Source organism: Pantoea hericii, from assembly GCF_014155795.1.
GTDB lineage: Bacteria > Pseudomonadota > Gammaproteobacteria > Enterobacterales > Enterobacteriaceae > Pantoea > Pantoea eucalypti.
The window spans coordinates 172,516-228,195 of the sequence record NZ_SCKV01000005.1 but is presented as its reverse complement, the minus strand read 5'-3'; the positions used below and the strand labels follow the sequence as shown (position 1 = coordinate 228,195).

Genomic DNA, 55,680 nt, shown 5'->3' with positions numbered 1-55,680 from the left:
GCGATCACCGCCGCCAGCATGGGATGTCCACCAAGACCAAGACGTGGCAGGGTGAAAAAGACCACAAACAGCTGCACGATGGCGGGAGTGCCGCGCATCAGGCTGATATAGAGGCGGCCTGCGCAGCGCCACAACCAGAAGCGGCGCAGCTGAAGAAAACAGCCAAGCTGGCCCATCACAAGGCTAAGCAGCGCCGCCAGCAGCGTGAGTGAGAGCGTCATCAGCAGACCATGTCCCAGTTCGGGCAGAGCGCTGACCACCTGTTCATTAAGCCCCATCACCCACTAATCCTCGTTAAAATCGAAAAGATTTTCCGCAACGGCAAGGCGAAGCGGCGCAGGCTGGTCATTACCCTCAATACCGGTATTGCAGGCAGAAACGACAAACTGCATATCCATGGTGACGCGGCAGGTAATCGCGTCGCCAGCCCGGGTCAGGTTGGGTTCGGGCAGTATCTCTCCCGCCTGCGTTAGTCTGACGTGCATGAAGAGATTGATGGGGTCTGGCAGCTTCGGTGCCCGGATGCCAAGACGCGACAGCTCGCGACTGACTGCCTCCACACACCCCTCATCCTGATACCCCCGCGAGGCCAGGAAGTCGCGCGTTGAGGCGGGCAGCAGCAGGTCATGGCGCTTTACGCTATCTTTGCCCAGCACCATCATCGGGCGGCGGCGATTGTTTACCAGGCGCATGCCGGAGCCGAGCAGATAACTGTTGCTGAATACGCGGGTGTGATGAACAGAGAGCCATACCGCCGGATCCACAAGGCTGAACCCGAACAGCGATGCCACAGCGCCCGGTGCCAGCGCGCTGATGCGCAGCAGCTGGCCCCGCAGAACCTGAATCGAACCCACACTGCCCGCCGCGACGGTGAGCGGGGCGGCAACCGAACGCGGTGCATCTTCTGTAAAACCTTCACGCATAAGCAGCATGGGTGACCTCCGCAGGTTCGCTGTCATGGATCTCAATGGCGATCGGCGTGACCTGCAGGCCATTACCGGGAATGATGTCCTGAGGACAGGATGAGACGGCGCAGATGAGATCGCACAGCGCCTCGAAGACGATCCTGTCACCGGCCTGACTGTGGGGATCGGTAACTTCCATGCGGCCATCGGCCGTCACCGGGCCGTTCTGAAACAGGTTGAAGGGTTCCGGCAATGCGTAATAGGTGATGCCGTGCGCCTTCATCCCTTCCAGCAGGTTATCGACGCAGTTGCGATGGCCTTCCACACCGAAATCGACACTAAAACGGGTGCGATCGCAGGCCGGGACGTTGGCATCGTGAATACCAATGGTGTCGGAGACGATGCGCAGCAGCGGCCGATTTTCGCTGGACCAGAGTGAATCCCCCGGTCTGAAGAAAAGCGAGCGAAGATGCTGGCGGGTATGCACCGGCGAGAGTTTCTCATCATGATTCGCTGCATTCACCGCAACGAAATCGGCAGCCTGCTGGCCCTCGCTGTCGATGATGATAATCAGCTGGCCTTTACGAACCAGAAAAGTGCGGCCGTGCCCGGCGGGTATGGTGAAAGAGAGAGGGCTCATCGCTTACTCCGCGGGAATGAAGTTGGTGGCGGGCACGGTAAAAGTGGTGCCGAGATAGTGCTTCTGCAGTGCAGCAAGTTTACCGCTCTGCTGCATGGCCAGAATATGATCACTGATTGCCTTGTTCAGGCTGAGATCCTCTTTACGCGTGGCCCAGGCCATCCACTGCGAAGGGCCCACTTCTCCGGCCTGTACTAATTTGTCGGGATACTTCTTCACGATCGGTGCCAGCACCGCAATATCATCCAGCACAAAGTCAGCGCGTTTTGTCATCAGCGTACTGACGGTTTGATCCAGGGTATCGACACTGATGATGGTAATGGGCGGTTTACCCGCTTTCTTCAGCGCCTCATTGAAGCTTTTCAGCAACTGCTCCGGCACGCTGGCGCTCTTCACTGCGCCACGCAGTCCTGACAGGCGCTCAGGAGAGAGTCCGGATTTGCTGATCTTTTCGGCGTCGCTTTTACGCATCAGGACACCGTTAACGGTTTTGCTGTAGGGCACGGTAAACAGCACTTTCTTCGCGCGCTCTGCGGTGACGTTGAGTGATGATCCTTCCGCGTTAAAAGATCCTGAGATCAGACCGGGAAGAATGCCGCTGAAGGCGGTTTTCTGAAACACCAGTTTCACGCCGAGATCGTCGGCAAACGATCGCATGATGGCCACGCTGTAACCGGTGACCTCGCCATTATCACTGGTGTATTCATAGGGCGGGAAGGTCGGGTCGATGCCGACCGTGATTTTGCCGGCACTTTTAATGTCCGTTAGCGTATCAGCCTGCGCCGCACTGACGGCAAGCAGTGCGGCGATGAGCAGTGCAATTTTTTTCATTATGGTGGTCCCTGGTATGGGTGAAGGTCACCTGTACCTGAGCAGTTTTTGTGCCACGTTGTGACAGTGATGAAGCAGATGGCTGATGCGCTACCTGCTTTTGTAAACAGAATCAGTGAGAAACATGAGTTTCATATAATGATATTTATTTTTCTTTTGTTTCTGTGAGGAGGTTAAGAGGGCTGGCACGCCGGACAGCGGCGCACCTTTACAGGGCGTCAGATGAACAAAAATGCGTCAGCGTAGCGCACTATTCCAGCTCGTCGAGTTGCTGGTGCAGCACCTCAATTGCGGCAAGGCGTTCGCTACCGGCCTTACCTGAATGGCGTGCTACCAGCGAGCAAAGCAGATTACAGACGCCGGAGAGCGCCACCGTGCTGTCAAAAATCAGAGTGCTATCGGTATGGCAGCGCAGTGTCCAGCAAGCGTGGCGTGCAGGTTTTCCCGCCAGCGCATCGGAGAGATAGAGCATGGGAACCTGCTGCACGCTGAGTGCTGCCATTGCCGTATCCAGCGCGGGCATACGGCGGCGGAGACCGACGCAGATTGCCATATCCTGCGGGCCGAGCGTCGCAAGCTGTTCGGCCAGAGAATCGCCCGCGCGTGGTAGTAGCGTAACGCTGGGATGAACGTGCAGCAGATTGCGATAAATCAGGGCAGCAATAGTCTGACTGTGACGCCAGCCCAGCACCACGACGCGGCGCGCCTGGGCTATCGCCTCAACGCACGCCTGTAGTGTTTCCCCATCCAGCGAGCGGAAGGTATTGACCAGATTGGCAATCTCTTTTTCAAGATGCTGCTGCATCAGGCTGTCGAGTGGGGAAGCGCTGACGCCGGAGTGCAGATAAAGCGGCGATCCGCTGTTCTGCATCTCGCGCGCCTGACGACGCGCCGCCTCGTAGCTTTCATAGCCGAGATGACGAAAAAAACGGGTAGCGGTGGCTTTGGAGACGCCTGCGCTCTGCGCCAGTTCTGTGGCAGTATTCATCGCCAGCTGGCCGGGAGCCGCGAGCAGCACCTCCGCCAGCCGTTGTTCGTGAAGGGAAAGCTCATCCCAGTATTGTCGAATACGGCCCTCGAGGGGGACCGGTTTGGCGCTCATGGGGGATTCCCTGAAAATGAAAAACCTTATCCTGCACAGTGTGTGCCGGGTTGTCATCTGTTTTGACCTTTGCACGCAGGCAGGCAACAATTTCCTCCGCCGCTGTTCGCCGCCGCGCGCAAAATATTGTATGCTATGCCGCCTTAAAGCTGACCAGGTAACCGGACTTCACGCCAATGTAACGTCGCGCTGACCCGCCAACGATAAAAGATCGTTTTTGGCACCGTTTACCCGCCGGTAAGGTTCTGCCGGCCACCGTGATTTATCAGCAGCGCCAGTACGTTGCGCTGCCTATTGAGAAGAATTCCATGTCTAATCCCTTTTTAGAAGAGGTGGCACGCCGCCGCACCTTCGCGATCATTTCGCACCCGGATGCCGGTAAAACCACCATTACCGAAAAAGTGTTGCTGTTCGGACAGGCTATCCAGACCGCCGGTACCGTTAAAGGCCGTGGCTCTAACCAGCACGCCAAGTCGGACTGGATGGAGATGGAGAAACAGCGTGGTATCTCCATTACCACCTCGGTGATGCAGTTCCCTTACCGTGATAGCCTGGTAAACCTGCTGGATACCCCAGGTCACGAAGACTTCTCGGAAGATACCTACCGTACGCTGACCGCCGTTGACTGCTGTCTGATGGTGATTGATGCCGCGAAAGGCGTCGAGGATCGTACCCGTAAGCTGATGGAAGTCACCCGTCTGCGCGATACGCCGATCCTGACCTTTATGAACAAACTTGACCGTGATATCCGCGATCCAATGGAAGTGCTGGATGAGGTGGAAAGCGAGCTGAAAATTGCCTGCGCACCGATCACCTGGCCTATCGGCTGCGGCAAGCTGTTCAAAGGGGTTTATCACCTCTACAAAGATGAGACCTATCTCTACCAGACCGGTAAAGGCCACACCATTCAGGATGTCCGCATCGTGAAGGGGCTGGATAATCCGGATCTCGACACTGCCGTCGGTGAAGAGCTGGCCGCACAGCTGCGTGAAGAGCTGGAGCTGGTGCAGGGCGCCTCGCACGAATTTGAGCAGGAAGCTTTCCTGAGCGGCAAACTCTCACCTGTCTTCTTCGGCACCGCGCTGGGTAACTTTGGCGTTGACCATATGCTGGACGGACTGGTTGAGTGGGCGCCACGTCCTATGCCGCGTGACACCGACACCCGCACGGTAGAAGCGAAAGAAGAGAAGTTCAGCGGCTTCGTGTTTAAGATCCAGGCCAATATGGACCCGAAACACCGCGACCGTGTGGCCTTTATGCGTGTGGTCTCCGGTAAATATGAAAAAGGGATGAAGCTGCGTCAGGTGCGTACCGGCAAAGATGTGGTGATCTCAGACGCCCTGACCTTTATGGCGGGCGACCGTTCACACGTTGAGGAAGCCTATCCCGGCGATATCATTGGTCTGCACAACCACGGCACGATTCAGATTGGCGACACCTTCACGCAGGGTGAGAACATGAAGTTCACCGGTATTCCGAACTTCGCGCCAGAACTGTTCCGTCGTATTCGTCTGCGCGATCCACTGAAGCAGAAACAGCTGCTGAAAGGGCTGGTTCAGCTGTCGGAAGAGGGTGCCGTGCAGGTGTTCCGTCCGGTGCATAACAACGATCTGATTGTTGGCGCGGTCGGGGTACTGCAGTTCGATGTGGTAGTGGCACGTCTGAAAAGCGAATATAACGTTGAAGCCATTTACGAAGCGATTAACGTCTCAACGGCGCGCTGGGTTGAATGCGACGATGCTAAAAAGTTTGATGACTTCCAGCGTAAGAATGAAGTTAACCTGGCGCTTGATGGCGGTGATAATTTGACTTATATCGCACCAACCATGGTTAATCTTAATATTACTCAGGAACGTTATCCTGACGTCCGTTTCCGCAAAACGCGCGAGCACTAATCGCCTGTTTCCGGGCCATTCCAGCTGGGAATGGCCCTGTTTTCCCCCTTCCAGACTCCTCCTAAAAACCCTGTTTTTCTTCTGTTTTGACGTGTGATCAACCAGTTAGCCAGGCAAATTGCAAAATGCCGTCTATGATTACTCTATCGGACGGCGGAAGAGACTTCTCTTGTCCTTACGTCCTGTTACGCAGCGGCCTTTGTTGCCTCTGTTTCGCCCACAGTTTTGGGTGAGTTAACTGATAGAAGGAAGATATCGATGAACAAGACTAAGATTGCTAAAACCCTGATGGCCGCCATGATTGGCTCAGCACTGATCAGCGGCAGCGCACTGGCTGACGAATCAATGTCGCAGAAAGCGTCACAGACAGCCGACAGCGCGGGTTCGAAAATCGATAGTTCTATGAAAAAAGTCGATGGTTATATGGATGACAGCGGCATCACTGCCAAAGCTAAAGCAGCGCTGGTAGATGACGACGCAATTAAAAGCACGGATATCTCGGTAAAAACGCATAGCGGCGTCGTGACCTTAAGCGGTTTCGTCACCTCACAGGACCAGGCTGAAAAAGCGGTCGCTGTGGTGCAGAAAATCGAAGGTGTTAAATCCGTCAGCGACAAACTACACGTCAGAGACAGCAAATCATCTTCAGTGAAAGGTTATGCCGGTGATGCCGCAACGACCAGCGAAATTAAAGCTAAGCTATTAGCAGATGACATTGTTCCGTCGCGCAACGTAAAAGTTGAAACTACCGACGGTGTTGTTCAGCTTTCAGGGCATGTTGCTAATCAGGCACAGTCAGATCGTGCAGAAAGCATCGCTAAAGCCATTGAAGGCGTGAAAAGCGTTAAGAATGACCTGACGGTTAAATCTTAATAGCTAACGTGTGGCCGCTCAGGTGGCCACACGAATAAAAGATACCCATCCGGGGATAAACTAAGCAGTTCGATTTTTAAATAGGGTAAGGAGAGGCTTATGTTTCGTTGGGGCATTATTTTTCTGGTGATCGCACTGATCGCTGCAGCATTAGGTTTTGGCGGTTTAGCGGGCACAGCAGCATGGGCAGCTAAAGTTGTCTTCGTCGTTGGTATTATCCTGTTCCTCATCAGCCTGTTTACCGGCCGTAAAAAGCTTTAGCCGATGAGTTCTGCAGTCTAATGCAACGCAAAGCATAGAGCGGAGACCAGTCATCTGTAGCGACTGACGTGAAGAGAGGGACACTTTCACATCGCTGCAAGGTAAGCCAGCACCGCTGGCCTGCCGGTTAAAGGAATAGTTGACTGGTTCTCCGGCATGCTGCCGTCATAAACGGATCGATCCTCCAGCATACCCGGAACCCTTTTTGAGGTTCGCACAGTGGGTATACGCATTCCTGTTACACTCGGCGCCATTGAACCTCTGGCCCTGACACCCTTTAAATCTCAGAAAATTGCGTTGGTGTGTGAAGGCGGCGGTCAGCGTGGCATTTTCACTGCAGGCGTTTTAGACGAATTCCAGCGCGCCCGATTTAATCCCTTTCATCTGATGCTTGGCACCTCTGCCGGTGCGCAAAATCTCTCAGCGTTTGTCTGTGGCCAGCATGGCTATGCCCGTCGTGTCATTACCCGATACACAACCAGTAAACTCTTTTTTGATCCGCTGCGCTTTGTGCGTGGGGGCAATCTGATCGATCTCGACTGGCTGATCGATATCACCCGCAGTGAATTCCCGCTGGCGATGAGCAGTGCGGAACCGTTGTTCTCCAGCGGCCGTGAGTTCTATATGTGCGCCTGCCGCAGCGATGACTATACGCCCGGTTATTTTAATCCCACGGCGGATAACTGGCTGGATCTGATTAAAGCCTCCAGTGCCATTCCCGGTTTTTACCGGCTGGGCGTCAATCTGGAAGGGATCAGTTATCACGATGGCGGCATCAGCGATGCCATTCCGGTGCGTGAAGCCGCCCGACGCGGGGCCGATACGATTGTGGTGATCCGCACCGTGCCGTCGCAGATGTTCTATACCCCGAAATGGTTTAAGCGCATGGAGCGCTGGCTCAGCACCGGCGCGCTGCAGCCGATGATTAACGTCCTGAATAAGCATGAGCAGAGCTATCGGGAAATTCAGCAGTTTATTGAGAATCCCCCCGATGATTTACGCATCATTGAAATTTTCCCGCCCCACGTACTGGCCAGCAGTGCGCTGGGCAGCAGCATCGCGGCACTGAATCAGGATTACCATCTGGGACGGCGCTGTGGTCGCTATTTCCTCGCTACGCTGGGCCAGTGGCTGAGTGATGCAGAACCGATGGTCTCAGCGCGGGTCGTTACGCCGCCTGCGCCGGTCGCCAATGCGCCCGATACCCGGTTGATCATCACACCTCCGCTGGCGGACAATGATGCGGATTACGACAAAGGATCGCTGGCATGAGGTTTATCGACACGCACTGTCACTTCGACTTTCCACCGTTCGAAGGAGATATCGCCGCCAGTCTGGCGCGCGCCGCTGAGGCGGGCGTGGAGAAGATCATCATCCCGGCGATTGATGCCAGCCGTTTTGAACGGGTCTGTGCGCTGGCCGCAGCACATCCGCCGCTGTACGCGGCGCTGGGCCTGCATCCGATTGTCATCGAACATCATCAGAACGCCCATCTCGAGCAGCTGGAAACCTTACTGCAACAGCGGCCGCGTAAACTGGTGGCGATCGGTGAGATCGGGCTGGATCTCTATCGCGACGATCCGCAGTTTGATAAGCAGCAGCGCTTTCTTGAATCACAGCTTAAGCTGGCAAAGCGTTATGCGTTGCCGGTGATCCTGCATTCGCGCCGGACACATGACAAGCTGGCACAGATTCTGCGTCGTCACGATCTGCCACGCCGTGGCGTGGTGCACGGTTTCGCTGGCAGCCTGCAACAGGCGCAGGCCTTTATTAAGCTGGGTTATGCGATTGGCGTTGGCGGAACCATTACCTATGAACGCGCCAGCAAGACCCGTCAGACCGTGGCGCAACTGCCGCTCTCTTCGCTTTTGCTGGAAACCGATGCACCCGATATGCCGCTGCAGGGTTTCCAGGGCCAGCCAAACCGTCCGGAACGGGCGCGTCAGGTGTGGCAAGTGCTCTGCAGCCTGCGGAATGAGTCACCTGAAGAGATTGCCGATGCGCTGTGGCACAACAGCCAGCAGCTGTTTCAGCTCGATCCCGCTTTCCCGGCGCTGCGTAACTGACTGTCCGCCTTTCGCCTGAACGCGACCCCTTGCGCTAAAATGTGATAATAGTAACATTGCATCGGCTGGCGTATAATCGTCCTCAGGTAGTGTAATTTGCTATTTCAGTCACGTTTCATGTGGCAGGATTGCACTATTTTCTTATTCCAATGTGACTGCTGGCACATATCAGGCCGCTTCAGAGTGTTATTATTATAACATTCCGCCGGCAAGCCGGTGGGTTGCACCCCAATCCTTTGGAGAGCCTCATGACCGATATCAAACACCTTGCCCTGCGCGCCCTGAAACTGATGGATTTGACCACCCTGAATGACGACGACACCGATGCAAAAGTGATCGCCCTGTGTCATCAGGCTAAATCCCCGGCAGGCAACACTGCGGCAATCTGTATCTATCCGCGCTTTATTCCGATCGCGCGTAAAACGCTGCGCGAGCAGGGCACCCCGGAGATCCGCATCGCCACGGTGACCAACTTCCCACACGGCAATGACGACATCGACATTGCACTGGCCGAAACCCGCGCCGCTATCGCTTACGGTGCCGATGAAGTGGACGTGGTGTTCCCGTACCGCGCACTGATCGCCGGTAACAGTCAGGTCGGTTTCGATCTGGTGAAAGCCTGTAAAACCGCTTGTGCTGAAGCGGACGTGCTGCTGAAAGTGATCATCGAAACCGGTGAGCTGAAACAGGAATCGCTGATCCGTCAGGCCTCCGAAATTGCCATTGATGCGGGTGCTGACTTCATCAAAACCTCTACCGGTAAAGTACCGGTTAACGCTACGCCAGAAGTAGCGCAGATCATGATGAATGTGATCCGTGACAAAGGCGTCAGTAAGCAGGTTGGCTTTAAACCTGCGGGCGGCGTACGTACCGCTGAAGATGCCGCGATCTATCTGCAAATGGCAGAAGATACGCTGGGTGCCGACTGGGCCGATGCGCGCCATTTCCGCTTTGGTGCATCAAGCCTGCTGGCGAGCCTGCTTAACACGCTGGGTCACGACAGCGACACCAGCAAAGCGGGTTACTGATCCCTCAGGCGGTCGCTGACCGCCTGTTCCCCATCCTGTTTTCCCTGACCAGGGGGCTACCTTGTTCCTGCCACAAGAAATTATTCGCAAAAAACGTGACGGCCATGCGCTGACTGAAGAGGAGATTCGCTTCTTCATTGATGGCGTGCGTGATAACACCGTCTCGGAAGGTCAGATCGCCGCGCTGGCGATGACCATCTACTTCCACGATATGACGCTGCCAGAACGGGTTGCGCTGACCATGGCAATGCGTGATTCCGGTACGGTGCTTAACTGGAAATCACTCAACCTTAACGGGCCAGTGGTGGATAAGCACTCGACCGGCGGTGTCGGCGATGTAACGTCGCTGATGTTAGGTCCGATGGTTGCCGCCTGCGGCGGATATGTGCCGATGATCTCCGGTCGCGGCCTCGGCCATACCGGCGGCACGCTGGATAAACTGGAAGCGATTCCGGGCTTCGATATCTTCCCCAGCGATGACCGCTTCCGCGAAATTATTAAGCAGGTTGGTGTGGCGATTATCGGCCAGACCAGCTCGCTGGCACCGGCGGATAAGCGCTTCTACGCCACGCGTGACATAACCGCCACCGTTGATTCCATTCCGCTGATCACCGCTTCGATTCTGGCGAAAAAGCTGGCAGAAGGGCTGGATGCGCTGGTGATGGATGTCAAAGTGGGTTCCGGCGCGTTTATGCCCACCTATGAAGCTTCAGAGAGTCTGGCGCAGTCGATTGTGGGCGTCGCCAATGGTGCCGGCTGCCAGACCACCGCGCTGCTGACAGACATGAACCAGGTTCTCGCTTCTTCAGCCGGTAACGCACTTGAAGTGCGTGAAGCGGTTCGCTTCCTCACCGGCGAACAGCGCAATCCGCGCCTGCTGGAAGTGACGCTGGCGCTCTGCAGCGAAATGCTGATCTCCGGCAAACTGGCTGCCAGCGATGCCGAAGCACGTCAGAAGCTGATGACGGTGCTGGATAACGGCAAAGCCGCCGAGGTGTTTGGTCGGATGGTTGCTGCCCAGCAGGGACCGGCTGATTTCATTGAACGCTACGACACCTATCTGCCCCAGGCGATGCTGAGTAAACCGGTCTACGCCGACCAGCCAGGCATCGTCAGCAGCATGGATACCCGTGCGCTTGGCCTTGCGGTTGTGGCGATGGGCGGCGGACGTCAGCGTGCCAGCGACAGTATCGATTACAGCGTTGGCTTCAGTGAGATGATCACCCTGGGCGAGCGTGCCGATGCACAGCGTCCGCTGGCGATGATTCACGCCAGCAGCGAAGACAAATGGCAGCAGGCTGCCGCTGCGGTTAAAGCCGCACTGGTACTCGGGGATTCCGCGCCAGCTGAGACGCCGGTTGTCTATCGCCGTGTGAGCGATATCAGCTAACTGACCAGTAACCGGTGCCAGCCGTGATGCATTCGGGTATACTGATCTGATCGCTTTTTTTTGACTTGTCATGCGCCATAGCGCAGGAGACTTGCATGAAACGTGCTTTTATTATGGTGCTCGATTCCTTTGGAATTGGCTCCAGTAAAGATGCCGATAAATTCGGTGACGTGGGTTCAGATACCTTAGGTCATATCGCCGAAGCCTGTTTTAACGGTGAAGCAGACAAGGGGCGTAAAGGTCCATTGCATCTGCCTAATCTCACCGCGCTGGGTCTGGGCAAAGCCGCAGAGCTCTCTACCGGCCGCTTCCCGCCAGGCCTGGATCCTGAAGCGAAGATCACTGGCGCGTACGCGTACGCCAGCGAGCTTTCGTCAGGTAAAGATACACCGTCAGGCCACTGGGAGATCGCTGGCGTGCCGGTGCTGTTTGACTGGGGCTACTTCAGCGACAAAGAGAACAGCTTCCCGCAGGAACTGCTGGACAAGCTGGTTGAGCGTGCAGACCTGCCGGGCTATCTCGGTAACTGCCACTCTTCCGGTACAGTGATTCTCGACCAGCTGGGCGAAGAGCACATGAAAACCGGCAAGCCGATTTTCTATACTTCTGCCGACTCGGTGTTCCAGATCGCCTGTCACGAAGAGACCTTTGGTCTGGATCGTCTCTATGCGCTGTGCGAAATTGCCCGTGAAGAGCTGACTGAAGGTGGCTACAACATTGGCCGCGTTATCGCCCGTCCGTTTGTGGGTGACAAAGCGGGTCAGTTCGAACGTACCGGCAACCGTCACGACCTGGCCGTTGAGCCGCCATCTGCCACTATGCTGAAAAAGCTGGTGGACGAGAAGGGCGGTCATGTGATCTCCGTGGGTAAAATCGCGGATATCTATGCTGAGCAGGGCATCACCAAAAAGGTCAAAGCGACCGGTCTGGATGCGCTGTTTGATGCGACGATTCAGGAGATGAAAATCGCGCCGGATCAGTCGATAGTCTTCACCAACTTCGTTGATTTCGACTCAACCTGGGGACATCGTCGCGATGTAGCCGGTTATGCAGGTGGTCTGGAGCTGTTTGACCGCCGTCTGCCTGAGCTGATGGCGCTGGTTGGCGAAGATGACATTCTGATCCTGACGGCTGACCATGGCTGTGACCCGACCTGGCACGGCACCGAACACACACGTGAGCACATTCCGATTCTGATCTACGGACCGAAAGTGGAGCCGGGTTCACTGGGATACCGTGAAACCTTCGCCGATATTGGTCAGACAATTGCACACTACTTTGGCCTGTCCGAGATGGACTATGGCAAGAACATGCTGTAAATCAGCACTTTAATAAGGACTAAACAATGGCAACCCCACATATTAATGCTGAAATGGGCGATTTCGCTGACGTCGTACTGATGCCTGGCGATCCGCTGCGTGCAAAACACATCGCAGAGACCTTCCTGGAAAACGCGGTTGAAGTGAACAACGTGCGCGGCATGCTGGGCTACACCGGCACCTACAAAGGCCGCAAAGTCTCTGTAATGGGTCACGGAATGGGTATTCCTTCCTGTTCCATCTACACCAAAGAGCTGATCACGGACTTCGGCGTTAAAAAGATCATCCGTGTGGGCTCCTGTGGTGCCGTACGTGCCGACGTAAAACTGCGTGATATCGTGATTGGTATGGGTGCCTGCACCGATTCCAAAGTAAACCGTATGCGTTTTAAAGATCACGACTTCGCTGCGATTGCTGACTTCGACATGGTGCGTAACGCGGTTGATGCGGCGAAAAACCTGGGCGTTGAAGCGCGCGTGGGTAACATCTTCTCTGCCGATCTCTTCTACACCCCGGATCCGCAGATGTTCGACGTGATGGAAAAATATGGCATCCTCGGCGTAGAGATGGAAGCTGCAGGTATCTATGGTGTGGCCGCTGAGTTCGGTGCAAAAGCGCTGACCATCTGTACTGTATCCGACCACATCCGTTCCGGCGAGCAGACCACTGCTGCTGAGCGTCAGACCACCTTCAACGACATGATTAAGATTGCGCTGGAGTCTGTCCTGCTGGGTGATTAATCCGCGCGGCGGGTAATCGTTCCCGCCCGCTGTCCGATCCCCTGTTCAGATCCTCCTTTGCGGGAGGATCTGATTTTCCCGCCTCGCCGTCCCGGTAACATTCACATCAAATGACACACTTTTGCTGAGGCTTGTGCATCTTCGCGCTGGCACCTCTGCATCCGGGCCTTATCATAGTGCGCAATAACAGATAAAAATTAATCGCCTGATATGCCTCCTGATGAACTTTCGTAACTTTGATGCTGAAGAGAAGCTGTTTGCCCGTCGTGCCGCAATAGCCTTTGCTCTGGTCTGTATCTGTTTCACCATTCTTGGCGTAAACCTTTATCGCCTGCAGGTGCGCGATCATAGCTACTACCAGACGCGATCCAACCAGAACGACATCAAGATGATCCCCATCGCCCCGACACGTGGGCTGATTTATGACCGCAACGGTATTCCGCTGGTGCGCAACGTCAGCTGGTACGCCATTACGCTGACCCCATACAAAATCACCGATATGGACGCCACACTGCGGGCGCTGACACCTTTAATTAATCTGACGCCCGATGAGATTGATACGTTCCGCCACGCCCTGAAACAGACCAGTCGTTATAAGCCGGTGATGCTAAAAGAGGAGCTGACGGAAGAGCAGGTCGCGCGCTTTGCGGTCAATCAGTTTCGCTTTACCGGGGCCAGTCTTGAAACCTATCAGGATCGCCAGTATCCCTATGGCGCGGATCTGGCACATGTGCTCGGTTATGTGTCGAAAATCAACGACAGCGACTACAAACGGCTGAACGCAGAAGGCATCGCCGAAAACTATGCCGCTGACCACAATATTGGTAAGCAGGGGATTGAGGGCTATTACGAATCGCTGCTGCACGGCAAGCCGGGTTATCAGGAAGTGGAGGTGGATAACCACGGCCGCATTGTGCGGGTGCTGAAAGAGGTGCCGCCGGTGGCGGGTAAAAACCTGACGCTGACGCTGGACCTGCATCTGCAACAATATATAGAGAGTCTGCTGGCGGGACAGCGTGCGGCGCTGCTGGTTGAAGATCCGCACGACGGCTCCGTGCTGGCGATGGTTTCCAGCCCCAGTTACGACCCCAACCCCTTTGTAAAAGGCATCAGCTATCAGGCCTACAAAAAGCTGCTGCAGAATAAAGACCTGCCGCTGATTAACCGCGTCACGCAGGGCCTTTATCCGCCTGCCTCCACGGTGAAACCCTATATGGCGATGTCGGCGCTGCTGACGCATGTTATTACGCCACAAACGCAGTTCTTTGGCGCGCCGACCTGGACGCTGCCAGGCACGGACCGGCACTATCGCGACTGGAAAAAGAGCGGGCACGGCATGCTGGATGTCACCCGGGCGATTGAAGAGTCTGCCGACACCTTCTTCTATCAGGTGGCATTCATGATGGGCATCGACCGGATTCACACCATGCTGAGCCAGTTTGGCTATGGCAAGTCGACCGGCATCGACCTCAATGAAGAGTACAGCGGCTTACTGCCGAGCCGTGAATGGAAGCAGAAGGTCCATAAAAAGACCTGGTATCAGGGCGATACGGTGTCTGTGGGTATCGGGCAGGGCTACTGGGTTGCGACGCCGATTCAGATGGTGAAGGCGATGGTGGCGCTGATTAATAATGGTCGGGTCATTGCACCGCATCTGCTGGAAAAAACCCAGCGCGGCACGCTGGTTGAGAACTACCATCCCGCGCAGCGCGAGGCGCAGATTGGCGATCCGCATTCACCCTACTGGTCGCTGGTTCGACACGCGATGTTTGGCATGGCTAACGCGCCAAATGGCACAGGTTATAAATATTTCCACACGGCACCTTATGGCATCGCCGCGAAGAGTGGAACATCGCAGGTGTTCAGCCTGCGCCAGAACCAGACTTATAACGCGAAGATGATCCCGGTGCGGCTGCGTGACCATATCTTCTACACCGCTTTTGCGCCGTTTAATGACCCGAAAGTGGCGGTGGCGTTGATTCTGGAGAATGGCGGTAATGAAGGGATTGTTGCGGCACCCGTAATGCGGGCGATTCTGGATCACATCTTTATTCCTTCAGCACCCGAAGCACCTGCTCAGCCTGCACCGTAAAAAGGGGGCGATTGCCCCCTCAACGTGTCAGGCTTTAAGTGTTTTAGTCACCTGACTGATGGCGCGCACGACGTCGGTTGCGCCTTCACGGATTTCCGCAATCACGCCGCCCGCCTCCTGGGCCAGCTGCACGCCCTGATCGGCGCGTTTCAGGTTCGATTCAATCCCTTTCAGCGCCCGGTTCGCCAGCAGGTGGTTTTGCTGTACCCGATTTTCAATGTCGCTGGTGGCGCGATTGATGTTCGCCGCCAGCGTGCGGACTTCGTTAGCGACCACCGCAAAGCTGCGGCCATGAGCTCCGGCACGCGCGGCTTCGATTGCGGCATTCAGCGCCAGCAGGTTAGTCTGATCGGCTATCCGGCGGATACCTTCCACAATCGCGCCGATACGATCGGAGGATTCACTCAGGCCAGTGATATCACCCGAGATCCCCTGCAGTTCACCGGCCAGGGCGTTCATGGTCTGCACACTGCTGGCGATAACATCCGCCCCCAGCTTTGTGCTGTGATCGGTTTGCAGCGCAGTGTGATAAGCCCGCTGTGCCGCGTCATGCTCCTGCTGGTTTTTTTCCACCTGCGCGGTGACATCGGTGGCGAATTTCACGATCTTGTAGAGCCTGCCCTGTTCGTCAAATACCGGATTGTAGGTGGCACGCAACCAGACCGTTTCACCGCGTTTATTCACGCGGGGAAACTGACCCGAGACAAATTCTCCCCGGTTCAGCTGCTGCCAGAATTCACTGTATTCGCGGCTCTCACGCAGGGCCTGCGAACAGAAGCGACTGTGATGAATGCCTTCCACCTCTTCACGACGGTATCCCATGGTTTTCAGGAAGTTGTCATTGGCTTTCAGCACTTCACCTTTAAGGTTAAAGGCGATGACTGCCATTGACCGTTCAATGGCGGTGGTGATGGCGCGCTGCTCATGCGCATCGTTAATATGACCGGTGATGTCGGTCGCCAGTTTGACGATTTTGATCACCCGGCCATGACGGTTCTGTACCGGCACATAATTGGCTTCCAGCCAGATTGGGCGGCTGTTTTTTGCCATACGCAGAAACTTATTGCTGAAGCTTTCGCCCCGGTTCAGTCGCAGCCAGAAATCCTGATACTCCCGCGACTGCAGCTGTTCCGGAGTGCAAAACAGGCTGTGGTGCTGGCCTTCAATCTCAGCCAGCGTGTAGCCCATGCGCGCCAGAAACAGCGCGTTGGCGCTGAGAATGGTGCCATCGGGAGAGAACTCAATCATGGCGATGGAGCCGTTGAGAGAGCTCAGCGTGGCAACTGAGTGTGAGCGCTTCTGCCAGCTATGGCGCGAAGCGATGCCTGATGTAATGGTGGAAAACATAGCGATCCTTATTATTAGTGTTGGTCTCGCATCCTATATCGGCAAAATCGCGGCACAATGCAGCCTTAACTCGCTCCGCTGAGTGAAATTTATCCGGCTTGCCGTGAGGTTTTTGCGGCGGCTCAAAACCAGTCATTGAGTTGATGGAAAAGCGGTCAATCGAGTGAGTTTCGGCGAAAAGCGTTTGACGCTGCCGGGCCGCTTTGGTTTAATGCGCCCCGTTGCCCGAATAGCTCAGTCGGTAGAGCAGGGGATTGAAAATCCCCGTGTCCCTGGTTCGATTCCGGGTTCGGGCACCATCTTTAAAGAACCCGCCTCTGGCGGGTTTTTGCGTTTATAGAGCGAACCGCGTTATCGAAGGTTCGATTCACTCGCCACGTTCCTGTGGCTCGCCCTCCGGGTCGCGCTGGCACGCGATGCAAAAATGCTCCCGGCATTTTTGTCCGGGTTCGGGCACCAAAATTCAAAGAACCCGCCTCTGGCGGGTTTTTGCGTTTGTAGCGCTAATCCGGTCCACCTGACTCCATACCTTCCCGAACAATCCGAATTTGGTCTCTAACCGCCCATTCCAGTTCTTAATTCAGTAGCAATACAAATAGATTTCACGTCGAAATCACTTTGCTGTCCCGGCTCTGTGCTGCATTGCAAGAGCGTTGCCGCCTGAAATCCTGTCCAGCCTGCAATTGACCGGGGCTAATCGTGTTTTATAAGGCACCCTTTACAGAATCAACCTGACAGGCACAATAGCCCTTTTTCCAGCTCCGTCACGGTCATGTCAGAAGAAGCGCTGCGTCTGCAGATACAGAACCTGAAAAAGCATAATGCGCGTCTGAAGCGTATAGCGCATGACGCCCGTACAAAGCTTAACGCGGCGCTCGATGGTACCGGACTGTTCCTGTGGCAGCTTGATATTCCCAGTGGCAAGCTGGTGATCTTCAACCGGCGCTGGGGAGCGATGCTCGGGTTCCAGCCGAAAGAGACCGACGCCAATTTCGAATCCTGGAAGGAGAGTCTGCATCCCGAGGATGCCGATGAGGTTTTGCAAGCCTTTAACGATCACATCGCCGGGAAAGCGCCTTACTACGAAGCACTTCACCGCATGATTGCCAAAAACGGCAGTATTACGTGGGTGCTGGATCGGGGGCGGGTCAGCGAGTGGAATGCCCATGGCGAGCCTGTCAAAGTCATTGGCACGCATATCGACATGACCAAAGAGAAGCAATATGAAGAGCAGCTTGCCCTGCTGGCGCTTCACGATCCCCTGACGATGCTTAACAATCGCCATGCTTTGCAAAACTATTTCTGTGAGCTGAAAGCGCAGGGCCCACTCTGCGTTGTCTTTATCGATCTGGATAACTTCAAACACGTCAACGATACCCTGGGTCATCGCAGCGGTGATGAAGTGCTGATCCAGCTAAGCCATCGGTTTACCGAACTCGCGCCGACAGAAGTGATGATTGGCCGGCTCGGCGGTGATGAGTTCGTGCTGTTATTGCCGTTTGCGATTGACCATCCGCAGGTCAGACAACTGGCCCATGCCTGCCTGGACGCGGTGCTTGCCCCATTTGATATGGCAAATGGTCACGCCCTGATTGGGGCTTCTGTCGGGGTGTCACAGGTACAGGGAAGAGATGATTTTGATACTGCCCTTGCGCGCGCAGATGAAGCGATGTACCGCATTAAGAAAAACGGCAAGCGCGGCGTGGCGTTTGATCACGCTTTCCCGGATCCACTCTGACTCCGATTAACCCGGCATAGGCTTTGCCAGCTCCTGTTGAAAAACTTTATCTTCAGTTACTGCCTACTCTCACCCACAACATTTTGTACTTTGTTTTGCGCCTGCGTGTGCAATTTCCGCGTATCGCTGCAAAAATCACTTTTAGTACTATTCTGAAAATTCAATTTTCACTGCCAGAATATGTAAGTCTTACCGCTTCGGTTAAAGTGCAATATCCGCCTTAAATCCGAGTCTCTTTCAAATTAAAAAATTTATTCAAATCAGGATAATTGATCATTTAATGATCAATTTCGGCTGTTTTCAGCTATCGTGATCAAGGTTTACGCTTCGCTTATTTCCAACGATAAGAATGGGAAGTTAAAATCCTATTTATCGCTTCGCTTAGTGAAATTGATCGTTTGTTGATCATATTCACTACCTGATATTGATTAAACTATCCACTTACCGCTTCGCTTATATTTTTTTCAATTGGACATTTTTTGAAAATGATCGATTAATAGGGCGCGGCGATTTTAGTTATAAAGCTTTTTCATGCCGCGGCTCTTTTATCAATAGAAAGGAGCATTGGTTGAAATCCGCTATCAATCCGGTTGAGGGTAGTACGAGCAATAAACCAGAACTGTGACGGGTTTTTTATTTATCTCACTTGATTGGTCCGTTTTTCTGACTACATTTATGTTGCTGAATCGGCCTGATGAAGTGTTAACTGTGCAAATTCCAATTTTTAATATTCAAAGAGGACGCATATGACTCAATATCGCGGTGGGGCCGGGAATTTTGCGGCCGACAAAGAGCGTGCTGCTGAAGCAGGACGCAAAGGAGGCCAGAAAAGCGGCGGTAACTTTAAGAACGATCCTGAACGTGCCATTGAAGCGGGGCGCAAAGGAGGTAAGGTTAGCCGCCGGAGCTGAAAGTCTTTAACACTGCTGTGACGGCAGGGTTACTCTGTTAGCCGGGCATTTTGAATCTGTTTAGTTCCTCGCGAAGATAATTACTCCCTGAATTATGTCATTGCTCCATCATTGGCAATAGCGGGAGCTGTTAATTGAACCGGAAGAGTTTACTCTTCCGGTTTTTTATTTCCGATAGGTTAAAGCTATACGATTTAATAAAACCGTGTACAACTAAGTTTTGACTGGTTCTTTTTTTATGCAGTTAATCTGAAAAAATGTATACAGTGTTTTATTACTTTGTACAAATTACGATGCAGCTAGCGAAGCCGCAAACATAAAAACATTCCCCGGCTAAATGTCTGCTGTAAAAAGGAAAATGCATTTTACATGCCACTTTTGTCTTAAATTCATACTGACGCAGCGTGCGATATTAAAAATCTCCACTAGACTTTTCAGGTGTCAACGATATGACTGGCGTTGCGTTATTACCGACGCAGCGTTTTAAACAATGAGGCTATCTTATGACAGTGAAAACGTTAAACGACCTGTTCATCCATGACCTATCCGATGTTTACAGCGCTGAGAAACAGATAACCCGTGCATTACCTAAAATGGCGCGTGCAGCCAGTGACGAAAATCTTATCGCTGCGTTTAATCAGCATCTGGAAGAGACCCGTGCGCAGATTGAACGACTCGACGAGCTGGTGGAAGTGACACCTGAAGTCAAAATTAAAAGAATGAAATGTCATGCGCTTGAAGGTCTGGTTGAAGAAGCACAGGAAATTATCGACTCGGTTGAAAAAGGTGAGGTTCGTGATCAGGGGCTGATTGGTGCTGCACAGAAAGTTGAGCACTATGAGATCGCGACCTACGGCACTCTGCATGCGCTGGCACTGAAGCTGGGTTACACCAAAGCGGCAGAGCTACTGGAAGCTACTCTGAACGAAGAGAAGCAAACGGATGAGAAACTCACCCAGGTAGCCGAGTCTATTACCGTCTCTTAAGGAGTAATACATGACTGCGATAGAACATTATCATGACTGGCTGCGCGATGCGCATGCCATGGAAAAGCAGGCTGAAAGTATGCTGAGCAAGATGGCTGGCCGTCTTGAGCACTATCCGGCGCTGGAACAGCGTCTGGCGCAGCATCTGGAAGAGACTAAACATCAGCTGACACTGCTGGAGCAGCTGCTCGACACTCACGGTATCGATCACTCTGTGATGAAAGATGCGATGGGCAAAATGGCGGCGGCCGGTCAGGCTGTTGGGGGTATGTTCAATTCGGATGAAGTCGTGAAGGGCGCTATCAGTGGTTATGTCTTCGAGAATGCTGAGATCGCCAGCTACACCAGCCTGATTGCCGCGGCAGAGCAGGTAGGTGATACGCAGGGCGTACGCATACTTAACGAGATCCGTGACCAGGAAGTGGCGATGGCTGAGTGGCTGCTGCAGAACCTGCCAGAGATCACTCAGCAGTTTCTGCAGCGTGCGTCCCAGCCGGGCGTGGAAGCGAAGAAGTAGTGCTGAATAGCGCGCATGAAAAAGCCGGGATGACCCGGCTTTTTGCGTTAATGCTTTTCAGGCTGGTGATATTCAGTCAGCCATTAAATGTCCATACATCGTCATCAGCTTACGCGTCACGCCGTTAGTCCAGCCAAAGCCATCCTGTAACGGATATTCACCGCCGCCGCCAGGACGCGCACGCTCACCACTGATGTCATATTTCTCTACCAGCTTGTGATGCAACTGATAGAAGTTATTGACCGTATTCAGCCAGTTCACAGCCACTTCTGTTGCCAGCGTCTCTTCGCCATAGTTATTCAGGCCGACAATTGCCATCCACTGCATGGGTGCCCAGCCGTTAGGCCGATCCCACTGCTCCCCGCTTTCGACCATTGAGGTCAGGAGACCGCCGTTGCTCAGCAGCAGATGACGCAACGAGATCGCCTGCAGATGCGCCTGATGCGGCGTCGCCAGGCCCACAAACAGCGGAACCACTGAAGCTACGGTAAAGGCACCGAAACGCTCACGACGCCAGTCATAGTCGCGGAACACACCGGCGGTGCTGTCCCACAGATAACGGGTAATCGCACGTTTACGCGCTTCCGCCTTTTTCTGCCACGCCAGCGCCGTCAGCTCTTCACCTTTGGCGTGCGACAGGGTCGCGATCATCAGCTCCAGCTTGTACAGGAATGCGTTCAGATCGATGGGGATAAACTGAGTCGTTCGGATGCTCGACAGGCGTTTCGGATTTCGCAGCCAGCGAGATGAGTAATCCCAGCCAGACTCCGCGCCAGCACGCAGATCACGATAGACTTCGCTGGCCGGACGTTTAGATTCGCGGGCAGTTTCGACATCTTCCATCCACGACTCATCACGCGGCGTATCGCGATCATCCCAGTAGCGGTTAAGCAGGGAGCCGTTTGGCATCCGCACCACGTGACGATAAGCCTGGTTCGGCATCAGTGAGCCCGCGCCATCCATCCAGAACTGATACTCCTTCATCAGCTGTTCCTGATAGCGTTTCGCACCGCGCACGCCATCTTCTTCGAACAGCTCTACCATCAGTGCAAACACGGGCGGCTGAGAACGGCTGAGATAGTAGGTACGATTGCCGTTTGGCACATGACCGTAGTTATCGATCAGCCAGGCAAAGTTGTCCGCCATGTGACGGAGCAGATCATCGCGGCCTGATTCTGCCAGGCCGAGCATGGTGAAGTAGGAGTCCCAGTAATACGTTTCGCCAAAGCGTCCCCCTGGCACGACATAAGGTTTCGGCAACGGCAGCAGTGATGAGTGCGGCATATGCTGTTGCGGCATTTTGGTCAGAACCGGCCACAGGTCATCAATATGCTCGTTGAGGGTTTTATCCGGGTTAGAGACATAAAAGCTTTCGTTTACGCCAGGCAGATAAAAATGATCGGCGACAAAACGCGACAGGTCGAAATCACTGCTGCGTTTCTGTCGACGATAGCGCATCAGCACATCCAGCGGATCGTACTTAGGCGAACAGTCGGGGAAGGTTTTGCTATCCTCGAAAATCCGCGACATCTGGACATGTTCAAACAGTTCCAGATAACGATCGGCAGGGGTGAGTGCATCCGGAGCCGGTAAGCCTTCAATCAACTCCGGCTCGGGCTCAGAATCCTGCATGCGTTCCAGTTTCAGTTCATGGGGATCGTATTGATACTCAACTTCCGCCCCGGCACGAACCTCTTCAAGTGCATTTTGTTGCTGGCGATGGGTATTAATAACGGCCTCCTGAGCGGTCGTGGTTGCACAAAAGACAAATTATAGACCTCTCATTCAGCGGAACAACAATGCAGAATATCTATGAACGTAATAAAAATTGTCTATTAATCGAGGTTTTTTGATAAATCCCAGACAATTCAACCAAATATAGCAGTGTTCACAAAAAATACATTTCAGATGAATCTCTTAACGGAATGGATAAAAAAATTCAAACTGAAGAAAACTGGCGTTTATTCACATTTTGTAAAAGATAGCCGGGCCGAAAAGGGTGCAGAAAATGGCATACGTAACGGAACGCCGCGCAGAAAGGAGCAGGGAACTAAGCGGGCCTGGTTGCCCGCTCGTTGACAGCAGAATCAGGTGTTCGCCAGCGCCGCGCGAACGACTGTCTGCCAGGGCGTGGTCGGGCGACCAATCAGTTTGCTCAGCTGGCGGGAGTCATTGTACAAACCGCCTTTCTCTGCACCGGCATCCGAGTCTGCCAGCATCTCCGCCAGACCCTCTGGCAGGCCAGCACCCTTAAGCGCGGCGGCAAAATCAGCCTGAGACAGATTGACGTAATCAACCTTCTCACCACTCTGCGCGGCAATCTCTGCAGCAAACTGCGCCAGCGTGTAGCTGTCGTCGCCTGCCAGTTCATACACTTTGCCCGCCTGATCCTCACGGGACATGACTTCAGCCGCCGCTTCAGCGTAATCCTGACGGGCTGCAGACGCGATGCGACCTTCACCCGCCGCGCCGATAAATGCATGATGCGCCAGCGCAGGTGGAATGCTGGCGGCATAGTTTTCGGTGTACCAGCCATTACGCAGCAGGGCGAAGGGGATGCCGGAGGCTTTCAGCAGCGCTTCTGTGGCGCGATGTTCAACGCCTAAGCCCAGTGGTGAGGTGTCCGCATGCAGCAGGCTGGTATAGGCGATGAAGCCTACGCCCGCCGCCTGTGCCGCTTCAATAACGGCTTTATGCTGCGCTTCACGCTGACCCACCTCACTGCCGGAGATGAGTAGCAGTTTATCGACGCCTGCAAAAGCGGCCCTGAGCGTTTCTGGCTGACTGTAGTCGGCCTGTCGGACCGTGATGCCCTGCGCCGCAAGATCGGCCGCTTTGGCGGGTGTACGGACAGCAGCGACGATCTCTTCTGCCGGCACTTTTTTCAGTAAAGCTTCGATAACGAAACGGCCCAGCTGGCCGGTGGCACCTGTTATTGCAATCATGCTATGACTCCTGTGGCTGTTGTTGAAATCCAGACTAAGATATAAACTAATTTTTAGTAAGTACTTACAGAAATGTTAGTTAAGGTGTGCTGATTAAATGTCTGATAAATTGAGTGAAAAATTTAGTCGCGGTGAATTACTTAACGTTAATTGTCCGTCGCGTGATGTGCTGAAACGCGTGACCAGTCGCTGGAGTGTATTGATTCTGCTGGCCCTTCAGGATCAAACGCTGCGCTTCAGTGAATTGCGCCGCACGGTCGGGGGCGTCAGTGAGCGAATGCTGGCTCAGAATCTGCGTTACCTGGAAGAAGATGGCTTCGTGCAGCGAATTGCTTACGATGTGGTGCCTCCGCACGTGGAATATCGCCTGACCCCGCTTGGACGTGAAGTCGGTGAGCAGGTTGTGGGCCTGGCAGACTGGCTGGAACTAAACCTGGGCCGGATTCTGGCGCAGCGCGAAAAATCTGCAGCAGAGTAAAGCTACCCCGTCTCAGCCGTCAGAATGTGACGGCATCGATATTTTTACCTGAAAACTTCTGAGCCCACTTTTGTTTACTGCCTCTCTGATGCCGCAGCCATGCGATAGCAATGGAAATAGATCCTTCAGGCTTTTCGTCCTGTTGCTGATTATTAAGTCGTTTTATCAATCTTCGGGTCGCAATATAGGAGAGTGTGTTGAGCGCTGTTAATAGTGAGGCGTTTTTTGACTCATTTATTTAACATCTTAATGTGTGTTTAACTTCGTGTTTTCTACTTTATTTTATCCATACTCACCTCAGGATTAGTAAGCATTAAACAAAAAAGAAAACAAAACGGCAGAGATGTGGGTTTAAGGGTTTAACCTCTTAAAATATAATGGTATTTAGATCTTTGCTTCTCACTTATAATCTTAAATAACTCCGATTTTTATAGCAAAAAAGTGCCTGAAAACAGGCCGTTGACGATAGTTTACGTGCAGGCATTGCTTTCGCGCGTTCGACTTTTAAAGTGAGAAAATACGTAACATTAACGACACATAAGCACCCTCTGATTAACCTTTCGGCCTTATTTTTAAATAAAAATTTCCCGCCAAAAACAATGACCAAAATCAATAAAGACTGTTATAGTTTTCATTAACCCCACTGTTTCTTTTTCCTCGTCGCAAATAGCTCTAAATTTGCGGCGGGAATTTCAATAAGCGCAGAGAAGTCAGCGCATCAGGCTTAAGTTGTTAATTATAAGTAAATACATGGTGTTCTATGTGGCAAAGAGGTAAGCAATGTTCGGATTAGATGCCTTTCATCTGGCCAGGATTCAGTTCGCATTTACTGTATCCTTCCATATTATCTTTCCCGCCATCACCATCGGTCTCGCCAGCTTCCTGGCAGTACTTGAAGGTATGTGGCTTAAAACACGCGATCAAACCTATCGCGATCTCTACCACTTCTGGTCGAAAATCTTTGCCGTTAACTTCGGTATGGGTGTGGTATCAGGGCTGGTCATGGCTTACCAGTTCGGGACGAACTGGAGCGGCTTCTCTGCGTTTGCCGGGAGTATCACCGGCCCGCTGCTGACTTATGAAGTGCTGACGGCGTTCTTCCTGGAAGCAGGCTTCCTGGGCGTGATGCTGTTTGGCTGGAATCGCGTGGGGCCGGGTCTGCACTTCTTCGCCACCTGCATGGTTGCTCTGGGAACACTGATTTCGACCTTCTGGATTCTTGCCTCCAACAGCTGGATGCAGACGCCTCAGGGCTTCATCATCGAGAATGGCATTGTGGTGCCGCAGGACTGGTTGAAAATCGTCTTCAATCCCTCTTTCCCTTATCGCCTTTTCCATATGTCAGTGGCGGCGTTCCTGGCGAGTGCCTTTTTTGTGGGATCGTCAGCGGCCTGGCATTTGCTGAAAGGGAATAACAATCCTGCTATCCGTAAGATGTTCTCCATGGCGTTGTGGATGGCGCTGATCGTTGCGCCGATTCAGGCGATGATTGGGGATGCACACGGTCTGAACACCCTTGAGCATCAGCCAGCCAAAATCGCGGCGATTGAAGGACACTGGGAAAACCCACCGGGTGAGGCCACGCCGCTGATCCTGTTTGGTATTCCCGATATGGAACAGGAGCGTACCAAATATGCGCTGGAAGTGCCTTACCTTGGCAGCCTGATTCTGACGCACAGTCTGGATAAACAGGTTCCGGCGCTGAAGTCGTTCCCGAAAGAGGACCGCCCTAATTCTACGGTGATCTTCTGGTCATTCCGCGTGATGGTGGCGCTGGGGCTGCTGATGATTACGCTGGGCGTGGTCAGCCTGTGGCTGCGTTTCAAAGGCCGTCTTTACGAGTCGCGTCCTTTCCTGTGGTTTGCTCTGTTAATGGGGCCATCGGGTCTGATTGCGATTCTGGCGGGCTGGTTTACCACTGAAATCGGTCGTCAGCCGTGGGTGGTGTATGGCGTGCAGCGCACCATTGATGCGGTCTCGGCACATGGCGATATGCATATGAGCATCAGCCTGCTGGCCTTTATTCTGGTCTACAGCTCGGTGTTCGGTGTGGGATACCACTACATGATGCGCCTGATTAAGCAGGGACCGGTTGTCGGCGAAGGTCATATCACCGAAGAAGGTGGACCGGGTCAGAAGAAAACGCCAGCGCGTCCGCTTTCCGCTGCCACCTTTAAGGATGGAGACCACTAAGATGATCGATTATTCCGTTATCTGGTTTGTGATTATCGTCTTCGCAACCCTGATGTATATCGTGATGGATGGTTTTGACCTGGGTATTGGTCTGCTGTTCCCGTTCAATAAAGATGCCGGCGAGCGCGACATGATGGTTAACACCGTCGCACCCGTCTGGGATGGTAATGAAACCTGGCTGGTTCTGGGAGGCGCAGGCCTGTTCGGGGCATTCCCGCTGGCTTACGCGGTGATTACCGATGCGCTGTCGATTCCGCTGACCGCCATGCTGATTGGCCTGATTTTTCGGGGTGTCGCCTTTGAATTCCGCTTCAAGGCGGTTGAAGGTCATCGGGCATTCTGGGACAAATCCTTTATTGCCGGGTCTGTTTTAGCGACCTTCAGTCAGGGCGTCGCAGTCGGCGCGTTTCTGGATGGCATTCCGGTTGAGGGACGCCGTTTCGCCGGTTCCGCACTGGACTGGCTGGCACCGTTCCCGCTGTTCTGCGGCGTGGGTCTGGTGGTGGCCTATGCGCTGCTGGGCTGCACCTGGCTTATTATGAAGACCGAGAATGAGCTGCACCGTAAGATGTCCGCGCTGGCGACGCCACTGGTCATCGCGCTGTTAGTGATTATTGGTATTGTCAGCCTGTGGACGCCGTTTACGCATCAGGACATCGCACATCGCTGGTTCAGCAAGCCAAACCTGTTCCTGTTCCTGCCGGTTCCGGTGCTGGTGCTGCTCTGTTCATGGGGCATTGTGCGCGCCATTAAGCGTGAGGCGCACTATTCACCGTTCCTGCTGACGCTGGCGCTGGTCTTCCTGGGCTTCTCCGGTCTGGGCATCAGTGTGTGGCCCAACATTATTCCGCCATCCGTAACCATCTGGGATGCCGCATCGCCACCGCAGAGCCAGGCCTTTATGCTGGTGGGTAGCCTGCTGATTATCCCGATGATTCTGGGTTACACCTTCTGGAGCTACTACGTGTTCCGTGGAAAAATCAAAGCAGATGAAGGATATCATTGATATGAAAAGCCTCAGCAGCATGAAAGACCACAATCACAGTGAAGAGACGAAAGCGCCGTGGTGGAAACGGGTAATGTGGCTGGTGTTTATCTATGCCGCCAGCGTACTGGCGCTGGGCGTGGTCGCCTCGCTGTTCCGCATGATGATGACGGCAGCGGGTATGCGTAGTCATTAATTGTCGCAGACTCCGCCTCACCGTTATCAGGCGCAGTTTTTATCAGGAATCAGAAGGCTGACGTCAGTCAGCCTTTTTTAGTTAGTAACCTAAGCAATTAATGCGGAATTGCCCCGAACGGACGTGCGCGGCTTACCCTTTCCTTACACTGATTCGCCATATTTGTTATCCTTTTTTAATTAAAACCTCAGTCTTAACCCGCGTCGTAAATCGCCATCATGCTCAGTCAGGCCATTAAAAAAAAGCACATCAACGATCTGGTCGAGTGGATTGAAGCCCATCTCACTGACGATCTCAATATCGATCAAATTACCTTGAAATCAGGATATTCAAAGTGGCACATGCAGCGCATGTTCAAGGAGATGACCGGGCAAACGCTGGCAGCCTATACCCGCAAACGGCGTCTGACGATGGCTGCTATGGCACTGCGACTGACACGCATGACGCTGATTGATATTGCCGTACGATTTGGTTTCGATAACCAGCAAAACTTCACCCGGGTTTTCAAAGGCCACTTTGCGCTGACGCCTGGCGCATTTCGGCGTATTCCCCATTTGCCGGTCAAAAACTTCCATGGACGCATTCTGGCGCGATCGCTGGCAGAGCGCGCCACGCTGGTTGAACGCGAGGAAGCGTTGCACCTGTGCGGAGAGAAGCTGGAGTGGGAGTGTAAGTTCGGTGATTATTTTGCCGACCACGATCACCGGGTTGCCGGGCTGGCGCGTCAGATGGTGTCGCTGGCGGGAAGCCATGTAACGCATGGCTGGTTAGGCTTTCAGTATGGCCCCGGGCATAGCTCTGCTGACCAGCAGAATATCAGCCTGTTTCAGGCGCTGGAGCCGCAATATGCCGATCTGCTGAGTGACCACACCAGCAGTTGGAGTGAAGCGGCGGGCCTCTATGCGTCGATTCGCTGGAGCGGCAGACCGGAACAACTGACGCGTTTTATTGAGGATATTTATTATCAACATCTGCCAGCACTGGGTGTAGCGCGGCGTCCTGGCAAAGACCTGCTGCGTCTCGACTTTGCACATTGCAAGCCTGACTGGCTGAGCGGCGTATTTTCAATTCCGGTGATGCAGGCGTAGCCAGCAGGGCAGGGCGAGTGATTCCCGGCCCCGTTAATGCATATTTTGTGCGGTAAACTGTGACAAACCGCACGATTCTATAAACTAACTCGCCGTTCTGGCGTAAAATCCTCTTCCGAAACCCTGTCATACCGGAATCATCGTGCATCCGTGATGGGGCTGGAACATTCATCTGCATTTCAGGCCTTTTCCGGCCAAAACGAAAAACGAAGATAATTATGCGACGCTTAATGATTTCACTGATTCTGGCATTGCCTGTTATGGCAATGGCGCAGCAGGCTGAGCCTTTCTCACCGCCTGCCGGACTGCATCCGCACTCTCAGGCCTCCCAGCATGAAATTCTGGGTGACGGTGAGCTGCCGGAACACACCAGCAGTAACGCTTCCCTCTCCGGATTTAACGACACGCTGTAAATGCTGATACGCTGCCAGACCCGGCGGCGCAACATGACCGGCTCGTCAGGAGTCGGTCAGATTTAACCTTCTCTGCCTGCCTTAAAAAACCCGCAAATACCTCTTTCTGAACGCTTGTCAGGGTCGCTTCACGCCTGCGATACGCACACCTGCATCTCTGTAAAATATATCTTAACAAGTCCGATCGCATTTTTCGTTCTTGTACTTAAGATATATCATAGCTAATCTCCCGGCTTGAGATGAGAATGATTGTTATTCCATGAAATTTTCATGACAGTGCGCATGCCCCTGAATCACGGGCATAGCTTGAGGAGAGATATTTTGACTGCATCAGCTAATCAGCGTTTACCCCAGCGCGTCCGTAATGAACTGCGTTTCCGTCATATTCAGGTCGCCAGTAAAACTAACATTGCCGGTAAATTCTGGCGCATACGGTTCAGCGGCAGCGATCTGGCGGGCTTTACATCGCCAGGCTTTGATGACCACATCAAGGTATTTTTCCCTTCCGCTGAAGGTGAAACACTGGCTCTGCCGCAGATGACCGACGCGGGCATTGTCTGGCCCGAAGGTTTGCGTCCGCAGGCGCGCGACTACACGCCGCTTGAATTCGATGGTGCCTCTTCTCTGACCCTGGATTTCTATATTCACCAGCAGGGCGTGGCGAGTGACTGGGCAACGCAGGCACAGGTGGGCGATAAATTAATTATCGGTGGGCCACGCGGTTCGCTGGTGGTGCCGACCGATTATGCATTTCAGCTTTACGTCTGTGATGAAACCGGGCTGCCAGCGTTTGCGCGTCGTCAGCGTGACGCAAGTGCCCAGTCTTTGCATCTCTATGCCTTTACCGATGACGCGACGGGCCACGGCTATTTATCGGATACGACTGGCGTAACGACAAACTGGTTGGGCAGCGGTCAGATGCAGAAAGCACAGCTCAGCCAGCTGATTGCCCGGCTGGATCAGCTCACACTTCCGGCGGAAGATTACTTTATCTGGCTGACTGGCGAAGGTGAGTTTGTGAAAGCGCTGGCTGACTACTTCACGGTGCAGCGCGGCCTCAGCAGTGATTTTGTGCGGGCGGTGGCCTACTGGCACCAGAAGTAAGCGGCTCTGCCAATTGAGTTTTGCCAGACGGCGGACTACCATCAATCCGACTTTTTCCCGCAGGGCAGGCCATGAAACAGCATCCGAATTCCACCTCATCTGACGATCAGAGTACGCGCGCAGGCGGCTGCGGCGGACGACGCAAACGACGCGAAAAGATGCTGGAAGCAAGTGAGATCCGCCTGCTGATGCTCCATTTCCTGGCGCAGAATGCGGCGCACGGCTATGAACTGATCAAGTCGGTTGAGGTGCTGTCGAAGGGAGAGTATTCGCCTAGTCCGGGGATCATTTACCCCAATCTGACGCTGCTTGAAGAGATGGAGGCGATTGAGGTGGTGGATGCGCAGACAGCGCGCAAAGCCTATCGTCTGACCGCAACGGGAGAGGCGCAACTGGCAGAGAACCTGGAAACGGTCTCCAGCCTGATCACGCGGCTCTCTACGCTGGCGATTCTGGTCAATAACCGCAGCATTCCTGCTGTAGAGCAGGCGATTTATGGGCTGAAGGTCGCGCTGAACCAGCGGCTGGCGCAGGAAGATATCTCAGAAACCGCGCTGCAGACGCTGATTAAGGCGCTGCACGACGCGGCTGAAAAAATCACTCACAGTTAATCAGCTGATTTCGGCTTTGTTTTTGTCGATGTGGCCCAGGGTACGATCCGGGAAACAGATGTCGCGTACGCGCTGTTTTAGCGTGGTCGCATCCGGGAAGCCACCATCACGCTTGCGTTCCCACAGCAGGTGCTCATCCAGCGTAATTTCAAAGATACCACCGGTACCTGGTTTCAGGGTTACTTCCGCCAGATCCTCAGCGAAAGTATGCAGAAGTTCCTGTGCCATCCACGCTGACCGCATCAGCCAGTTGCATTGCATACAGTAGTGAATAACAACCACAGGTTTTTGTGCCATAACTCTATTCCTTTACGTGTTGATAAATGCCAATGCATTCGGGTGAACAATTTGTGCGCTGTGGTTTATATCCAAATGTAAATAAGATTGATAATGATTATCAGTTGCATTAAATTTAAGTCGATAATTACTACACCAGCATGATGTTCTGACTTTTCACGGCTTTTATGCGGAGCCGTTTTACTGTTGCCAGCAAACAAGTGAGCGAATACTAACAATTAATCAGGTAATTCGCGCCTATGTCACCACGTTTTCGGAGATTGACGCAACCGCGTCTGACTCAACTGGCGTTGCTCGCCACCTTCATCAATACCACCTGCACTTATGCTGCGGGCAGTGAATCTGCTACGCTAGCCCTTTCTGACCGCTCTGACAGCAATACCGAACAGGTAATGACGGTGACGGCGCCGGAAATTAAAAAAACGGCAGGCAGTAAAACCTCGCTCTCTGCCAGCGATCTGCAACAGCGTGGTGCCACTGACTTTGGATCGATTATGCGCTATGAACCGCTGATCAGTGCCACCGGTACTAGTGGCGGTTCATCAGCCGGTAAGAGCGGTTTTGATCGGGCTGGTTATACCGGCTACAACATTCGAGGCCTCGAGAGCAACCGCGTCGGTCTGGATGTGGACGGCATTCCGTTGCCGCAGGCCACTGGCCGCAGCTATGTAGGACGCGCTGGTCTCGACAGCTTTGGCATTGGCCGCGATTACATCGATCCTTATATGTTTGGGCGTATTGAGATTGAGAAGGGCGCCACAGCAGTGGATCAGTCGAACACCTCAATTGGCGGCAACGTCTCGTTCCGTAACAAATCCCCGGACGACTATCTGTACTCCGGCAAGCCGACCTTTTTCGGCTATCAAAGTGACTACGACTCCGCCAGCCGCAGCTGGCACAACGGCATGACTGCAGCAGCAGGCGATGACACGCTGAGTGGCATTTTTGTTTACAGCCGTCGTGACGGACAGCAGACCCGTAACAACAGCGATACGCTCGATGCTTATCCGGCCAACTGGCACTCCGATGCCTTTATGACTTCCGGCATCTGGCAGCCCAATGATGCTCACAAGCTCAGCGCGACGGTCGATTACTATCACAAAACTCACCACAGCCATTACGACAGCTGGAGCACTTCCGGCAATACCGTCTGGGGAACGGCACAGCAGCAGAGTGATACCCGCCGCTGGGGCATCAGCCTGGCGGATGAGTACACCCCTTACAATGACCTGATCGACAGCCTGACGACCCGCGTTTACTGGCAGCAGACCCAGGCGCATGACAACACCCTAATGCCGTCGAGTGCCACCGCCAGGCAAACCGTCTATTCCGATTACAACAGCGACAGCTACGGTTTTGACACCCGAGCGCTTAAAAGCGTCGGGCGACATGAACTGAGTGCCGGGCTGAATGCGCGTCTGGTGGATACTGAGCGACCTTTCCGTCAGTCACCGCCAGCCAGTGCTTTTACTGCGATTATGCAGCCGCAGGCTAACAGCCGCAGCTACAGCGTGGGCGGTTATCTGCAGGATACTATCAGCTTCGATGCTGACGGACATCGGGCGGCTATCGTGCCGGGCGCGCGCGTGGCCTATCAGAACACCCGACCACGTGATGTGGCGACGCTGACCACGAACAGTAGCGTGCTTGACGCCAGCGAAGTTTCAGCGCTCTACGGATCGCCAAACAGCGACACCCAGATATTGCCGTCGATCGCCTTCCAGTTCGATCTGACACCGAAGCTGATGACTTATCTGCAATATACCCGTGGCGCGCAGTTCCCCAACGATACCCAGCTCTATGGCTCATGGAACCTTGGCTCCAGCTATGCCGGCACCGCACAGTATGCGCTGATTGGTAATGCAGACCTGAAAACCGAAACCAGCAACAACTACGAGTGGGGTGTAAAAGGAGAGGTGGCAAAAGGCGTCACGCTTAACGCTGCCGCTTTTTATAACGACTATAAAAACTTTATTGCCTTTACCCGTTACAGCCGGGCGGCTAATCCGGGTCAGTTCGTTAATGTGCCCGCCAACATTTACACCACCTATCAGGCGGAGAACCGCGATAAAGCCTACATCTACGGGGCTGAAATCAGCAGTAAAGTGAACTTCGGTAGCTGGTTCAATGAGGTCGAGGGTCTGAGCGCCAATCTGGCGTTGGGTTACACGCAGGGCGCGGCAAAGTCACGCTACCTTGGTGACCGCTACATCGATCTGGAGAGTGTTGCTCCGATGAAAGCGATTGTCGGACTCGCCTGGGATGATGAGGCGCGTGGCTACGGGGCCGCCGTTACCGCTACCTTTGTCAAAGGTAAGCAAGCCAGCGCGACTAACCGCGAAAGCTTCGCTAACAACGGCAGCAGCCTGGCCGACTCCAGCACCGATTACATGCGGGTACCAGGTTATGGCATGGTGGATATGACCGCTTACTGGCGCGTCGCACATAACGTCAGGCTGAGTGGCGGGCTTTACAACATAACCGATCGCAAATACTGGGATTACCTCAGCAGTCGTGAACTGACCAGCGCCACTCAGCAGGAGCGCAACGATCAGGCACTGGCCGTGATGCCGGGCCGTACTTTCCAGTTAGGTGTTAACGTCGATTTTTGATAGCCGTCGCCCTGCGCTGATGCAGGGCATTACTAAGAGAGCCTGAGTCATGAACCCGATTTATCAGCACTATCTTGCCCTTAAAGGTGAACAACCGAAGAAATATGCCCGCGACCTGGCTGCGCTGATCGGCATCAGCGAAGCGGAATTGTGTGAAGCGCGCATCGGCGTTGATGCCGTGGCGCTGAAACGCGATTTTCCGGCGTTGCTGAAGGCACTTGGCGCAGTCGGCGAAACCAAAAACATTACGCGTAACGCTTATGCGGTACATGAACATCTGGGTGAATACCACAATGTGCAGATTGGCGCACATGGTGGCCTGGTGCTTAATCCCCGTGCACTCGATCTGCGCCTGTTCGTCGGTCAGTGGTGCAGCGCCTTTGCTCTGCAGGAGCCAACCGGGCAGGGCGTTCGTCACAGTATTCAGATCTTTGATCGTCATGGCGATGCGGTGCTGAAAGTTTACGTCACGGAGCAGACCAACATGGCAGCGTGGCAGACGCTGATTGCCGACTTTACCGACGCCGCGGCGACGCCGCTTGTGGTTGAGCCGGCTGCTGCAGCTCCCCTGACTGAGGCGGTTGATGCCACCGCCATCGACCGTGAATGGCGCGCCATGACCGATGTTCATCAATTTTTCGCGTTGCTTAAGCGCCATCAGGTGTCACGACCGCAGGCGTTTCGCGCGGTGGGTGACGATCTCGCCAGGCAGACCGGTAACGATGCGCTTGAGCGCCTGCTACAGATGGCACAGCAGGCGGGCAATGAAATTATGATTTTTGTCGGCAACCGTGGCTGTACTCAGATTTTCACCGGCAGGGTAGAGAAGCTGCAGCCAGTGGAAAACTGGCTCAACATCTTCAATCCGCAGTTCACACTGCATCTGATGGCTGATCAGATCAGCGAAAGCTGGGTAACACGCAAGCCAACGGGCGATGGCTTTGTTACCAGCCTGGAACTGTTCGCCGCCGACGGCACACAGATCGCCCAGCTCTACGGTCAGCGCACGGAGGGTACGCCAGAGCAGTCAAGCTGGCGCGAGCAGATTGGCGCACTCCACACGCCGGGAGCGGCGGCATGAAAAGAGTGATGTTGTTATGGCTGCTCATGACGCTGCCATCACTGGCGGCGGAGCGGGTGGTGTCGATTGGCGGTGACGTCACCCAGATTATCTATGCGCTGGATGCCCAGTCACAGCTAGTGGCGCGCGACAGCACCAGTCTGCGCCCGGCGCAGGCCACCCGACTGCCGGACGTGGGTTATATGCGCCAGCTCAACGCCGAAGGCATTCTGGCACTGAAACCAACGCTGGTGATCGCCAGCGAGCAGGCGCAGCCGTCGCTGGTACTGCAACAGATTGCCCGCGCGGGCGTCAGGGTGGTCACGGTCAGCGGCGACAGCAGCCTGCAGGCGATCCCGCAGAAAATTATCACTGTGGGTCAGGCGCTGCAGCGTGAAAGCGAAGCTCAGGCTCTGGCACGGCAAATGACGCAGCAGATTCGCCAGTTGCCGCAGCAACCGCTGCCGGTAAAAGTGCTCTACATCATGGCGAACAGCGGCATGAAATCGATGGCGGCTGGAAATCAGACTGCGGCCGATGGCGCCATTCGCAGCGCCGGGCTGGAGAATGCTATGGGCTCGGTGCCGCACTATCAGGCACTGTCGCAGGAAGGGGTGATCGCCGCCGCGCCGGATCTGGTGGTAATCGGCGAGGATGGCTTGAAAACGCTGGGCGGCGAAGCGCAGCTGTGGCAGTTACCGGGTCTGACGCTGACACCTGCCGGGCAGCAGCACCGTCTGCTGGTGATCGACACCATGGCACTGCTGGGGTTTGGCCTTGATACACCGCGGGCAATCGTGAAATTGCGTCAGGCGGCGGAATCGCTGAACCATGATTAAGGATAATGCGCTGCGTGGCCTGTTGCTGATGCTGATCTTCCTGCTGGCGGCGATGGTGCTGGCGGCAAATCTGGGGGCGATGTCGCTTTCAGTGCGGGCGCTATGGCAGGCACCGCTTAGCGATCTTATCTGGCAGATCTGGCTGGATATCCGCCTGCCGCGCGTGCTACTGGCGGTGGTGATGGGCATGGCGCTGGCAGTCTCTGGCGCGGTGATGCAGGGTGTTTTTCGTAACCCACTGGCCGATCCCGGTCTGCTGGGGATCAGCAGCGGGGCGGGACTGGCGGTGGCACTGGCAATCATTATTCCGTTGGCGTTGCCGGCACCACTGGCATTGTGGCTACCGATGATCGCTGCGTTTATCGGCAGTCTGCTGGTGACACTGCTGCTCTTCAGTTTCAGTCGGCTGGCGCGCGGCAATCTTTCGCGGTTGTTGCTGGTCGGTATTGCGATTAATGCGTTGTGCGGTGCGGCGGTAGGCGTGCTGTCATGGCTGAGCAACGATCAGCAGCTGCGCCAGCTGTCGCTGTGGGGCATGGGAAGCCTTAGCCAGACACAGTGGCCCGCACTGCTGATTTGCCTGCTGCTGATTCTGCCAGCCTTGCTGCTGCTACAGACTCGCGCCCGCCACCTTAACCTGCTGCAGGCGGGCGAAGAGGATGCGCACTACATGGGAATTGATGTGAAGCGTACTCAGCATCAGCTGCTGATCCTCAGCGCGCTGCTTGTCGGTACAGCGGTCTCGGTCAGCGGCGTGATCGGCTTCGTCGGACTGGTGGTGCCACACGTGATGCGTTTTTGCCTTGGCGGCGATCATCGCTGGCTGCTGCCCGGCTCAGCACTGGCGGGGGCTATTCTGCTGCTGCTGGCCGATACGCTGGCGCGCACTCTGGTGGTTCCGGCCGAGATGCCAGTCGGGCTACTGACCAGCCTGATTGGCGGTCCGTGGTTTCTCTGGCTGATTCTGCGTCAACAGCGAGGGCTGGAGTGATGGAAATTTTACAGGCCAGGGGATTGTGTCTCGCGCACGGCGACAAAACCGTTATCGATAATCTCGACGTCACGCTGTCAGGTGGAGAGCTGGTGGCGCTGATTGGTCCCAACGGCGCAGGTAAATCGACGCTACTGCGGATGCTGACGGGATTTCTGTCGCCCGATCGGGGCGAGTGCTGGCTGGGCGACCGACGGCTGACGACATGGCCGCGTGAGCAGTTGGCACGACGTCGGGCAGTGATGCGCCAGCAGAACAACCTGACCTTTGCACAGTCAGCGCAGTCGGTCGTGGCGATGGGCCGTGCGCCCTGGCCGGAAGCGCAGACGACGCAAATTGTGGCTGAGGTCATGCGGCTGACCGGTTGTGAAGGGCTGGCGCAGCGCGATTACCGCCAGCTCTCCGGCGGTGAACAACAACGGGTGCAGCTGGCGCGGGTGCTGGCACAGCTCTGGCTGGAGGGAAGACCACGCGGCTGGCTGTTTCTGGATGAGCCGACCTCGGCGCTGGATCTCTTCTGGCAGCAGCAAACCTTGCGTTTACTACGCCAGCTGACGCGCGCCGGAGATCTCACCGTCTGTACCGTGTTACATGACCTTAATCAGGCTTCATTGTGGGCCGATCGCATACTGCTGCTGCACGCAGGCCAACTGGTGGCACAAGGCTCGCCGCAGGCGGTAATGACGGAAGCGACGCTGACGCGCTGGTACCAGGCCGATCTTCAGGTAGTGGCACATGCCGGAAGTGGACAGCCGCATATCCAGCTGCGTATCTAGACCGTTTCGCTTTAAAAACATTGTGTTGCGCGCTTTGAATCGCTGATTTTGCGCTATACCTGGAGTTCCGGGCAGCCTTAAGGAGACCATAATGGCAAAATCATTAGATCAAACCGCTGAGCAACTGGGTAATATTTTACTCTCCTCCGGACTTCATCTGGCGACCGCCGAATCCTGTACCGCCGGACTGATCAGCATGACGCTGGCCGCCGTGGAAAACAGCGGTGACTTCTATACCAGCGGCTTCGTAACCTACAGTGAAAATGCCAAAACGCGTCTGCTGGGGGTACATCCAGACACGCTGAAACAGCACACGGCGGTGAGCGAGAAAACAGCGAGGGAGATGGTGCAGGGAGCCTGCGCCCGCTCTGGTGAACCGGTAGGACTTTCAATCACCGGCTATGCCGGACCGGACGGCGGCGAGGATGGCACACCGGCAGGCACTATCTGGTTTGGCTGGGTCTTGCCCGACGGAAGGGATGAGGCGGAGTGCCACCAGTTCAGCGGCGATCCAAAATCGGTGATGGAGCAGGGCACGCAGTTCGCGCTGGAAGGGCTGATCAAACGGCTGCAGCGAGCCGATCGATAAAGGCGCGATTCACGCGCCTTTAAAAGCGTTAGCGGCAGTCGACAATAAGGCGGCCCTGCACATTGCCCTCCAGCAATGCCTGCGCACCTTCTCTGGCTTCACTCAGCGGAATGACCCGGCTCAGCTTATTGAGCCGTTCACTATCCATCAGCTCGCCGAGTCGCTGCCACGCCTGCTCACGAAGTGGCTTCGGACACATCACGCTATCGACCCCGGCCAGCGTAACACCACGAAGAATAAAGGGTGCAACGCTGGCTGGCAGATCGAGTCCCTGCGCCATACCGCAGGCGGCAACCGCGCCGTCACGCTGCGTAGCGGCCAGCACATTGGCCAGAGTATGACTGCCGACGCTGTCTATCGCGGCGGCCCAGCGCTCTTTTGCCAGCGGTTTGCCAGGCTGGGAAAGCGCTTCACGGTCAATGACCGATGCCGCGCCCAGCGTCTCGATCAGATATGCAGGGTCGCTGGTGCGTCCGCTCGACGCAACTACTTCATAGCCCAGACGCGCCAGCAGGCTGACGCTGTAGCTGCCGACGCCGCCACTGGCCCCGGTCACCAGCACCGGTCCGCGTTCCGGTGTGATGCCCTGTTTTTCGAGCGCCATCACACAGAGCATCGCGGTCAGCCCCGCTGTACCGATGGCCATGGTTTGCAGCGGACTCAGCGCTGCGGGCACACGGACCAGCCAGTCGCCGCTGACGCTGGCTTTCTGCGCCAGGCCACCCCACTGTTTTTCGCCCACGCCCCAGCCCGTCAGCAGCGCCACATCATCCTCTTTCCAGTCGGGATGGCGGCTGGCGGTCACACGCCCCACAAAGTCGATACCTGGCACCATCGGGAACTGGCGCACTATCGGGCCTTTGTTGCAGATAGCCAGGGCATCTTTGTAGTTCAGGGATGAGTAGCTGACGTCGAGTGTGACATCGTGGTCGGGCAGTTGAGATTCGGGGAGATCTTTCAGCAGGGAACGGTAACCTTGTTCGTCATTTTCAATGACCAGTGCCTTGAACATGCAGCCTCCGGCAGAGTGGGAAAGAGGGATCAGTTTACGCCTGACAGCAGTAATGCGGTAGGGCAATGGCCGCCTCGCCAGGTGAAGCGGGTGGCTGGCGCGGAAAAGCGTGCTGACAGGAGTGTAGAGGCTGATGCATAAATTTGCATATAATTCAGATAATTAGTCGAATTGTGAATTTTTTATGATAAATAGGCTATAAAAATCATGTTGTTACATTTTTGCAGGGTGACTGAATAATTGTCCGGGTCGGGTTGTCCACGTATAAAAAAGATGACATTATGACCGCCACTTTTTGACCCTGCTTCTTCATCACAGAGGACGTCGCCATGTCCGGTTCACCGCGCACTCGCCCGGATTACCGTTCGCTTTTTCCGGCGCACATCGTGTTTTCCACATTGCCGAACGCTTCGTTATTTCTCATGCGGTGAGGCCAGCCAGGCCGCGGTTGTGGGGCTTTTCTCCATGGGCTGCGTAATGCCTTTCTGTTAATAATTCGCCGGGGCGCTGTCCCCATGATTGTGCCTCAGGCACTTCCTCCCTGACGTTAGGGATTCTGTTATGACTCCACTGAAAATTGCTGCCAGCGCCGCTGTCGCGCCCAGTCTGACCCTGAACACCTCGCGTGACGTAGTGACGCTGGATAACACCGACTTTACTGATGTGGCAGCGGTTGTCGTTTCGCTGGCAGATACCCGCAGCGGTGTACTGGCGCTGCTGCGGCATACCGGCTTTAATCTGCCGGTGTTTGTCGCAAATGCGTTTGAAGAAGAGGTGATGCACCTGCCCGGCGTCAGCGGTGAGCTGAATGGCGAGCCGCAGGAGTGGATAGCGCTGGAAGCGGCTGCGCAGGCGTATGAAGCTGAGCTATTGCCACCCTTTTTCGAGACGCTGACCCGCTATGTCGACATGCAGAACAGCACCTTTGCCTGTCCCGGCCATCAGGGCGGCGCGTTTTTTAAAAAGCATCCGGCGGGTAAACAGTTTTATGACTTTTACGGCGAGAATGTTTTCCGTTCTGATATGTGCAACGCCGACGTCAAACTGGGCGATCTGCTGATCCACGAAGGCTCAGCCAAAGATGCGCAGAAGTATGCAGCAAAGGTATTTAACGCCGACAAAACTTACTTTGTGCTTAACGGCACCTCCAGCGCCAATAAAGTAGTGACCAATGCGCTGCTGACCCGCGGCGATCTGGTGCTGTTTGACCGCAACAATCATAAGTCTAATCATCATGGCGCATTGATTCAGGCGGGCGCGACCCCGGTTTATCTTGAAGCGGCACGTAACCCCTTCGGTTTTATCGGCGGCATTGACGCGCACTGTTTCGATGAAGCCTATCTGCGCGAGCAGATAGCGACAGTGGCACCAGAGCGCGCGACAGAGGCGCGGCCTTTCCGTCTGGCGATCATCCAGCTGGGCACCTACGACGGTACGGTTTACAACGCACGTCAGGTCGTAGATCGTATTGGTCATCTGTGTGATTACATCCTGTTTGATTCCGCGTGGCTCGGCTATGAGCAGTTCATTCCCCTGATGGAGGGCTGTTCGCCGCTGACGCTAGAGCTGAATGAGAACGATCCCGGCATCTTTGTCACGCAGTCCGTGCATAAGCAGCTGGCAGGTTTTTCACAAACCTCGCAGATCCACAAAAAAGATAATCACATTCGCGGACAGCGGCGTTTCTGTCCGCACAAGCGACTGAATAACGCTTTTATGCTGCATGCATCAACCAGCCCGTTCTATCCGCTGTTTGCCGCGCTGGATATCAACGCCAGAATTCATCAGGGCGAAGCGGGGCGTCGCATGTGGGATGAGTGCGTCATGGTGGGCATTGATGCACGTAAAGCGATCCTGGACCGCTGTGAAATGATCCTGCCGTTTGTGCCGGAGACGGTAGAGGGTCAGCGCTGGCAGGATGCGCCCACTGAAACGATCGCCCGCGATCTGCGCTATTTCAGCTTTGAACCCCAGTCGAAGTGGCACGGCTTTGCGGGTTACGCCCGCGATCAATATCGGGTCGATCCCTGCAAGCTATTGCTAACCACGCCGGGCATCGATGCTGCCAGCGGCGAATACAGTGATTTTGGGATCCCCGCGACCATACTGGCGAACTACCTGCGTGAGAACGGCATTGTGCCGGAGAAGTGCGATCTCAACTCGATCCTGTTCCTGCTGACCCCGGCTGAGAGTCCGGAGAAGATGGCGAATCTGGTGGCGATGCTGGCGCAGTTTGAGCAGCATGTAAAAGAGGATGCGCCGCTGGCCGAAGTGCTGCCGACGATTTATCGCAAGAATGCGCAACGCTATGCCGGCTATACTCTGCGTCGCCTCTGTCAGGAGATGCACGATCTCTACGTCAGTCACAACGTTAAGGATCTGCAGCGTCTGATGTTCCGCGCTGCGGAGTTCCCGCCAGTGAGGGTCAATCCGCAGGATGCGCATCAGGCTTATATTCGCGGCGAAGTGGAGCTGGTCCCCATTGCCGATGCAGCCGGGCGTGTCGCTGCTGAAGGCGCGCTGCCTTATCCTCCTGGCGTGCTGTGCGTTGTGCCAGGTGAAGTGTGGGGTGGCGCGGTGCAGCGTTATTTCCTGGCGCTGGAAGAGGGGCTTAACCTGCTGCCGGGCTTCTCGCCGGAGCTGCAGGGTGTTTATACCGAAGAGGATGACCAGGGACAGAAGTATCTGGTGGCGAATATGATAGTGGAGCGCTGATCTGAGCGGGGGCAGAGGCGGGTAGCGGCCCGCCGGGCCTTTTTGTTCGCTGCGCGAACGGGCGCTGAGAATTTTTCGTTCGCCTGCCAGCATACTGACGCTGAGCGGGTTCCGTCCGCCAGGCGTGGGGGAGTTTCAGTTCGCCTGAGCAGGCGGACGTGTAAAGGCGTCCGCCCGCCCCTTAACAATCCCGGCGTCCGGCTGCCTGCGCGCCCCGCTTTGCGGGGTGCCTTCGTCACGCCCTGCGGCCCGAGGACCGTCCGGACTCGCCATCCCTGGCTCGTTCCGTCCTTTCGCCGACGTCCTGTCGGCTCATCCTGGCCTCCGGTTGTTCCTCAGCGCTTCGGACGCCTCTGGTAAAACCCCTGCCTGCGATTTCTTTTTGCTTTCTGTGGTGCGGCGCTGTCTGATGGACCGAAAGCAAAGCTAATTTTGAAAACTTTCAGCGACAATGAATCAACATTTAAAGAAGAGATAAAAGCGGGGAAAGGGAGGCCGTCAGAACCGCTGAGCGGATGAGGGATTTCAGGACGAGCGACAGGGATGTCGCGAAGAGGCGGGTTCGCGCCAGGGATGGCGCGTCCCGACGGTCCGTGAGAAATCCTGAAGAAGCGAAGGGATCGCGAAGCGGCGGTGAAGCAGGCCGGAGCCCGGGGTCAAGGGGGCGCGGCGACTGGCGCCCCCTTGTTGGTCGCCTGCAGAGGCGTGACTGAAACTGCCCAGCATGCCAGGCGAACGAAACCTTCTCAGCGCCTGTTCGCGCAGCGAACCATCGGCCAGGCGGTCGGAACCCGCTCAGTGCCAGCTCGCTGCCAGGCGAACGAAACCTTCTCAGCGCCCGTTCGCGCAGCGAACAAACACCAGCTTCAGCTCCGTACTCAAGCCCCGTTCGCGCAGCGAACAACAACCCCGCTTCAGCGGGCCGATCAGAATCCCCGATAACTCTTCTGCGCAGTACTCACCTTATACAGATAACGACGCGACTCCGCCGATGGGTGCTGGTTCGCCAGGGTCGAGTAAACCTTGCTGGATGACATACCGTTGATCATCGAAAACGCCCGATCTTTATCGCTGGAGAAGACGCGCAACACGCTGCCTGCACCACCGTTATAGGCGGTGATCACCGCATAGCGGCGTGATACCGGATCCTGAATGCCGCCCAGATAGCTGCGCTGCAACAGCGACAGATAAGCCGTACCGGCATCAATATTGTTCTCTGGATCCAGCAGATAACTGCGACTCGGCTTGCCCCATTTACCCTTCATGCGGAAGACGTCAACACCGGCGGTGTGCTGCACCACCTGCATCAGACCCAGCGCATCAGAGTGGCTTACGGCGTAGGGGTTAAAGCTCGACTCGGTCTGCATAATCGCCAGGATCAATGAGGCATCGACACCATACTGTTCGGAAGCTTTACGCACCATCGGCAGGTATTTGTGCGCACGTTTGTCCAGGTGGTTCGGCACCATCGGAATCGAAATGCTGTAAATCACATGCAGACCCGAAGTGCGACGCATCAACTTATTCTGGATCAGATAGTCAGCAAAAGCTTCCGCGCGGCCCTGCCAGCGAATCGGCTGACCGGTGTTATCCAGCACCTGACCATAGAGCAGCGGCTCTTTACTGATCTCGATGTCGTTGGCGTCAGAATAGAGATCGACATTACCCGGATCTTCACCAATCAACAGCGTGGTCACGATCGCCTGACGCAGACTGGCCATCGGATCGGTGCCAGAAATCGTCTCGATGGTCAGCTTACCGCTTTCAAAGTTGATGTGGCTGCGGGTGTAATAGTTGTCGCTGTATTTGACGTAATCTTTTGGTCCGGCGATCAGGACCTCATTGATACCCCAGATATTCTCAATATTATGAGCAAACTGCCCCATCAGAATATCAAAGGCGTTGGTGTCTTTTACCCACTCCTCGTGGGTCTGCTGCTTCTTTGACCCGGAGCAGGAAACCAGAAGTGGTGCTATCACCAGCAGGGCGATTAATTTTTTATTCATTGGGAATGCAAGCCTGACCTGGATAACCGGCCTCAGTGATGAGGCCCGGAATGTTTACGCTTCTGGCGGTGTATAGCCTTCGATATGAACGTCTTTACCTTCGAACAGGAAATTGATCATCTCCTTCTCCAGCACTTTACGATCTTCGGGATTCATCATGTTGAGCTTTTTCTCGTTGATCAACATGGTCTGTTTCGCCATCCACTTCTGCCAGGCTTCTTTGGAGATGTCGTTGTAAATACGCTTACCCAGGTCGCCCGGATAGAGCTGAAAATCCTGACCTTCCGCGTCGCGCTGTAAAAAAGTACAAAAAATGGTGCGGCTCATTACTCTTCCTCATTAATCTCACAACTGTCCAAAGCCAGTTGTCGGGGATGGCGCAGCTCGTGTAACAGGCGCTCAACGGGTGCAGCTAATCCCACAGATGGTGGCAGCGCTAAGTTATACCAGAGACCGCCTGCTTCATCCATCGCCGCCCCGGCAGAAGGCCATGACAGCCACATTGGCACGATATCAAGATGGAAATGGCTGAAGGTGTGACGAAACGCGGTTAGCTGCTGCGGTTTTGCATGGATGCCACGCGCCGTCAGCCAGTCGGTGAGCGCCGTTTCGGTGGTGAACTGCGGGAAGCAGAACAGACCGCCCCACAGGCCCACAGGCGGACGCTGCTCCAGCCAGACATCATCGCCATCCTGCATCATCAGGAACCAGCCGCTGCGTTCCGGCAGCACCTGCTTAGGTTTCTTGCCGGGATAGCTCGCCCAGCTGCTGCTGGCGTACGCCTCACAGCCGCTGTTCAGCGGACAGATTTCACACTTCGGCTTCGATCGGGTACAGACGAGAGCACCCAGATCCATCATTGCCTGATTAAACTGGCTGACGCCCTCGGCAGGGGTGACCTCTTCACTGATCTGCCAGAGACGCTTTTCGACCTCTTTTTTACCCGGCCAGCCGCCAATGGCATAGCAGCGAGCCAGCACACGCTTGACGTTGCCATCCAGAATCGGGAAGTGCTGGCCCAGCGACAGCGACAGAATCGCGCCGGCCGTGGAGCGGCCAACGCCGGGCAGGGCAGAGACATCATCAAAATTACGCGGGAACTCGCCCTGATGCACTTCAACAATCTGCTTTGCGGCTTTATGCAGATTACGCGCACGGGCGTAGTAGCCGAGCCCGGTCCAGAGGTGCAGCACCTCATCGAGCGGTGCCGCAGCCAGATCGGTAACCGTGGGGAAGCGCGCCATAAAGCGTTCAAAATAGGGGATTACCGTGGCAACCTGGGTTTGCTGTAGCATCACTTCAGAGAGCCACACCTTATAAGGCGTTTTCTCCAGCTGCCACGGCAGGGTTTTGCGACCAAAGCGCTGATACCAGTCCAGCACCTGTTGCGCGAACTGCGGCGCTTGCATCATAAGAAGGAAATTTTCCGTGTTTACTCTACACTCAGGCAGGAATTCCAGCACATGCGCACCTGGGTGTAAACCGGAAGATTGCAAAGGCTTGCTTCTGCTTATGAACTTTGCATAATGCCCGTTTCCCGGAACAGGCTAACCAGCAGGCTTTTACATGATTAATGACGTCATCACCCCAGAATTTGATGAGAACGGGCGGCCATTGCGCCGGATCCGTAGCTTTGTGCGCCGCCAGGGTCGCTTAACAAAAGGCCAGCAGCAGGCGCTGGACACCCTGTGGCCGATCATGGGGGTGGAATATCAGCCGGAGCCTGTCGATCTGCCCGCATTGTTTGGCCGCGAAGCCCCGGTGACGCTGGAGATTGGCTTTGGCATGGGTGCCTCGCTGGTCACTATGGCGCAGAACACGCCGCATCAGAACTTCCTGGGTATTGAAGTGCATGCGCCAGGCGTAGGTGCCTGTCTGGCTTCCGCGAAAGAAGCCGATGTGCAGAACCTGCGGGTAATGTGTCATGACGCGGTGGAAGTGCTGGAGAAGATGATTCCGGATAACTCACTGCGTATGGTTCAGCTTTTCTTCCCCGATCCATGGCATAAAGCGCGCCACAATAAACGCCGTATCGTTCAGGTGCCTTTCGCCGAGCTGGTGATGCGTAAACTGAAGCTGGGCGGCGTTTTCCACATGGCGACCGACTGGGAAGCCTACGCGGAACATATGCTGGAAGTGATGAACAGCATTTCTGGCTACCGCAACCAGTCAGAACAACAGAATTACGTGCCGCGTCCTGAGACGCGTCCACTGACCAAGTTTGAGCAGCGCGGGCAGCGTTTAGGCCACGGCGTATGGGATTTAATGTTTGAGAGGGTGAAATAATGGCCACACAACGCAGCCGCCGTTTACGTAAAAAACTGCACATCGATGAGTTTCAGGAACTGGGCTTCTCGGTTGCCTGGCGTTTCCCGGAAGGCACCAGCGAAAGCGAAATTGATGAGACGCTGAACCAGTTCATCAACGAAGCGATCGATCCTAACGGTCTGGCTTTCGATGGCAGCGGTTACCTGGTGTGGGAAGGTCTGGTTTGCCTGCAGAAAACCGGCAAATGTACTGATGAACATCGTGCGCTGGTTCGCAAATGGCTTGAAGACCGCAAGCTGCAGGACGTGCAGATGACTGAACTCTTTGACGTCTGGTGGGACTAAGTCGTCACACCGTGTCGGGCTGAGGCCCGATCAAAGGGTTTCAGACCCGATCTTAGGGAGTAGATATGATGCGTAAAACGCTTCTTGCTGTGCTGCTGGTAGCAGCAACTCAGGCTCAGGCAGCCTATGAATGCAGCGTTAAGCCTCAGGACGATGTGGTCATCAGACCACAGAGTGTGCAGGTGGTCGGTGCCAACGGCAATATGGAAATCTCGCCGCAGGGCGACGTGCAGTTCAATGGACAGAAGGTCACGCTGGATAATGCTGAGCGCCAGAAAGCGATCGACTATCAGAACGCGCTGCGTCGCGATCTGCCGTGGATCGACAGCGGGGCGACGTCACGTCTGGAGAAAGGGCGGGCGGCACTGGATCGGGTCATCGTTGAGAAACTGGGCACCGACAGCAACGTGCGCAATCGCCTGACCACACTGAATGGCCAGCTGAAACAGCAGATGAATCGCATTATTGAACACCGTGAAGACGGGCTGACGTTCCACCATCAGGCGATTGATCAGGTGCGCGCCGAAGGTGAAAGGCTGGTGCAGTCGACGCTGGGCGGCGTGATGCAGGATAGTCTGAATGAGATGGGCAGTAAGCAGGGCAGCGGTGGAAGTAATCCCCTGCAGGCGATTATGGGGAATCTTGGCGGTTTGCAGCAGTCGATTCAGGCTGAGTGGAGCAAACAGGAGCAGGATTTCCAGAACTTCGGCCACGAGGTGTGTAATCGCGTTATTTCGCTGGAAGATCAGCGTAAACAGCTTACGGGCGCACTGAAAAAATAAAAAACGCCTCAGCCTGCCGGGCTGAGGCGTTTTTTTTAACCCTTCCTCGCCTATTCTTCCGCTAAAAACAGCTCCAGCAGCGAGTTCAGGAAGAGTTTTCCTTTCTCCGTAATCTGCCACTGCTCAGCGGTTTCTATCACGTAACCGGCGGCAATCGCGGCATCCATCTGTGGACGAATCACCTGCTCTGACAAGCCGGTGTAGCGGCTGAATTCGTCACGCGGCGCGGCCTCCAGCAGGCGAAAGCGGTTCATAAAATATTCAAACGGCTTGTCGCTATCGGCAACGTCGTACTGCTTTTCGCGATAGTTGCCCTGCATAAACCCACGCGGATGACGGGTTTTCACCGTGCGAACAATGCGGCCATCTGGCTGCGTCAGCTTGCCGTGCGCGCCACATCCAATTCCCAGATAGTCGCCGAAGCGCCAGTAGTTGAGGTTGTGTTCACAGCGATAACCCGGCTTCGCGTAGGCGGAGGTCTCATACTGCTGATAACCGGCCGCCTGCAGCAACTGATCGCCCTGTTCGAAAATATCCCACAGCGCATCATCATCCGGCAGCACCGGCGGGCGTGAGCCAAACAGGGTGTTGGGTTCGATAGTGAGCTGATACCAGGAGAGATGCGGCGGATTCAGCGCAATCGCCTGACGTAGATCATCAAGCGCCTCTTCCAGCGACTGATCGGGCAGGCCATGCATCAGGTCGAGGTTAAAGCTGCGCAGCGACAGAGACTCCGCCAGTTCAGCGGCGCGGACGGCCTCTTCCGGGCCATGAATGCGGCCAAGACGCTGCAGCTTTTGCGGGCTGAAACTTTGCACGCCAATCGAAATACGGTTAATACCGGCGCGCTGATAGGCACTGAACCGGTCCGCTTCCACGGTGCCCGGATTGGCTTCCATGGTCACCTCGGCATCAGGGGAGAGCGTCAGACGCGCCCGCACACCATCCATCAGCATCTGCATCGCGCTGCTGCTCAGCAGGCTGGGCGTGCCGCCACCGATGAAGATCGTGCGCACTTCACGGTCACCGATCAGCGGCAGGTCGATCTCCAGATCGCGCAGCAGGTGCTGTACGTATTCAACGTGCGGCACCTCATCTTTTAGCGCATGGGAGTTAAAATCACAGTAGGGACATTTCTGTACGCACCACGGAATGTGGATATAGAGACTTAAAGGCGGCAGATTAGGCATTACGCATGGCTTCCAGCAACAGCGTCAATGCTTTACCCCGGTGAGAAGCTGCACCTTTTTCCGCTTTACTCAGCTCGGCCGCTGTTTTACCCAGCGCCGGGACAAAGAAAATCGGGTCGTAACCAAAGCCACCGGTGCCAGAGGCGGAGCGGGTAATCTCACCCTGCCAGCTGCCGTGGAACACCAGCGGGGTCGGGTCTTCCGCATGACGCAGATAGACCAGCACGCAGTGAAACTGCGCCTGGCGCTGACCGTCAGGCACATTTTCCAGCGCCTGCAGCAGCTTCTCCAGGTTCTCTTGATCGCTGGCCTCTTCACCGGCGTAGCGCGCAGAGTAGATGCCAGGCGCGCCGCCCAGCGCATCCACGGCCAGGCCGGAGTCATCGGCAATGGCCGGTAATCCGGTGATCTGTGCCGCGTGACGCGCCTTGAGAATCGCGTTCTCAATAAAGGTCAGGCCGGTCTCATCCGCCGATTCAACCCCAAGGTCAGTCTGCGCGACGATATCCAGACCAAAGGCGGAGAGTAACTCCGCCAGCTCACGCACTTTGCCGGGATTGCCGGTTGCGAGGACAACTTTTTGCATAACAGTTCCAGTTTGATTCATTTACAGCAGATACCAGAGACCCGGGAACAGGTCCATGCCGAGAAAGTTCAGGGCATACAGCACCAGGATGACGATCATCGCTGAGAAATCGATGCCGCCCATCGCAGGCAGAATACGGCGAATCGGTGCCATCATCGGCTCGGTTAACTGCACCAGCAGATAATCGACAGGACCCCGACCCTGGCTAATCCAGCTCATCAGAGAGCGTACGATGATGACCCAGAAGACCAGATAGCCGGCGGATTTAACCAGCGACAGCAGGCCGACCAGCAGATTAGTCGGATCGACCGAGAACACACCCACCTGGATTAGCAATAAAATCGGGTATTTCAGCGTGGTCAGCACAAAGGCCAGCAGCAGTGAAGCAGTATCAATCGGCCCCAGAGCCGGCAGTATGCGGCGCAGTGGCTTAACAACCGGCTGTGTCACTTTAACGACAAACTGTGCCACTGGATTGTAAAAATCGCAGCGGGACCACTGCATCCAGATGCGTAACAGCAGCACCATGACGTAGAGATCGATCAGCGTTTTTACTAAAAACGTCAGTGTTAACATGAAGTTCCTCTATTATTGTTGTGAGTTGTGCGCATAATCTCGTGCGCCAAAAATGGCGGTGCCGATACGCACCATCGTACTGCCTGCGGCGATTGCCGCCTCCATGTCATCGCTCATTCCCAGTGAAAGCGTATCAATATCCGAATACTGCTGTTGCAACTGCCGGAAGGCTTCCGCCATCTGCTGACACACTGCCAGCTGACGCTGATAATCGCTCTCCGCAGCCGGAATCGCCATCAATCCCCGCAGCCGCAGTTGCGGCAGCGCAGCAATCTGCTCCGCCAGCCCGGAAACGGCCTCCAGCATGATGCCAGATTTGCTGTTCTCGTCACTGATATTTACCTGAATTAACACATTCAGCGGTGGCAGCGAGGCGGGCCGCTGATCGCTGAGCCGCTGCGCAATACGCTGGCGGTCAATGGTGTGACACCAGGCGAAATTTTCTGCCACCAGACGGCTTTTGTTGGACTGCAGCGGGCCGATGAAGTGCCACTCCAGCTCAGGATGTGCGGCCAGTGCCTGGACCTTTTCAACCCCTTCCTGAACGTAATTTTCACCAAAGCCAATCTGGCCTGCGGCAAAGGCTTCTTCGACCGCGCTCGCAGGTTTGGTTTTACTGACTGCAAGCAGGGTAATTTCTTCTGGTGCGCGGCCGCACTGCGCGGCAGCGGCGGCGATTCGCTGCCGCACTTGCTGTAGGTTCTGCTGGATTGAGGTCATAGTCAGGAGAAATTATGAATCTGGATGAAATGGTGGAGCTTAGTGTAAAGCATAATGCCGTCGATCTGCACCTTTGCAGCGGACATTTGCCCTACTGGCGACGGCAGGGACGGCTGGAGGCGATTCCACAGCAGGCCGTGCTCTCTGCTGACTGGATGGCGCAGTTTATGGCCCGCTGGCTCAGTGACCCGCAGTGTCAGGAACTGGCGAGCACAGGGCAGCTCGATTTCGCCCTGAGCCTGGCCTGCGGCCAGCGTCTGCGCGCAAACCTGTTTAAGCAGCGTAACGGCCTGTCACTGGCGCTGCGCATTATTGCCTCTGTGTGCCCGACGCTGGAGAGCCTGCAACTGCCTGCTATTGTGCCGACGTTACTGACGCAGCAGGATGGGCTGATTCTGGTGACCGGTGCCACGGGCAGCGGTAAATCTACCACGCTGGCGGCGCTGGTCGATGCGCTGAACGGACAGCAGGCGCGCCATATCATTACGCTGGAAGACCCGATTGAATTTATTCACCACAGCCAGCAGTCGCTGATTCAGCAGCGCGAAATCGGCCTGCACTGCAGTTCGTTCGCCCAGGGGATAAAGGCGGCACTGCGTGAAGATCCTGACGTCATTCTGCTGGGCGAACTGCGCGACAGCGACACAATCAGACAGGCGCTAACGGCGGCAGAGACCGGCCATCTGGTGCTGGCAACGCTGCACACACGTGGCGCAGCACAGGCGGTAGATCGGCTGGTGGATGTCTTCCCGGCGGAGGAGAAGCATCTGGTGCGCACTCAACTGGCAGGCAGCCTGAAAGCGGTGATTGCACAGAAACTGGTGCCGTCTGCTGCCGGGTCGCGCATTGGACTGTTTGAGCTACTGATTGCCACGCCTGGCATCACGAATCTGATCAGGGAAGGCAAGATGCACCAGATCCCGGCAATGCTACAGACCGGCGCACAGGCCGGTATGCAGACGTTTGAGCAGAGCAGGCTGGCGCGTCAGGCTGACGGGCTGATTAAGCCGGAAGGTCAGTAATGGTTTTCGAACCAGTCCTGCAAAATGATGGCAGCAGACTGTGAATCAACCGACCCTTTATTGAGCGCGCGATAACCACCACGTTCAAACAGGCCAGCACGCGCTTCTACCGTGCTGAGTCGTTCATCCTGAAGCTCTACACGAATGCCAAAGCGACCGTGCAGACGGTTAGCAAATTTACGCGCGCGGTCAGTTAACGGCTGCTCAGTGCCATCCATATTGAGCGGTAAGCCGACGACCACGAAATCGGGCTGCCACTCTTTCAGCAGCTTTTCGATCACCAGCCAGTCCGGAATGCCATCCTGCGCTTTCAGGGCGGTCAGCGGTCGGGCGCTGCCAGTGAGTTGCTGCCCTACGGCGACACCAATACTTTTGGTGCCGAAATCGAAACCTAACAGAGTTTGAGTTGACATCAGGCGTGTCCGGCGTCGCTGGCCATGTTGTGAATATCGACGCCAATACTGCGCGCCGCTTCGCGCCAGCGCTCTGAAATCGGCGTCTGGAACAGGATGTTGCTGTTAGCTGGCGTCGTCAGCCAGGCATTTTCCATCAGCTCATTCTCCAGCTGATCTTTTTCCCAGGCACAGTAACCCAGCGCGACCAGCACATTGGTGGGCTGAGACGCCGTGCCGATGGACTCCAGCACGTCACGGGACGTGGTGATGATCGTGTTATCGGATACACGAATGCTGGAGGTAAACGTGCGTTGGGCTGAGTGCAGGATAAAGCCACGATCTTCTGCCAGCGGCCCGCCGGTAAACACCGGTTTATCCAGCTTGATCGACGGATCGCGATCTTCAGCAGAGATTTTCAGCTTCTTCAGAATGCCTTCAACCGTCAGGTTTTCCATGGGTTTATTAATGATCAGTCCCATTGCACCCTCTTCGTTATGTTCACAGATATAGACTACGGAACGTTTGAAGAAAGGATCCTGCAATGAAGGCATGGCAATCAAAAAGTGATGTTGTAAATTCATTGTCACACGATGTACCAAAAAAATAACCGGCACGCGACGACCGCACCGGTATTGGGTTGATCACGGAGCCTCGCCCCGGCGTTTTGCTCAGCCCAGGCGTTTCTCAATGGCATCCATCAACATGCCGGTGATGGAGATCGGGAACGCAGCCTCAATTTCACGTATGCAGGTTGGGCTGGTCACGTTAACTTCTGTCAGTTTATCACCGATGATGTCCAGACCGACAAAAATCAGTCCTTTTGCTTTCAGCGTCGGGCCAACACGACGTGCAATTTCCCAGTCGCTTTCGCTTAACGCACGTGCTTCACCACGCCCACCAGCCGCGAGGTTGCCACGCGTTTCACCGCCCTGCGGAATACGTGCCAGGCAGTAAGGCACCGGCTCGCCATCCACCACCAGCACGCGTTTGTCACCCTCTTTGATTGCCGCAATGTAGTTCTGCGCCATGCAGAAACGACTCTCATGCTCGGTCAGGGTTTCGGTAATCACGCCAAAGTTAGGATCGTCTTTCTTCACGCGGAAAATAGACGCACCGCCCATACCATCCAGCGGCTTCATGATGATATCACCATGCTCCTGCCAGAAATCACGCAGCTGCGCTTTGCTGCGGGTGACCAGGGTGTCCGGCGTAAACTCGGCGAACCAGGCGGTGTAGAGCTTTTCGTTACAGTCGCGCAGGCTCTGCGGCTTATTCACGATCAGCGTACCCAGCTCTTCAGCGCGCTCCAGAATGTAGGTCGCATAGATGAACTCGGTATCGAATGGCGGATCTTTACGCATCAGCACCACGTTCAGATCAGCCAGCGGGATCACCTGCTCGCTGCCGAACTGGTACCAGTTCTCAGGGTTCTCCTCAACGGTCAGCAGGCGGGTGCGGGCAGACGCCACGCCACCACGCATGGAGAGATCGTGCATCTCCATGTAGTGAATTTCGTAACCACGGCGCTGTGCTTCCAGCAGCATGGCGAAGCTGGAGTCTTTTTTAATATTGATGGACGAAATAGGGTCCATCACGATGCCAAGTTTAATCATTATTATCTCCTCGGTGAGGCGGCATTGACCGCCTCGTCTGGTTCGGTCTGCAGTGGGCCGATGAGTCAGGACCGCTGAAAGTATCGCTTAACCCAGGTCGCCAAACCTCACCTGAAGTGCCGTAATGGCCGTCAGCGCGGTAGTTTCGGTGCGTAATACCCGTGGGCCAAGCAAAATGTCAGTAAAATCGTGCTGCGCCGTCATCGCAATTTCGTCCGCAGACAAACCGCCTTCAGGACCAATCAGCAGTCGTACCCGCTCAACAGGCTGTGGCAGCGTGTTGATGCTGTGACTGGCGCGGGGATGCAGGTTGAGCTTTAAACCGCTGTCAGCTTCCGCACACCAGGCTTCCAGTGTCATCGCTTCACGAATCTCCGGCACGCGATTACGTCCGCACTGCTCGCAGGCGGCAATCGCAATTTTCTGCCACTGCTGGATTTTTTTCGCCAGACGCTCAGCATCAAGCTTTACGCCACAGCGCTCGGAAAACAAGGGTGTAATGATATTCACGCCCAGTTCGATCGATTTCTGGATAGTGAATTCCATTTTTTCACCGCGCGACATCACCTGACCTAAATGCAGATGTAAAGGCGACTCGTGATCGTCCGGCTGGCTCTCTGTGACGGATACTTTTACACGCTTTTTATCAACATGCGTGATCTCTGCTGCAAAAGTCAGATTAGTGCCATCAAAGAGTTCCAGACGCTGACCTGCCGTCATCCGGAGCACGCGGCCTACATGATTGGATGCATCTTCATCCAGGGTAATTTCACTGCCGATGTCCAGGGGTTCGGCGTGATAGATGCGAGGTATGCGCATAAGATTCCTGAGACCGGACGCCGCGCTGCAGCGGCGTCATGGGAAAAAGAGCTAGTGTAGGGCAGGGATTTTAGCGCTGGCAAGCCTGCTGCACATAAGGATTGTGATTGCCCTGAACCTTTGCAATGCGCTGGTCGCGTTCGCACTCCCATTGGGTGACGGGATAGAGCCTGTCCCAGGCGGTAAACAGCTGCGTCTGCTGGCGCGAAATGCGCAGATGATACTGGTCGCGCATGTAGAAATAGGTGCGGGCAATGGCGCCACGCGCACGAGCGGGTGGCTCTGCCTGTTTGAGTTTAAAATCGATCTTCATCTCACACTGGCCGTACTGCTTCTCGCTGCCGTTCCATTGACTGTAGGCGAAGTTGCCACGGTCGCCATTCACTTCACCCACCGCAGGTTCCAGATTGTGCAGGTCAGTTTCAATGCGGCGATAGTCGGGATCTTTACTGCAGTTTTTGCGGCCTCCCTCCTGCCAGCACTGGCGCTGATGACCGAATTCCCATGCCGGCATCACATGTTCCCACTCAATACGTGCAGCGCGGTTCGCATTTTTGCGCACCTGGTAACCACAGCTGCTGAGATCGGGCGTGCCTTTTTTTCCCTGCCACTGAATTTTACAGCCGCAATAAAACGAACCTGGCGCATCGGCATTGATCGCCGCCGCAAAGGTTTTGGCCTGCTGAAAGTTATTCTGATGATAGTTATTCAGGTTGAGGGCGTCAGCGGCGGGGACAAACAGCAGTGCAACCGCCAGACTTAAAATGCGAGACATATTCCAGCTTCTACCTAATACGAAAAAGGGCGGCAGGTTAACAGAATGTGGAATAGGGCGGAATGGGGAGTGTTCTCAGGAGGCGATAAACTCGCCTGCGACCAGCAGGCTGCCACAGTGCACACAGCGATATTCACTCTCTTTGCGCAGCACCCGATTGTGGCGGCGCACCGTCAGCTGATGTTGCTGGCACTGACAGCGGTAAGCGAAAGTGTTGCTGCGCACGGAGGCGATCTCAAACTGATGGGTGCGTCGTGCCGGAACGCCCAGCACATTCTCCATCATCCACTTCCACTCTTTGCCGTGGGGTGCGACGCGACCAAACTGCTTCCAGACCAGCAGATGCGCCAGCTCGTGCGGCACCACTTCATCGATAAATGCCTGCTGATTTTCCAGCAGCAGCACCGGATTGATGCGGATCTCCCAGGCAGTCAGCCAGGCGGTGCCCGCCGCCGTTCCGCGTTGCTGATAGAGCAGTTTCGGTTCCGGATAAGCGGTTTTCAGTACCTGATTTGCGCGCTCAAGCGACTGACGCAGTGAGCGCATAACGGCCTGCTGCAGGGCAATGGGGAGACGAGGTGTTTTCATGGTGCTCAGAATAATCGCCGCCGCGCAGGAACTCAACGTTAGCCGTAAACAGGGCCGCGCAGAGTCTATACTTCGCCAGCTGTCTCCGGATAAGCAATACGCCGTCCTGCCGATGGTGGGGAATGGCGAAGCCCATCGGCTGAAATTGCTGGATTAAATATAGTTATGGCCTTTTTTAGAATATTCTATTGCAGACATTCACTGGCGAGTGAATGGATGAAAAGCGAACGGCACAGAGCATGGATAAAGCAATGAAAAATAATGATAACGTCAGGAAACAACGGATTGTGCTGGTGACGGATTTGATGGCCGGTCGCGGTGGTATGGAAAATGTGACCTGTCAGTTGATCACCGCCCTGAATGCGGAAGCCGGAACGGAAGCGGGGCTGTTTATTATTAACAGCGGAGAGGAGAGCCACTCCCGCGCCTGGACCGCCAATGCCGTACTGGC

The 55,680-nt window shown here is 55.1% G+C and carries 58 protein-coding genes and 1 tRNA gene (2 of these 59 cut by a window edge); 36 read left to right on the top strand and 23 right to left on the bottom strand.

The features are described 5' to 3' along the window. The 5 genes from H7K52_RS12940 to H7K52_RS12920 all read right to left on the bottom strand — a co-directional run. Nucleotides 1-278 carry the 5' end (the start) of an amino acid ABC transporter permease gene (locus H7K52_RS12940; protein WP_003848526.1) on the bottom strand. Its footprint begins 373 nt before the window's first position, so only the first 278 of its 651 coding nucleotides appear in the window; the start codon lies at nt 276-278; its stop codon lies beyond the left edge, outside the window. 6 nt (nt 279-284) lie between these two features. After that, entirely contained in the window at nt 285-932 is a 648-nt protein-coding gene (locus H7K52_RS12935) for an urea carboxylase-associated family protein (RefSeq protein ID WP_008925712.1), read from the bottom strand. Continuing rightward, a complete protein-coding gene (locus H7K52_RS12930) occupies nt 916-1,545 on the bottom strand; it encodes a DUF1989 domain-containing protein (RefSeq protein ID WP_110411013.1) in 630 nt (209 codons plus the stop codon). The genes H7K52_RS12935 and H7K52_RS12930 overlap by 17 nt, the downstream gene beginning before the upstream one ends. Nucleotides 1,546-1,548: 3 nt before the next feature. Continuing rightward, on the bottom strand, nt 1,549-2,376 hold the full coding sequence (locus H7K52_RS12925) for a transporter substrate-binding domain-containing protein (RefSeq protein WP_008925710.1): 828 nt from the start codon (nt 2,374-2,376) through the stop codon (nt 1,549-1,551). 250 nt (nt 2,377-2,626) lie between these two features. Next, nucleotides 2,627-3,478 carry a MurR/RpiR family transcriptional regulator gene (locus tag H7K52_RS12920; protein ID WP_182630109.1) on the bottom strand — a complete coding sequence of 284 codons (852 nt, stop codon included), beginning with the start codon at nt 3,476-3,478 and terminating at the stop codon, nt 2,627-2,629. A 308-nt stretch (nt 3,479-3,786) separates the two neighbouring features. Here H7K52_RS12920 and prfC point away from each other — a divergent pair, with 308 nt between their 5' ends. The 10 genes from prfC (at nt 3,787) to mrdA (ending at nt 15,142) form a co-directional block, all read left to right on the top strand. Then, nucleotides 3,787-5,373 carry a peptide chain release factor 3 gene (gene prfC, locus H7K52_RS12915; RefSeq protein ID WP_008925708.1) on the top strand — a complete coding sequence of 529 codons (1,587 nt, stop codon included), beginning with the start codon at nt 3,787-3,789 and terminating at the stop codon, nt 5,371-5,373. A 258-nt stretch (nt 5,374-5,631) separates the two neighbouring features. Beyond that, on the top strand, nt 5,632-6,246 hold the full coding sequence (osmY, locus tag H7K52_RS12910) for a molecular chaperone OsmY (protein WP_003848532.1): 615 nt from the start codon (nt 5,632-5,634) through the stop codon (nt 6,244-6,246). A gap of 99 nt (nt 6,247-6,345) precedes the next feature. Continuing rightward, nucleotides 6,346-6,507 carry a DUF1328 domain-containing protein gene (locus tag H7K52_RS12905; protein ID WP_003848537.1) on the top strand — a complete coding sequence of 54 codons (162 nt, stop codon included), beginning with the start codon at nt 6,346-6,348 and terminating at the stop codon, nt 6,505-6,507. A gap of 219 nt (nt 6,508-6,726) precedes the next feature. Next, the gene (locus H7K52_RS12900; protein WP_008925707.1) at nt 6,727-7,779 is read left to right on the top strand and encodes a patatin-like phospholipase family protein; all 1,053 of its coding nucleotides are present in this window, start codon (nt 6,727-6,729) and stop codon (nt 7,777-7,779) included. Beyond that, complete coding sequence (locus H7K52_RS12895) at nt 7,776-8,573, top strand: TatD family hydrolase (RefSeq protein ID WP_182630108.1); 798 nt, start codon at nt 7,776-7,778, stop codon at nt 8,571-8,573. Before H7K52_RS12900 ends, H7K52_RS12895 begins: the two co-directional genes overlap by 4 nt. A gap of 248 nt (nt 8,574-8,821) precedes the next feature. Next, entirely contained in the window at nt 8,822-9,601 is a 780-nt protein-coding gene (gene deoC / locus H7K52_RS12890) for a deoxyribose-phosphate aldolase (RefSeq protein WP_008925705.1), read from the top strand. A 61-nt stretch (nt 9,602-9,662) separates the two neighbouring features. Then, on the top strand, nt 9,663-10,991 hold the full coding sequence (gene deoA / locus H7K52_RS12885) for a thymidine phosphorylase (RefSeq protein ID WP_182630107.1): 1,329 nt from the start codon (nt 9,663-9,665) through the stop codon (nt 10,989-10,991). A 95-nt stretch (nt 10,992-11,086) separates the two neighbouring features. Continuing rightward, nucleotides 11,087-12,310, top strand: a complete 1,224-nt coding sequence (gene deoB, locus H7K52_RS12880; RefSeq protein ID WP_110411016.1) for a phosphopentomutase — start codon at nt 11,087-11,089, stop codon at nt 12,308-12,310. A 26-nt stretch (nt 12,311-12,336) separates the two neighbouring features. Then, a complete protein-coding gene (gene deoD, locus H7K52_RS12875; RefSeq protein ID WP_003848553.1) occupies nt 12,337-13,050 on the top strand; it encodes a purine-nucleoside phosphorylase in 714 nt (237 codons plus the stop codon). A 220-nt stretch (nt 13,051-13,270) separates the two neighbouring features. Then, a complete protein-coding gene (gene mrdA, locus H7K52_RS12870; RefSeq protein WP_182630106.1) occupies nt 13,271-15,142 on the top strand; it encodes a penicillin-binding protein 2 in 1,872 nt (623 codons plus the stop codon). A gap of 27 nt (nt 15,143-15,169) precedes the next feature. On the opposite strand, the gene H7K52_RS12865 is transcribed toward mrdA, so the two are convergent. Further along, the gene (locus H7K52_RS12865) at nt 15,170-16,489 is read right to left on the bottom strand and encodes a methyl-accepting chemotaxis protein (RefSeq protein WP_003848556.1); all 1,320 of its coding nucleotides are present in this window, start codon (nt 16,487-16,489) and stop codon (nt 15,170-15,172) included. Nucleotides 16,490-16,712: 223 nt separating this feature from the next. Here H7K52_RS12865 and H7K52_RS12860 point away from each other — a divergent pair. From H7K52_RS12860 to H7K52_RS12840, 5 genes are all read left to right on the top strand, one after another. Further along, nucleotides 16,713-16,788, top strand: a tRNA-Phe gene (locus H7K52_RS12860). Between the two features lie 473 nt (nt 16,789-17,261). Next, nucleotides 17,262-18,227, top strand: a complete 966-nt coding sequence (locus tag H7K52_RS12855; protein ID WP_008925701.1) for a sensor domain-containing diguanylate cyclase — start codon at nt 17,262-17,264, stop codon at nt 18,225-18,227. A gap of 746 nt (nt 18,228-18,973) precedes the next feature. Next, the gene (locus tag H7K52_RS12850; protein WP_004571242.1) at nt 18,974-19,138 is read left to right on the top strand and encodes a con-10 family general stress protein; all 165 of its coding nucleotides are present in this window, start codon (nt 18,974-18,976) and stop codon (nt 19,136-19,138) included. Between the two features lie 503 nt (nt 19,139-19,641). Beyond that, nucleotides 19,642-20,124, top strand: a complete 483-nt coding sequence (locus tag H7K52_RS12845; protein ID WP_008925700.1) for a YciE/YciF ferroxidase family protein — start codon at nt 19,642-19,644, stop codon at nt 20,122-20,124. A gap of 10 nt (nt 20,125-20,134) precedes the next feature. Next, on the top strand, nt 20,135-20,641 hold the full coding sequence (locus H7K52_RS12840; protein WP_004571240.1) for a ferritin-like domain-containing protein: 507 nt from the start codon (nt 20,135-20,137) through the stop codon (nt 20,639-20,641). 72 nt (nt 20,642-20,713) lie between these two features. On the opposite strand, the gene treF is transcribed toward H7K52_RS12840, so the two are convergent. Next, nucleotides 20,714-22,372, bottom strand: a complete 1,659-nt coding sequence (treF, locus tag H7K52_RS12835) for an alpha,alpha-trehalase TreF (RefSeq protein ID WP_050540840.1) — start codon at nt 22,370-22,372, stop codon at nt 20,714-20,716. 356 nt (nt 22,373-22,728) lie between these two features. Further along, the gene (locus tag H7K52_RS12830; RefSeq protein ID WP_105099896.1) at nt 22,729-23,586 is read right to left on the bottom strand and encodes an SDR family oxidoreductase; all 858 of its coding nucleotides are present in this window, start codon (nt 23,584-23,586) and stop codon (nt 22,729-22,731) included. Between the two features lie 97 nt (nt 23,587-23,683). Between H7K52_RS12830 and H7K52_RS12825 the strand changes: the two genes are divergently transcribed. The 8 genes from H7K52_RS12825 (at nt 23,684) to H7K52_RS12790 (ending at nt 30,654) form a co-directional block, all read left to right on the top strand. Continuing rightward, entirely contained in the window at nt 23,684-24,064 is a 381-nt protein-coding gene (locus H7K52_RS12825; RefSeq protein WP_004571237.1) for a winged helix-turn-helix transcriptional regulator, read from the top strand. Nucleotides 24,065-24,844: 780 nt separating this feature from the next. Then, the gene (locus H7K52_RS12820) at nt 24,845-26,257 is read left to right on the top strand and encodes a cytochrome ubiquinol oxidase subunit I (RefSeq protein WP_008925698.1); all 1,413 of its coding nucleotides are present in this window, start codon (nt 24,845-24,847) and stop codon (nt 26,255-26,257) included. 1 nt (nt 26,258) lies between these two features. Continuing rightward, on the top strand, nt 26,259-27,263 hold the full coding sequence (gene cydB, locus H7K52_RS12815) for a cytochrome d ubiquinol oxidase subunit II (protein WP_008925697.1): 1,005 nt from the start codon (nt 26,259-26,261) through the stop codon (nt 27,261-27,263). Nucleotide 27,264: 1 nt separating this feature from the next. After that, nucleotides 27,265-27,438, top strand: coding sequence for a DUF2474 domain-containing protein (locus H7K52_RS12810; RefSeq protein ID WP_004571235.1), 174 nt, complete (start codon nt 27,265-27,267; stop codon nt 27,436-27,438). 218 nt (nt 27,439-27,656) lie between these two features. Beyond that, entirely contained in the window at nt 27,657-28,526 is an 870-nt protein-coding gene (locus H7K52_RS12805; RefSeq protein WP_078804949.1) for a helix-turn-helix domain-containing protein, read from the top strand. Nucleotides 28,527-28,744: 218 nt separating this feature from the next. Further along, entirely contained in the window at nt 28,745-28,939 is a 195-nt protein-coding gene (locus H7K52_RS12800) for a hypothetical protein (RefSeq protein WP_004571233.1), read from the top strand. A gap of 321 nt (nt 28,940-29,260) precedes the next feature. Next, nucleotides 29,261-30,043 (top strand): siderophore-interacting protein, encoded by a 783-nt coding sequence (locus tag H7K52_RS12795; protein ID WP_004571232.1) that lies wholly within the window; start codon nt 29,261-29,263, stop codon nt 30,041-30,043. 71 nt (nt 30,044-30,114) lie between these two features. Beyond that, nucleotides 30,115-30,654 carry a PadR family transcriptional regulator gene (locus tag H7K52_RS12790; protein WP_004571231.1) on the top strand — a complete coding sequence of 180 codons (540 nt, stop codon included), beginning with the start codon at nt 30,115-30,117 and terminating at the stop codon, nt 30,652-30,654. On the opposite strand, the gene H7K52_RS12785 is transcribed toward H7K52_RS12790, so the two are convergent. After that, the gene (locus H7K52_RS12785; RefSeq protein WP_004571230.1) at nt 30,655-30,951 is read right to left on the bottom strand and encodes an Rdx family protein; all 297 of its coding nucleotides are present in this window, start codon (nt 30,949-30,951) and stop codon (nt 30,655-30,657) included. A 239-nt stretch (nt 30,952-31,190) separates the two neighbouring features. On the opposite strand from H7K52_RS12785, the gene H7K52_RS12780 reads away from it, so the two are divergent. The 6 genes from H7K52_RS12780 to H7K52_RS12755 all read left to right on the top strand — a co-directional run bounded on the left by H7K52_RS12780 (nt 31,191) and on the right by H7K52_RS12755 (nt 37,818). Further along, nucleotides 31,191-33,563: a TonB-dependent receptor domain-containing protein gene (locus tag H7K52_RS12780; protein WP_008925696.1), complete on the top strand. Its 2,373-nt coding sequence runs from the start codon at nt 31,191-31,193 to the stop codon at nt 33,561-33,563. A 49-nt stretch (nt 33,564-33,612) separates the two neighbouring features. Then, a complete protein-coding gene (locus H7K52_RS12775) occupies nt 33,613-34,644 on the top strand; it encodes a hemin-degrading factor (RefSeq protein ID WP_004571228.1) in 1,032 nt (343 codons plus the stop codon). Then, nucleotides 34,641-35,462, top strand: a complete 822-nt coding sequence (locus H7K52_RS12770; RefSeq protein ID WP_004571227.1) for a heme/hemin ABC transporter substrate-binding protein — start codon at nt 34,641-34,643, stop codon at nt 35,460-35,462. Before H7K52_RS12775 ends, H7K52_RS12770 begins: the two co-directional genes overlap by 4 nt. Next, nucleotides 35,455-36,453, top strand: coding sequence for a FecCD family ABC transporter permease (locus tag H7K52_RS12765; protein ID WP_039659324.1), 999 nt, complete (start codon nt 35,455-35,457; stop codon nt 36,451-36,453). The genes H7K52_RS12770 and H7K52_RS12765 overlap by 8 nt, the downstream gene beginning before the upstream one ends. After that, the gene (locus tag H7K52_RS12760; protein WP_140034091.1) at nt 36,453-37,229 is read left to right on the top strand and encodes a heme ABC transporter ATP-binding protein; all 777 of its coding nucleotides are present in this window, start codon (nt 36,453-36,455) and stop codon (nt 37,227-37,229) included. Before H7K52_RS12765 ends, H7K52_RS12760 begins: the two co-directional genes overlap by 1 nt. A gap of 91 nt (nt 37,230-37,320) precedes the next feature. Beyond that, nucleotides 37,321-37,818, top strand: a complete 498-nt coding sequence (locus tag H7K52_RS12755; RefSeq protein WP_039659321.1) for a CinA family protein — start codon at nt 37,321-37,323, stop codon at nt 37,816-37,818. Nucleotides 37,819-37,846: 28 nt separating this feature from the next. Here the strand turns inward: H7K52_RS12755 and acuI are convergent, their stop codons facing one another. Further along, nucleotides 37,847-38,830: an acrylyl-CoA reductase (NADPH) gene (acuI, locus tag H7K52_RS12750; protein WP_039659320.1), complete on the bottom strand. Its 984-nt coding sequence runs from the start codon at nt 38,828-38,830 to the stop codon at nt 37,847-37,849. A gap of 561 nt (nt 38,831-39,391) precedes the next feature. Between acuI and H7K52_RS12745 the strand changes: the two genes are divergently transcribed. Next, nucleotides 39,392-41,545 carry an ornithine decarboxylase gene (locus H7K52_RS12745; protein ID WP_182630105.1) on the top strand — a complete coding sequence of 718 codons (2,154 nt, stop codon included), beginning with the start codon at nt 39,392-39,394 and terminating at the stop codon, nt 41,543-41,545. Nucleotides 41,546-42,471: 926 nt separating this feature from the next. Here H7K52_RS12745 and mltC read toward each other — a convergent pair. Genes mltC through mutY form a run of 3 tightly spaced genes read right to left on the bottom strand, consistent with a single transcriptional unit; the run spans nt 42,472 to nt 44,963 of the window. Next, complete coding sequence (mltC, locus tag H7K52_RS12740; protein ID WP_003853410.1) at nt 42,472-43,551, bottom strand: membrane-bound lytic murein transglycosylase MltC; 1,080 nt, start codon at nt 43,549-43,551, stop codon at nt 42,472-42,474. Between the two features lie 54 nt (nt 43,552-43,605). Continuing rightward, nucleotides 43,606-43,878: an oxidative damage protection protein gene (locus H7K52_RS12735; protein WP_003853409.1), complete on the bottom strand. Its 273-nt coding sequence runs from the start codon at nt 43,876-43,878 to the stop codon at nt 43,606-43,608. Beyond that, nucleotides 43,878-44,963: an A/G-specific adenine glycosylase gene (mutY, locus tag H7K52_RS12730; RefSeq protein ID WP_003853407.1), complete on the bottom strand. Its 1,086-nt coding sequence runs from the start codon at nt 44,961-44,963 to the stop codon at nt 43,878-43,880. Before mutY ends, H7K52_RS12735 begins: the two co-directional genes overlap by 1 nt. A 154-nt stretch (nt 44,964-45,117) precedes the next feature. Here mutY and trmB point away from each other — a divergent pair, with 154 nt between their 5' ends. The 3 genes from trmB to H7K52_RS12715 all read left to right on the top strand — a co-directional run bounded on the left by trmB (nt 45,118) and on the right by H7K52_RS12715 (nt 46,945). Further along, nucleotides 45,118-45,837, top strand: a complete 720-nt coding sequence (gene trmB, locus H7K52_RS12725; RefSeq protein WP_008925689.1) for a tRNA (guanosine(46)-N7)-methyltransferase TrmB — start codon at nt 45,118-45,120, stop codon at nt 45,835-45,837. Then, the gene (locus H7K52_RS12720; protein ID WP_003853403.1) at nt 45,837-46,163 is read left to right on the top strand and encodes a YggL family protein; all 327 of its coding nucleotides are present in this window, start codon (nt 45,837-45,839) and stop codon (nt 46,161-46,163) included. The genes trmB and H7K52_RS12720 overlap by 1 nt, the downstream gene beginning before the upstream one ends. A 65-nt stretch (nt 46,164-46,228) precedes the next feature. Next, complete coding sequence (locus H7K52_RS12715; RefSeq protein WP_003853402.1) at nt 46,229-46,945, top strand: YggN family protein; 717 nt, start codon at nt 46,229-46,231, stop codon at nt 46,943-46,945. A 50-nt stretch (nt 46,946-46,995) separates the two neighbouring features. Here the strand turns inward: H7K52_RS12715 and hemW are convergent, their stop codons facing one another. Genes hemW through H7K52_RS12695 form a run of 4 tightly spaced genes read right to left on the bottom strand, consistent with a single transcriptional unit; the run spans nt 46,996 to nt 50,017 of the window. Next, nucleotides 46,996-48,135, bottom strand: coding sequence for a radical SAM family heme chaperone HemW (gene hemW / locus H7K52_RS12710; protein ID WP_140034089.1), 1,140 nt, complete (start codon nt 48,133-48,135; stop codon nt 46,996-46,998). Then, entirely contained in the window at nt 48,128-48,721 is a 594-nt protein-coding gene (locus H7K52_RS12705; protein WP_039660709.1) for an XTP/dITP diphosphatase, read from the bottom strand. Before H7K52_RS12705 ends, hemW begins: the two co-directional genes overlap by 8 nt. Nucleotides 48,722-48,742: 21 nt before the next feature. Next, complete coding sequence (locus H7K52_RS12700; RefSeq protein WP_003853395.1) at nt 48,743-49,297, bottom strand: YggT family protein; 555 nt, start codon at nt 49,295-49,297, stop codon at nt 48,743-48,745. 12 nt (nt 49,298-49,309) lie between these two features. Further along, a complete protein-coding gene (locus H7K52_RS12695) occupies nt 49,310-50,017 on the bottom strand; it encodes a YggS family pyridoxal phosphate-dependent enzyme (RefSeq protein ID WP_008925687.1) in 708 nt (235 codons plus the stop codon). Between the two features lie 14 nt (nt 50,018-50,031). On the opposite strand from H7K52_RS12695, the gene H7K52_RS12690 reads away from it, so the two are divergent. Then, nucleotides 50,032-51,039, top strand: coding sequence for a type IV pilus twitching motility protein PilT (locus H7K52_RS12690; protein ID WP_003853390.1), 1,008 nt, complete (start codon nt 50,032-50,034; stop codon nt 51,037-51,039). Here H7K52_RS12690 and ruvX read toward each other — a convergent pair. From ruvX to H7K52_RS12660, 6 genes are all read right to left on the bottom strand, one after another. Beyond that, nucleotides 51,033-51,452, bottom strand: a complete 420-nt coding sequence (gene ruvX, locus H7K52_RS12685; protein WP_003853387.1) for a Holliday junction resolvase RuvX — start codon at nt 51,450-51,452, stop codon at nt 51,033-51,035. The genes H7K52_RS12690 and ruvX overlap by 7 nt on opposite strands. After that, nucleotides 51,452-52,015 (bottom strand): YqgE/AlgH family protein, encoded by a 564-nt coding sequence (locus tag H7K52_RS12680; protein WP_039660716.1) that lies wholly within the window; start codon nt 52,013-52,015, stop codon nt 51,452-51,454. The genes ruvX and H7K52_RS12680 overlap by 1 nt, the downstream gene beginning before the upstream one ends. A gap of 87 nt (nt 52,016-52,102) precedes the next feature. Further along, a complete protein-coding gene (gene gshB, locus H7K52_RS12675) occupies nt 52,103-53,047 on the bottom strand; it encodes a glutathione synthase (RefSeq protein WP_110411027.1) in 945 nt (314 codons plus the stop codon). Between the two features lie 87 nt (nt 53,048-53,134). Continuing rightward, complete coding sequence (gene rsmE / locus H7K52_RS12670; RefSeq protein ID WP_008925685.1) at nt 53,135-53,866, bottom strand: 16S rRNA (uracil(1498)-N(3))-methyltransferase; 732 nt, start codon at nt 53,864-53,866, stop codon at nt 53,135-53,137. A gap of 70 nt (nt 53,867-53,936) precedes the next feature. Further along, entirely contained in the window at nt 53,937-54,641 is a 705-nt protein-coding gene (gene endA, locus H7K52_RS12665; protein WP_008925684.1) for a deoxyribonuclease I, read from the bottom strand. Between the two features lie 75 nt (nt 54,642-54,716). Then, entirely contained in the window at nt 54,717-55,229 is a 513-nt protein-coding gene (locus tag H7K52_RS12660; RefSeq protein WP_078804940.1) for a SprT family zinc-dependent metalloprotease, read from the bottom strand. Here H7K52_RS12660 and H7K52_RS12655 point away from each other — a divergent pair. Both H7K52_RS12655 and H7K52_RS12650 read left to right on the top strand, forming a co-directional pair. Then, complete coding sequence (locus H7K52_RS12655) at nt 55,228-55,386, top strand: hypothetical protein (RefSeq protein WP_003853375.1); 159 nt, start codon at nt 55,228-55,230, stop codon at nt 55,384-55,386. The two genes, H7K52_RS12660 and H7K52_RS12655, sit on opposite strands and share 2 nt — an antisense overlap. Nucleotides 55,387-55,441: 55 nt before the next feature. Next, a protein-coding gene (locus H7K52_RS12650) for a glycosyltransferase (RefSeq protein ID WP_003853374.1) crosses the window boundary here: on the top strand, nt 55,442-55,680 show its start. Its footprint extends 910 nt past the window's final position; only the first 239 of its 1,149 coding nucleotides appear in the window; its start codon is at nt 55,442-55,444; the stop codon falls past the right edge of the window.

Excerpts from the sequence above, each read along its gene's own strand:
- H7K52_RS12925 (WP_008925710.1), bottom strand. The coding sequence starts at position 2,376 with ATGAAAAAAATTGCACTGCTCATCGCCGCACTGCTTGCCGTCAGTGCG.
- deoD (WP_003848553.1), top strand. The coding sequence starts at position 12,337 with ATGGCAACCCCACATATTAATGCTGAAATGGGCGATTTCGCTGACGTC.
- prfC (WP_008925708.1), top strand. The coding sequence starts at position 3,787 with ATGTCTAATCCCTTTTTAGAAGAGGTGGCACGCCGCCGCACCTTCGCG.
- trmB (WP_008925689.1), top strand. The coding sequence starts at position 45,118 with ATGATTAATGACGTCATCACCCCAGAATTTGATGAGAACGGGCGGCCA.
- H7K52_RS12775 (WP_004571228.1), top strand. The coding sequence starts at position 33,613 with ATGAACCCGATTTATCAGCACTATCTTGCCCTTAAAGGTGAACAACCG.
- H7K52_RS12735 (WP_003853409.1), bottom strand. The coding sequence starts at position 43,878 with ATGAGCCGCACCATTTTTTGTACTTTTTTACAGCGCGACGCGGAAGGT.
- H7K52_RS12830 (WP_105099896.1), bottom strand. The coding sequence starts at position 23,586 with ATGATTGCAATAACAGGTGCCACCGGCCAGCTGGGCCGTTTCGTTATC.
- H7K52_RS12935 (WP_008925712.1), bottom strand. The coding sequence starts at position 932 with ATGCTGCTTATGCGTGAAGGTTTTACAGAAGATGCACCGCGTTCGGTT.
- H7K52_RS12760 (WP_140034091.1), top strand. The coding sequence starts at position 36,453 with ATGGAAATTTTACAGGCCAGGGGATTGTGTCTCGCGCACGGCGACAAA.
- H7K52_RS12660 (WP_078804940.1), bottom strand. The coding sequence starts at position 55,229 with ATGAAAACACCTCGTCTCCCCATTGCCCTGCAGCAGGCCGTTATGCGC.
- H7K52_RS12655 (WP_003853375.1), top strand. The coding sequence starts at position 55,228 with ATGGTGCTCAGAATAATCGCCGCCGCGCAGGAACTCAACGTTAGCCGT.
- H7K52_RS12790 (WP_004571231.1), top strand. The coding sequence starts at position 30,115 with ATGAAACAGCATCCGAATTCCACCTCATCTGACGATCAGAGTACGCGC.
- H7K52_RS12930 (WP_110411013.1), bottom strand. The coding sequence starts at position 1,545 with ATGAGCCCTCTCTCTTTCACCATACCCGCCGGGCACGGCCGCACTTTT.
- H7K52_RS12680 (WP_039660716.1), bottom strand. The coding sequence starts at position 52,015 with ATGAATTTACAACATCACTTTTTGATTGCCATGCCTTCATTGCAGGAT.
- H7K52_RS12840 (WP_004571240.1), top strand. The coding sequence starts at position 20,135 with ATGACTGCGATAGAACATTATCATGACTGGCTGCGCGATGCGCATGCC.
- H7K52_RS12850 (WP_004571242.1), top strand. The coding sequence starts at position 18,974 with ATGACTCAATATCGCGGTGGGGCCGGGAATTTTGCGGCCGACAAAGAG.
- cydB (WP_008925697.1), top strand. The coding sequence starts at position 26,259 with ATGATCGATTATTCCGTTATCTGGTTTGTGATTATCGTCTTCGCAACC.
- H7K52_RS12865 (WP_003848556.1), bottom strand. The coding sequence starts at position 16,489 with ATGTTTTCCACCATTACATCAGGCATCGCTTCGCGCCATAGCTGGCAG.
- H7K52_RS12785 (WP_004571230.1), bottom strand. The coding sequence starts at position 30,951 with ATGGCACAAAAACCTGTGGTTGTTATTCACTACTGTATGCAATGCAAC.
- H7K52_RS12690 (WP_003853390.1), top strand. The coding sequence starts at position 50,032 with ATGAATCTGGATGAAATGGTGGAGCTTAGTGTAAAGCATAATGCCGTC.
- hemW (WP_140034089.1), bottom strand. The coding sequence starts at position 48,135 with ATGCCTAATCTGCCGCCTTTAAGTCTCTATATCCACATTCCGTGGTGC.
- acuI (WP_039659320.1), bottom strand. The coding sequence starts at position 38,830 with ATGTTCAAGGCACTGGTCATTGAAAATGACGAACAAGGTTACCGTTCC.
- gshB (WP_110411027.1), bottom strand. The coding sequence starts at position 53,047 with ATGATTAAACTTGGCATCGTGATGGACCCTATTTCGTCCATCAATATT.
- H7K52_RS12805 (WP_078804949.1), top strand. The coding sequence starts at position 27,657 with ATGCTCAGTCAGGCCATTAAAAAAAAGCACATCAACGATCTGGTCGAG.
- H7K52_RS12715 (WP_003853402.1), top strand. The coding sequence starts at position 46,229 with ATGATGCGTAAAACGCTTCTTGCTGTGCTGCTGGTAGCAGCAACTCAG.
- ruvX (WP_003853387.1), bottom strand. The coding sequence starts at position 51,452 with ATGTCAACTCAAACTCTGTTAGGTTTCGATTTCGGCACCAAAAGTATT.
- H7K52_RS12705 (WP_039660709.1), bottom strand. The coding sequence starts at position 48,721 with ATGCAAAAAGTTGTCCTCGCAACCGGCAATCCCGGCAAAGTGCGTGAG.
- H7K52_RS12920 (WP_182630109.1), bottom strand. The coding sequence starts at position 3,478 with ATGAGCGCCAAACCGGTCCCCCTCGAGGGCCGTATTCGACAATACTGG.
- deoC (WP_008925705.1), top strand. The coding sequence starts at position 8,822 with ATGACCGATATCAAACACCTTGCCCTGCGCGCCCTGAAACTGATGGAT.
- H7K52_RS12820 (WP_008925698.1), top strand. The coding sequence starts at position 24,845 with ATGTTCGGATTAGATGCCTTTCATCTGGCCAGGATTCAGTTCGCATTT.
- H7K52_RS12780 (WP_008925696.1), top strand. The coding sequence starts at position 31,191 with ATGTCACCACGTTTTCGGAGATTGACGCAACCGCGTCTGACTCAACTG.
- H7K52_RS12745 (WP_182630105.1), top strand. The coding sequence starts at position 39,392 with ATGACTCCACTGAAAATTGCTGCCAGCGCCGCTGTCGCGCCCAGTCTG.
- H7K52_RS12695 (WP_008925687.1), bottom strand. The coding sequence starts at position 50,017 with ATGACCTCAATCCAGCAGAACCTACAGCAAGTGCGGCAGCGAATCGCC.
- H7K52_RS12810 (WP_004571235.1), top strand. The coding sequence starts at position 27,265 with ATGAAAAGCCTCAGCAGCATGAAAGACCACAATCACAGTGAAGAGACG.
- mltC (WP_003853410.1), bottom strand. The coding sequence starts at position 43,551 with ATGAATAAAAAATTAATCGCCCTGCTGGTGATAGCACCACTTCTGGTT.
- H7K52_RS12800 (WP_004571233.1), top strand. The coding sequence starts at position 28,745 with ATGCGACGCTTAATGATTTCACTGATTCTGGCATTGCCTGTTATGGCA.
- H7K52_RS12845 (WP_008925700.1), top strand. The coding sequence starts at position 19,642 with ATGACAGTGAAAACGTTAAACGACCTGTTCATCCATGACCTATCCGAT.
- rsmE (WP_008925685.1), bottom strand. The coding sequence starts at position 53,866 with ATGCGCATACCTCGCATCTATCACGCCGAACCCCTGGACATCGGCAGT.
- H7K52_RS12895 (WP_182630108.1), top strand. The coding sequence starts at position 7,776 with ATGAGGTTTATCGACACGCACTGTCACTTCGACTTTCCACCGTTCGAA.
- deoB (WP_110411016.1), top strand. The coding sequence starts at position 11,087 with ATGAAACGTGCTTTTATTATGGTGCTCGATTCCTTTGGAATTGGCTCC.
- H7K52_RS12770 (WP_004571227.1), top strand. The coding sequence starts at position 34,641 with ATGAAAAGAGTGATGTTGTTATGGCTGCTCATGACGCTGCCATCACTG.
- endA (WP_008925684.1), bottom strand. The coding sequence starts at position 54,641 with ATGTCTCGCATTTTAAGTCTGGCGGTTGCACTGCTGTTTGTCCCCGCC.
- H7K52_RS12825 (WP_004571237.1), top strand. The coding sequence starts at position 23,684 with ATGTCTGATAAATTGAGTGAAAAATTTAGTCGCGGTGAATTACTTAAC.
- H7K52_RS12700 (WP_003853395.1), bottom strand. The coding sequence starts at position 49,297 with ATGTTAACACTGACGTTTTTAGTAAAAACGCTGATCGATCTCTACGTC.
- mrdA (WP_182630106.1), top strand. The coding sequence starts at position 13,271 with ATGAACTTTCGTAACTTTGATGCTGAAGAGAAGCTGTTTGCCCGTCGT.
- mutY (WP_003853407.1), bottom strand. The coding sequence starts at position 44,963 with ATGATGCAAGCGCCGCAGTTCGCGCAACAGGTGCTGGACTGGTATCAG.
- H7K52_RS12720 (WP_003853403.1), top strand. The coding sequence starts at position 45,837 with ATGGCCACACAACGCAGCCGCCGTTTACGTAAAAAACTGCACATCGAT.
- H7K52_RS12765 (WP_039659324.1), top strand. The coding sequence starts at position 35,455 with ATGATTAAGGATAATGCGCTGCGTGGCCTGTTGCTGATGCTGATCTTC.
- H7K52_RS12905 (WP_003848537.1), top strand. The coding sequence starts at position 6,346 with ATGTTTCGTTGGGGCATTATTTTTCTGGTGATCGCACTGATCGCTGCA.
- H7K52_RS12855 (WP_008925701.1), top strand. The coding sequence starts at position 17,262 with ATGTCAGAAGAAGCGCTGCGTCTGCAGATACAGAACCTGAAAAAGCAT.
- H7K52_RS12755 (WP_039659321.1), top strand. The coding sequence starts at position 37,321 with ATGGCAAAATCATTAGATCAAACCGCTGAGCAACTGGGTAATATTTTA.
- osmY (WP_003848532.1), top strand. The coding sequence starts at position 5,632 with ATGAACAAGACTAAGATTGCTAAAACCCTGATGGCCGCCATGATTGGC.